Annotated in this window: 43 protein-coding genes; 20 read left to right on the plus strand and 23 right to left on the minus strand. The window is 68.7% G+C overall.

All coding sequences use genetic code 11. The annotated features are described in order from the left end of the window. Positions 1 to 569: 569 nt before the first annotated feature. The 9 genes from ABT115_RS26240 to ABT115_RS26280 all read right to left on the minus strand — a co-directional run bounded on the left by ABT115_RS26240 (position 570) and on the right by ABT115_RS26280 (position 6,704). Positions 570 to 2,234: an ADP-ribosyltransferase domain-containing protein gene (locus ABT115_RS26240; protein WP_351794510.1), complete on the minus strand. Its 1,665-nt coding sequence runs from the start codon at positions 2,232 to 2,234 to the stop codon at positions 570 to 572. A gap of 124 nt (positions 2,235 to 2,358) precedes the next feature. Continuing rightward, positions 2,359 to 3,027, minus strand: a complete 669-nt coding sequence (locus tag ABT115_RS26245) for a macro domain-containing protein (RefSeq protein ID WP_351794513.1) — start codon at positions 3,025 to 3,027, stop codon at positions 2,359 to 2,361. Between the two features lie 138 nt (positions 3,028 to 3,165). Next, a complete protein-coding gene (locus tag ABT115_RS26250) occupies positions 3,166 to 3,288 on the minus strand; it encodes a hypothetical protein (protein ID WP_351794516.1) in 123 nt (40 codons plus the stop codon). Between the two features lie 168 nt (positions 3,289 to 3,456). After that, positions 3,457 to 3,777 carry a helix-turn-helix domain-containing protein gene (locus ABT115_RS26255; protein WP_351794519.1) on the minus strand — a complete coding sequence of 107 codons (321 nt, stop codon included), beginning with the start codon at positions 3,775 to 3,777 and terminating at the stop codon, positions 3,457 to 3,459. Continuing rightward, positions 3,777 to 4,277 (minus strand): DUF2975 domain-containing protein, encoded by a 501-nt coding sequence (locus ABT115_RS26260; RefSeq protein WP_351794522.1) that lies wholly within the window; start codon positions 4,275 to 4,277, stop codon positions 3,777 to 3,779. Before ABT115_RS26260 ends, ABT115_RS26255 begins: the two co-directional genes overlap by 1 nt. 299 nt (positions 4,278 to 4,576) lie before the next feature. Beyond that, complete coding sequence (locus ABT115_RS26265; RefSeq protein ID WP_351794525.1) at positions 4,577 to 5,200, minus strand: DedA family protein; 624 nt, start codon at positions 5,198 to 5,200, stop codon at positions 4,577 to 4,579. A 124-nt stretch (positions 5,201 to 5,324) separates the two neighbouring features. After that, a complete protein-coding gene (locus tag ABT115_RS26270) occupies positions 5,325 to 5,555 on the minus strand; it encodes a hypothetical protein (RefSeq protein WP_351794527.1) in 231 nt (76 codons plus the stop codon). Between the two features lie 71 nt (positions 5,556 to 5,626). Beyond that, positions 5,627 to 6,070: a YkvA family protein gene (locus tag ABT115_RS26275; protein WP_351794530.1), complete on the minus strand. Its 444-nt coding sequence runs from the start codon at positions 6,068 to 6,070 to the stop codon at positions 5,627 to 5,629. Positions 6,071 to 6,083: 13 nt separating this feature from the next. Continuing rightward, the gene (locus ABT115_RS26280; protein ID WP_351794533.1) at positions 6,084 to 6,704 is read right to left on the minus strand and encodes a Chromate resistance protein ChrB; all 621 of its coding nucleotides are present in this window, start codon (positions 6,702 to 6,704) and stop codon (positions 6,084 to 6,086) included. A gap of 336 nt (positions 6,705 to 7,040) precedes the next feature. Between ABT115_RS26280 and ABT115_RS26285 the strand changes: the two genes are divergently transcribed. Next, entirely contained in the window at positions 7,041 to 7,760 is a 720-nt protein-coding gene (locus tag ABT115_RS26285) for a dienelactone hydrolase family protein (RefSeq protein WP_351794536.1), read from the plus strand. A gap of 341 nt (positions 7,761 to 8,101) precedes the next feature. On the opposite strand, the gene ABT115_RS26290 is transcribed toward ABT115_RS26285, so the two are convergent. Then, entirely contained in the window at positions 8,102 to 8,512 is a 411-nt protein-coding gene (locus ABT115_RS26290; RefSeq protein WP_351794539.1) for a RidA family protein, read from the minus strand. Positions 8,513 to 8,589: 77 nt separating this feature from the next. Between ABT115_RS26290 and ABT115_RS26295 the strand changes: the two genes are divergently transcribed. Further along, on the plus strand, positions 8,590 to 8,961 hold the full coding sequence (locus ABT115_RS26295; protein ID WP_351794541.1) for a winged helix-turn-helix transcriptional regulator: 372 nt from the start codon (positions 8,590 to 8,592) through the stop codon (positions 8,959 to 8,961). Positions 8,962 to 9,288: 327 nt separating this feature from the next. Here ABT115_RS26295 and ABT115_RS26300 read toward each other — a convergent pair whose 3' ends face one another. From ABT115_RS26300 to ABT115_RS26315, 4 genes are all read right to left on the minus strand, one after another. Beyond that, positions 9,289 to 9,666 (minus strand): peptidase inhibitor family I36 protein, encoded by a 378-nt coding sequence (locus ABT115_RS26300; protein WP_351794544.1) that lies wholly within the window; start codon positions 9,664 to 9,666, stop codon positions 9,289 to 9,291. Positions 9,667 to 9,809: 143 nt separating this feature from the next. Next, positions 9,810 to 9,980 (minus strand): hypothetical protein, encoded by a 171-nt coding sequence (locus tag ABT115_RS26305; RefSeq protein WP_351794625.1) that lies wholly within the window; start codon positions 9,978 to 9,980, stop codon positions 9,810 to 9,812. 74 nt (positions 9,981 to 10,054) lie between these two features. Continuing rightward, on the minus strand, positions 10,055 to 11,440 hold the full coding sequence (locus tag ABT115_RS26310) for an esterase/lipase family protein (protein ID WP_351794546.1): 1,386 nt from the start codon (positions 11,438 to 11,440) through the stop codon (positions 10,055 to 10,057). Next, positions 11,437 to 15,876: a hypothetical protein gene (locus tag ABT115_RS26315; protein WP_351794548.1), complete on the minus strand. Its 4,440-nt coding sequence runs from the start codon at positions 15,874 to 15,876 to the stop codon at positions 11,437 to 11,439. The genes ABT115_RS26310 and ABT115_RS26315 overlap by 4 nt, the downstream gene beginning before the upstream one ends. Before the next feature lie 130 nt (positions 15,877 to 16,006). On the opposite strand from ABT115_RS26315, the gene ABT115_RS26320 reads away from it, so the two are divergent. Beyond that, positions 16,007 to 17,026 carry a translation initiation factor 2 gene (locus tag ABT115_RS26320; RefSeq protein ID WP_351794551.1) on the plus strand — a complete coding sequence of 340 codons (1,020 nt, stop codon included), beginning with the start codon at positions 16,007 to 16,009 and terminating at the stop codon, positions 17,024 to 17,026. 37 nt (positions 17,027 to 17,063) lie between these two features. Here the strand turns inward: ABT115_RS26320 and ABT115_RS26325 are convergent, their stop codons facing one another. Together ABT115_RS26325 and ABT115_RS26330 are read right to left on the minus strand one after the other, a co-directional pair. Beyond that, on the minus strand, positions 17,064 to 17,495 hold the full coding sequence (locus ABT115_RS26325; protein ID WP_351794553.1) for a hypothetical protein: 432 nt from the start codon (positions 17,493 to 17,495) through the stop codon (positions 17,064 to 17,066). A 208-nt stretch (positions 17,496 to 17,703) separates the two neighbouring features. Then, positions 17,704 to 19,290: a N,N-dimethylformamidase beta subunit family domain-containing protein gene (locus tag ABT115_RS26330; protein WP_351794556.1), complete on the minus strand. Its 1,587-nt coding sequence runs from the start codon at positions 19,288 to 19,290 to the stop codon at positions 17,704 to 17,706. Positions 19,291 to 19,522: 232 nt separating this feature from the next. Between ABT115_RS26330 and ABT115_RS26335 the strand changes: the two genes are divergently transcribed. From ABT115_RS26335 to ABT115_RS26355, 5 genes are all read left to right on the plus strand, one after another. Beyond that, positions 19,523 to 21,037 (plus strand): MFS transporter, encoded by a 1,515-nt coding sequence (locus ABT115_RS26335; RefSeq protein WP_351794559.1) that lies wholly within the window; start codon positions 19,523 to 19,525, stop codon positions 21,035 to 21,037. Positions 21,038 to 21,293: 256 nt separating this feature from the next. Next, entirely contained in the window at positions 21,294 to 23,516 is a 2,223-nt protein-coding gene (locus tag ABT115_RS26340; protein ID WP_351794562.1) for an NADP-dependent isocitrate dehydrogenase, read from the plus strand. Between the two features lie 489 nt (positions 23,517 to 24,005). Beyond that, positions 24,006 to 25,733, plus strand: a complete 1,728-nt coding sequence (gene ctaD, locus ABT115_RS26345) for an aa3-type cytochrome oxidase subunit I (RefSeq protein WP_351794564.1) — start codon at positions 24,006 to 24,008, stop codon at positions 25,731 to 25,733. A 29-nt stretch (positions 25,734 to 25,762) separates the two neighbouring features. Continuing rightward, complete coding sequence (locus ABT115_RS26350) at positions 25,763 to 26,104, plus strand: hypothetical protein (protein WP_351794567.1); 342 nt, start codon at positions 25,763 to 25,765, stop codon at positions 26,102 to 26,104. A 132-nt stretch (positions 26,105 to 26,236) separates the two neighbouring features. Further along, positions 26,237 to 27,598, plus strand: a complete 1,362-nt coding sequence (locus ABT115_RS26355) for an NAD(P)/FAD-dependent oxidoreductase (protein WP_351794570.1) — start codon at positions 26,237 to 26,239, stop codon at positions 27,596 to 27,598. A 128-nt stretch (positions 27,599 to 27,726) separates the two neighbouring features. Here the strand turns inward: ABT115_RS26355 and ABT115_RS26360 are convergent, their stop codons facing one another. The 4 genes from ABT115_RS26360 to mutA all read right to left on the minus strand — a co-directional run bounded on the left by ABT115_RS26360 (position 27,727) and on the right by mutA (position 33,936). Further along, positions 27,727 to 28,725, minus strand: coding sequence for an aldo/keto reductase family protein (locus ABT115_RS26360; RefSeq protein ID WP_351794573.1), 999 nt, complete (start codon positions 28,723 to 28,725; stop codon positions 27,727 to 27,729). 112 nt (positions 28,726 to 28,837) lie between these two features. Further along, positions 28,838 to 29,857, minus strand: coding sequence for a methylmalonyl Co-A mutase-associated GTPase MeaB (gene meaB, locus ABT115_RS26365; protein WP_351794576.1), 1,020 nt, complete (start codon positions 29,855 to 29,857; stop codon positions 28,838 to 28,840). Between the two features lie 12 nt (positions 29,858 to 29,869). Continuing rightward, positions 29,870 to 32,071, minus strand: a complete 2,202-nt coding sequence (gene scpA, locus ABT115_RS26370; protein WP_351794579.1) for a methylmalonyl-CoA mutase — start codon at positions 32,069 to 32,071, stop codon at positions 29,870 to 29,872. Further along, positions 32,071 to 33,936 carry a methylmalonyl-CoA mutase small subunit gene (gene mutA / locus ABT115_RS26375; protein ID WP_351794582.1) on the minus strand — a complete coding sequence of 622 codons (1,866 nt, stop codon included), beginning with the start codon at positions 33,934 to 33,936 and terminating at the stop codon, positions 32,071 to 32,073. Before mutA ends, scpA begins: the two co-directional genes overlap by 1 nt. Positions 33,937 to 34,132: 196 nt before the next feature. Here mutA and ABT115_RS26380 point away from each other — a divergent pair, with 196 nt between their 5' ends. The 6 genes from ABT115_RS26380 (at position 34,133) to ABT115_RS26405 (ending at position 39,950) form a co-directional block, all read left to right on the plus strand. Then, entirely contained in the window at positions 34,133 to 34,528 is a 396-nt protein-coding gene (locus ABT115_RS26380) for a TOBE domain-containing protein (RefSeq protein WP_351794585.1), read from the plus strand. A gap of 48 nt (positions 34,529 to 34,576) precedes the next feature. Continuing rightward, positions 34,577 to 35,380, plus strand: a complete 804-nt coding sequence (gene modA, locus ABT115_RS26385; protein ID WP_351794587.1) for a molybdate ABC transporter substrate-binding protein — start codon at positions 34,577 to 34,579, stop codon at positions 35,378 to 35,380. Positions 35,381 to 35,470: 90 nt separating this feature from the next. Beyond that, complete coding sequence (locus ABT115_RS26390) at positions 35,471 to 37,432, plus strand: ABC transporter permease (protein ID WP_351794590.1); 1,962 nt, start codon at positions 35,471 to 35,473, stop codon at positions 37,430 to 37,432. Between the two features lie 522 nt (positions 37,433 to 37,954). Beyond that, entirely contained in the window at positions 37,955 to 38,800 is an 846-nt protein-coding gene (locus ABT115_RS26395; RefSeq protein WP_351794593.1) for a tyrosine-protein phosphatase, read from the plus strand. A 146-nt stretch (positions 38,801 to 38,946) separates the two neighbouring features. Then, positions 38,947 to 39,351: a DnaJ family domain-containing protein gene (locus tag ABT115_RS26400; protein WP_351794595.1), complete on the plus strand. Its 405-nt coding sequence runs from the start codon at positions 38,947 to 38,949 to the stop codon at positions 39,349 to 39,351. Between the two features lie 89 nt (positions 39,352 to 39,440). Then, a complete protein-coding gene (locus tag ABT115_RS26405) occupies positions 39,441 to 39,950 on the plus strand; it encodes a GNAT family N-acetyltransferase (RefSeq protein ID WP_351794598.1) in 510 nt (169 codons plus the stop codon). A 50-nt stretch (positions 39,951 to 40,000) separates the two neighbouring features. Here the strand turns inward: ABT115_RS26405 and ABT115_RS26410 are convergent, their stop codons facing one another. Further along, positions 40,001 to 40,390 (minus strand): VOC family protein, encoded by a 390-nt coding sequence (locus ABT115_RS26410; RefSeq protein ID WP_351794601.1) that lies wholly within the window; start codon positions 40,388 to 40,390, stop codon positions 40,001 to 40,003. Between the two features lie 193 nt (positions 40,391 to 40,583). Here ABT115_RS26410 and ABT115_RS26415 point away from each other — a divergent pair, with 193 nt between their 5' ends. Continuing rightward, positions 40,584 to 41,087: a DUF6328 family protein gene (locus tag ABT115_RS26415; protein WP_351794605.1), complete on the plus strand. Its 504-nt coding sequence runs from the start codon at positions 40,584 to 40,586 to the stop codon at positions 41,085 to 41,087. Between the two features lie 21 nt (positions 41,088 to 41,108). On the opposite strand, the gene ABT115_RS26420 is transcribed toward ABT115_RS26415, so the two are convergent. Further along, positions 41,109 to 41,936, minus strand: a complete 828-nt coding sequence (locus ABT115_RS26420) for a VOC family protein (RefSeq protein WP_351794608.1) — start codon at positions 41,934 to 41,936, stop codon at positions 41,109 to 41,111. Between the two features lie 132 nt (positions 41,937 to 42,068). Next, positions 42,069 to 42,437 (minus strand): DUF6479 family protein, encoded by a 369-nt coding sequence (locus ABT115_RS26425; protein ID WP_351794611.1) that lies wholly within the window; start codon positions 42,435 to 42,437, stop codon positions 42,069 to 42,071. Between the two features lie 249 nt (positions 42,438 to 42,686). Between ABT115_RS26425 and ABT115_RS26430 the strand changes: the two genes are divergently transcribed. The 5 genes from ABT115_RS26430 (at position 42,687) to ABT115_RS26450 (ending at position 47,559) form a co-directional block, all read left to right on the plus strand. Further along, positions 42,687 to 43,094, plus strand: coding sequence for a hypothetical protein (locus ABT115_RS26430; RefSeq protein ID WP_351794613.1), 408 nt, complete (start codon positions 42,687 to 42,689; stop codon positions 43,092 to 43,094). Positions 43,095 to 43,185: 91 nt separating this feature from the next. After that, entirely contained in the window at positions 43,186 to 43,752 is a 567-nt protein-coding gene (locus ABT115_RS26435) for a 2Fe-2S iron-sulfur cluster-binding protein (RefSeq protein WP_351794616.1), read from the plus strand. Beyond that, complete coding sequence (locus ABT115_RS26440) at positions 43,749 to 44,735, plus strand: FAD binding domain-containing protein (protein WP_351794618.1); 987 nt, start codon at positions 43,749 to 43,751, stop codon at positions 44,733 to 44,735. The genes ABT115_RS26435 and ABT115_RS26440 overlap by 4 nt, the downstream gene beginning before the upstream one ends. A 41-nt stretch (positions 44,736 to 44,776) precedes the next feature. Then, a complete protein-coding gene (locus ABT115_RS26445; protein WP_351794620.1) occupies positions 44,777 to 46,876 on the plus strand; it encodes a xanthine dehydrogenase family protein molybdopterin-binding subunit in 2,100 nt (699 codons plus the stop codon). 173 nt (positions 46,877 to 47,049) lie between these two features. Then, complete coding sequence (locus ABT115_RS26450) at positions 47,050 to 47,559, plus strand: ATP-binding protein (protein ID WP_351794623.1); 510 nt, start codon at positions 47,050 to 47,052, stop codon at positions 47,557 to 47,559. The last annotated feature ends 92 nt before the right edge of the window (positions 47,560 to 47,651 follow it).

Here is a 47,651-nt window from a genome sequence, read left to right on the forward strand (position 1 = left end):
TCCTCGTACTGGGCGTACGAGGACGATCCCGACAACGCGGCGAGCGTGCGTGCCAGGCGTCGCGGGGCAGGCGGGACTTTCGAAACACGCCCTAGCTCGTCAGGAAGCTCGACAAGTCCTGGCTGCCCTCGTGGGTGGACTGGCGTCGCTCGTTCCTCGGGCACGTGAAGAACGCGTGGCCGACGAACCCGCTGGCACCGAAGGGGCCGCACCGCCGGCACTCGGAAATGCTTCCGGACCGGGCGAGGGAGAGGCTTCTGAGCCGAAGCCCCCAACACACCCGCCTCTGCCGCCGCGGCCGCCTGCACCACGACCGGCCGTCCCGCCCCTCCGCCGGACACGTCGGAGCTGGTGGCCCTTCGGCCGCCGCCGCTGAACCGGCGGTGGTGAAGCTACGGCGGCTGGTCAGTCAGGGGCGGGACCCGAACAACCTCCGGGAGATGGTCAGCCGTTGCCCAGCACTTCGAGCTCCGTCCAGGTCGGAGTGCAAGGCGAGGTACGGCTTTTCCAGTCCTCTTCCACGGCACGGCTCAGGCCCGCCAGGTGCTCGTGTGCCCGGCCCGGGGACGTCACGACACCAGGCCGGCCCCCTCCAGCTCGGTCAGCCGCACCGTGCACAGACCCCCACGCTCGGCCTTCACCTCCGTCACCTTCAGCTGCGTCCCCGGTGCGAGGATGTACTCCTCCTCACCCGTGAACGCGGAGAACCGCCGGATCCCCACCGCCCGCGTGGGCGTCACCTCGAACAGCGTCCGCCGGCCACGCCCGCCGAGGAACGCGCGGGCCACACCCAGCTCGGACGTGCACGACGACACGCCCCACCACGTCACCGTCCGCCCCAGCGGGTACTGGGACCGCAGATCCAACGCCACACCACGCCACAGTGGCCGCGTCTGCGCCGGCAACGCCTCCATCGCCGAGAACAGCAACCGCAGGTAAGGCAGGTACGGCACCACGCGCTCGCGGTCCGAAGAGCGCAGCACATCGTTGATCTCGCGGTAGAAGCCCGACTCGCACGTGTACAGGTAAAGAGCCGAGATCGCGTCGGCCGACAAGGCGCCCACGGCCTCCCCGGAAAGCGCGCCCGCGGACGCCGCCTCCGCGGCCTTCGTCTCCCCGAAACGGCTCGACAGATCGATATGCCGATCCAGGTGCGCGAGCACCCGTGAGACCGGCTCGACGGCCTTCCGGAAGTCCATCAGCGGCGTGTCGAACACCCCGGTGACGGGCGGCAGGACGAGGCCCTCGTCCTTGACGCTGGTGAGCCGCTCCAGATACAGCTGGTGCAACTCCATCGTGGACGCGATGAACGCCCCCATCCGCTGCGCGACACCACCGTCCTCCGGACCGGCGGCCCCGCCCTTCCCCTGGTCCCAGCCCTTCCGCGGCAGCCAGTCGACTGGCTCGGCCCCCACCGCCGCCAGGGCATCGTTCACCTGGGCGAAGTGGTCGCCCTCGCAGAACAGATCCCCCTGCGCGGCCGGATTGGCGTGGTCCAGGTGACGGACCTGCACCCCCGGGTACTTCTTCTCCAGCCGCTGGACGACCTTCTTCAGACTCCGGGCGTGCGCGCCCCACCAGGCGAACACCACCCCCCGGTCGTCCTCCTCCACCGCGTCCTGCTTCGCCTGGAGGATCTCCTCGACGATCTGCTCAACCACGGGGCGCCAGAACGACGTGTGCCGATCGGTCGCCATCGCCCCGTCCGCGCTCGCCGTGAGGGACGCGTTCAGCAGCAGCACACCCTGGGTGAGCATCGCCTGGAACCACTCGGGCGGCTGAACCGTGTCCTCCTTCTTCAACAGGGCGCGGACGTCGGCGATCGGGGTCTTCTTGACGATGCCGTACTTCCACATCGCGGCCGCCTTGATGAGGCAGCGGATGCTGACGACCCGGCCGAACTGGCTGTCCTTCCAGTCGTTGAAGGTGTTGTCGAACATTGCGATGCCGGTCGCGCTCTCCGCCCGCGGATAGGGGTTCTGTCCGAAGACGACCACCTTCCACTTCTCCGGCGGATGCGGCTTCAACGCCTGGAACGTCAGCTCGCGCACCGGAACGACCTCCGGGCTGCGCTTGGGGCCGATGAAGTCGGCGGCTCCCGGCTGCGTCTCGATCACCGGTCCGAGCAGCGGCAGCCACGGCTCGCCGCCACCGGTGAACAGGCCGGCCAGTGCCAGCGGATCCCCGGCCGGGGAACCGGCATCGCCCGCGGCCGTCACGTCGACATCACTCACGAGGGTGGAACTCCCGATACTCGAACCGGACGCCTCCACGGGCGCCCCGGCATGCTGAACAGATTCGGCAGGGTCGTCGCCGGTGCCCGCACCCTTGGCGGCACCGGCCTGCGAGGTCTTCGGGTCAGTGACGAAAGGAAGGCCGCTGCGGCACGTTGATCCGGACCCGCCGTGCGGACCCCGCTCTTTCGATGTCGTCGAGCTGCCCCAGTACGGCGGCCCGCAACTTGTCGTAGTCCGCGAAACCGTGGTCGTGGAAGAGGGTATAGCCCGTCCACATCAGGTTGGCGCACACCTTCGCGGGCACCTGCCCGGTCTGCGCGCCCATCCCGACGAGGGCCACCGACCGGATGCTGCCCGGCTTCGCCCGGTTCTGTAGATGCACCGCCTGGAAGGCGGCCGCGCAGGCCAGGGCCACGTTCATCGTGTCGCTGACGTTCTGCGACGACTGGCGCATGGTGGGCGTCGAGATCAGGTACCGGGGTACATTCGCCCCGGACGGGACGCACACCGCGCTGCCCACCGGCAGCCGTCCACCGAACCAGTCGCGGATCGCCCGCTGCACCCGCACCTGGATGCCCGCACCGAGGTACCGCTTGACGACGGCGTCGACCCCACCGTCCATCCGGCCACGCTCGTTGGTGGGGGAGACCCAGGCGTCGGCGTCCACATCGAGAAGCGAACCCCGCCTTATCTCGACCTCCGGCGTGTCCGCGAACGCGGACCGCCAGGCCGTCACCACCTCGTCGTTGACGTCGACCAGGACAACGCTCAACGCATGTCTGACACCCACGAATTCACCCCTCTCACCCCGTGATCTCGAACAGTTCCGAAGCTACCGCGCGCCACTGACAGCGCCGTTCGACAGGGTTGTTCGAGCAGGGGAGCAGGGGAGCAGGGGAGCGGGGGAGCGGGAGCCGATGACGAGCGGTCAGGAACCCGCCGCCAGCGTGGCGACACCCAGCCCGGAGAGGTCCTCCAGTGCCACCCGGCGCCCCGACACGGCGAGCAGCAGGGAGAGGGCGGGGCCGGTCGCCGCCAACGAGGACACCATCCGTCCCGAGCGAGGAGGCAGCACCGGCTCATCACGGGGCAGGAGTTCGTGTCCCGCGGGGTTCGGTCAGCATTACCGCTGACAGGCGGCGCTGCGGTCGTGCGCAGCAGTGCCGAGGCGCCGCTGCGGTCGCATTCCCGGCCCTGTTGAGTGTGCTTCTCGCCATGCTCACTCGCCAAGTGAAGGCTCGGCTTTGGTCATACCCCGAGCTGTAGCGGCGACCCACCGCCTCTCGCAGTCGCCCTCGCCGTCCCCGTCGATTTCGTCGCTCGCGTCGTCCTGGTCGTCGGGGACCCAGCGCAGTACGTCGCCGGGCTGGCAGCCGAGAGTCCGGCAGATCGCGTCGAGCGTCGTGAACCGGACCGCCTTGGCGCGGCCGTTCTTCAGCACGGCGATGTTGGCGGGCGTGATGCCGACGGCGGCGGCGAACTCTCCGACCGACATGTTGCGTTTGGCGAGTTGCACGTCCAGGTCGACGATGATCGCCATCACACCACCTCGGCGATCTCGGTCTCCAGATCCGTCGCCTTGCGCAGCAGGCCGCGCATGACGACGACGAGCATGACGAATACCGCCCCCACGCCGACGCTCGCCAGCGTGGCGGCCAGGGTGCTGATGACGGCCATGTTGTCTTCGTCGGGGGTGGGGATCTCGGCCAGGGCCAGGTGCCCGGTGACGCCAAGCGCCAACAGCGTCGCCAGGGTCGAGGACCCGATGATGGTGTCGACCCAGCGGAAGGCCCTCGGGGTGAAGATCGCGCCGCGTTGGACCATGGCGAGCAGCATCCACACCGCGACGAGCGCCACTTGAACGCAGGCGACGCCGATGATCGCCACGGTCACATAGGGCGCGGCGAACGGGGCGTAAGGAGGGAAGCGGTCGACTTCATTGACTGCCGTAGTCGGGATGACCACGAACTGACCGAAGAGACCCAGCGTGAACGCTGCGACGATACCGGCCCGGAGCGCAACAATGAGGAAGCGATTCATGTATCGATTGTCGATCGATATCGATCGAAAGTCAATCGATCCGCTTGGTCGTCCCGTGCCGCCCGTCTCGCTTGCCGCTCGCCAACGCGCTTGAAAGCCGAGGGTGTTCGGCCGGTGCGAGCAGTCGTGCGGGGTCCTGGGCGGGTGCGCCGGAATCGCGGGGCTGCTGGCTCACCGGACGTCCGGGCCCGGGCGTCGGTCGACGACGCTCCGCGTCGCCTCCCTCCTCCGCCTTGGATTCGAAGCCGCATGGCGCCGCTCGCTGATCCACTCTCTATCGTGCACCAGGCCGTAAGAGCTCAGGAAGCATCGTCCGTACTGTGGTGGGTACGGCGGCGGCGTAGATGCCAGACCGCCAGGGCGGCGATGACGACGGCGGCCACAACGATCGCCAGGGCCCGGCCGACGGCATGCTCAACCTGCGCGTAGGCGGTTCCGGCAAAGTATCCGAGCAGGGTGAACCCGACGCCCCACACAAGGCCGCCCAGCGCATTGAACAGCAAAAACGTTCGGTAGTGCATACGGGATACGCCGGCCAGCGCGGGCATCATCGCCCGGAAGAAAGCGATGAACCGGCCGAGGAACACAGCCACCGGTCCGCGGCGGCGGATCAGATCCTGGGCGCGGGAGATGCTGTCCTGGTGCCGCCGCAGCGGACGGACGCGAAGAATCGCGGGCCCGAAGTGACGGCCGACCTCGTAGCCGACGGAGTCTCCGACGATCGCGGCCGCCACGGCAGCGACGGCCAGCCAGTACACCGAAACCTGACCTTGACTGGCCAGCACCCCGCCCAGAACAACAGCTGTCTCCCCCGGCAGGACAAAGCCGATGAACAGCGCATCCTCACAGAAGACCAGGGCTGCGACGACGGCATATATGACGGGTCCGGACAGCCCGACGAGCCAATCGGTAATCGCCTGCATGTCCCGTTCCTCTCTACCGCGTCCGTGCGGTAACGATCTGCATCCCGGCGATAGCTGCACCCAATCGGGACTCTACGACGTGTAGTACATGGGTCGGGGGTCGCTGAGTGTTCACGTGCCCTGGTCAGGTGCGGAAGCGCGAGAGCCAGCCGCCGGCCTTCTGCTCGGGCACGGCCTGGTCTTGCTCCTGGTGCTCGCGTTCGGCCTGCCCGGCTTGGCGATCGGCGGTGATAGCCCGCTGCGTGCAGGCGACGCCCCGTTCGCCGAGCTCCTCGACGGGGTCCGCCGTCTGGGCGCGCGGGAGGTCTGGACGCGCACCGCCCCAGGCGCTGACTCGGCCTGGGCCGCGGTGCACCGGCTCGACCTGCCGGCTTGAAGCCGTCCCTCTCGAAGCGGCCCCGCCGCCGTCGCTCGGGGCGTGCGGGTCTACCGCCATTTTGGACCAGCGGTTGCCGCGGTGCCGTCGGCGGCCCGCTGGAGCCCGGCCAGCCGGGACAGGGCGGCGAAGCCGTCCTCAGTGCCGGGCCAGTGAGCACGGACCGCGGCGATCCCGGCCCGCCGTACGACGGAGCGCAGGACGGACACCACGATGATGGCGTCATCGGCGTAGCCGATGACCGGCAGGAAGTCCGGGATGAGGTCGATCGGCAGTGCCAGGTAGACCATGAGCAGGCCGAGCCGGACCCGTACCCCGCGCGGCAGCGCCTTGTCGGCGGCCAGGCGGCGCAGCAGCCGTACCAAGTCCGGCAACAGCCGTATCGCCTCGACAAGCAGAGCACCCTTGGGACGGATCAGCAGCAGCGTGATCAGCAGGCCCAGCCAGGCGGCAAGCAGTCCCGCCCCGAGGGCGATCGCTATGTCCCACCACATGTGATGCTCCGCTTCACTCGACGGCGCGCAGCGTGGCCGAGGCCGGCAGCGAGCTCTGCTCTGTGTCCGTGGCGGGGTGGGTGCCGGCCTGCGCGGCGATCGCCGCGTCTTCGAAGGCTGCCAGCGCGGCGCGGCACCGCTCCACTGCCCCCCGCGCCGCCGTGCCGCCTGGCGCGTCGAAGTAGTCGCGGGCGGCAATCTTCGCGAGCCACTTCTCGAACCGCTCCAGGTCAGCCTCGGACTCCTCCACCTCCGCATACGTGGCGTTGCCCCGTGCCGTCTCCCGCTCCAGTTCCTTCAACAGGTCCGGGGCGCGCTCGACGACCTCGCCGTACTCCCCATCCCGCTCGGCGTTGAACTCCCTGACCAGCTCCGCGTATTCGGTGTCGGCAGCGATGTCCACGGTCAACTGCCGGGCGGTGCCGCCGTCGGCCCGCACCGAGGCGAGGAGCCGCGCCACCTGGCGGCGCACCCCTTCGCGATCCGGCAGCAGGCACACCGACTGCTGGAGATACATCGCCCCCAGCGAGCGCAGCTTGCGCCATACCCGCACCCGCGTCGCCGCCGGGGCGTCCGCCGTGCTCACCGACACCAGCAGGAACCGCTTCGGGACCTGCGCAGTTTCACTGATCATGTAACGACCGTAACATCTCGAATGAAACGCAGAGCACGCAGAGGCTCCGCTTCCCGTCCCGGCCTACGTCACACCGTGACCGCACAGCCCGAAGCCCTTAACCGCACGGCCTTAGTTTTCAGGTGAGTGGCCCCGTGGCATCCGGCCACAGAGCCTCCTCAAAAAACCGTTTGGCGGACCATGGCGACCACTGCTACGTTTCCGGAGGCCGTGCGAGAGAACGAGGAGGTGGTACCCGTGAACGCAGAATCGACATGGGTGCTCCCCTCCGGGGTCACGGTCGGGCGATAGGTCGTCCGGGAGCGCCGTTCAAGAGCACTCCCGAAAGGCACGACCATGCAATTCACTTCTGAACAGCGCCTCGACGACGACGTCCTCGAACGCGAATTCACCCTCGGCGAGATCCCCGGCACCCTGTGGACGCCTGGATCTGCACCGGCCCCGCTGATCCTGATGGCACACAACAACGGCCTGCCCAAGGGGGAATCCCGGCTGGTGACCCGGGCCCGGCAGTTCGCGGCGTACGGCTACGCGGTGGCCACCATCGACGCCCCCGGGTGCGGTGACCGGCCCCGTTCCGCCGCCGACGAACAGGCCCGCGCCGACCTCCGCCGGGCGATGCAGGCCGACGAGCCGGTCGATGAGATCTTCGAGTCCTTCATCGGCCCGCTGGTCGAAAAGGCGGTCCCGGAATGGCGGACCACGCTGGACGCCCTCCTTTCGCTGCCCGAGATCGGCGGCCCGGTCGGGTACTCGGGGTGGACCGCCGTCGGCATTCGGCTGGCAGTGGTCGAGCCGCGCATCGCGGCCGCCGGTTTCTTCGCCGGGGGTTACGTGCCCCGCGCCCAACGCGAGGAGGCCCGGCAGGTCAGCATTCCGTTGCTGTTCCTGCTGCAGTGGGACGACGAAGGGAACCCCCGGCAGCGGGCCCTGGACCTGTTCGACGTCTTCGGCACCAAGGAGAAGACGCTGCACGCCAATCTGGGCGGGCACACCGGCACCCCGTGGTTCGAGGTGGAAGACGGAGGCCGGTTCTTCGGCCGGCACCTGAAGTGAGGCCGGGCCACCAGGCCGGCGGCAGCCGGTAGGTGTTGTCGGCCAGGTGCCGCTCATCGAGGACGGTCCCGGCCCTCCTCGATGAGCGGTGGCCGGCAGATGCCTTACCCGCCCCGATCGCGGCGATCGATGTACCGGTGACGTCTCGGCCCGGCAACAGTCGGTCGGCTCGACAGCAGCCGCAGAAACGCGTCGCGCGGCCGAAGTCCCGGCCCTCCGGATTGCGGCCGCCCGGGAGCGCTTTGACCTGGGGCTCTGTGCGGGCAGAGTCTTCGGCTGTCGTGTTGATCAATGACTGTCTGGAGGTCTGGGGTGCCGGTCGAGAAGACATGCCTCAAGAGTCAGCTGAGCAGCGCAGTTGCTTCGACTTCTACGAGCACATCCGGCTCGAAGAGGTACTCGACGCCGATCAGGGAGGCCGGCGGCATGGGCAGCTGGAGCCCGATCTCGTCGGCGACGGCCTCCACGCCGGCCATGAAGTCGCCGATTTTCTCCGGGCTCCATCGGGTCACGTAGAAGGTCAGGCGCAGCACGTCCGCGAACGACGCGCCCGCGCCCGCCAGTCCGACGGAGGTGTTGCGCAGTGCCTGGGCTACCTGCCCGGCCAGGTCGCCGGGTGCGACCGTAGTCCCATCGGCCCGGCGTGCGACCTGCCCGCTGACGTGGATGTGTGTCGCGCCGGTTCCGACGGCCACGTGGTGATACGGAGCCGGTTGCAACATGCCTTCCGGCGTGAAGTGCTGGACAGTCATCAGTGTTCTCCCTCTGAGCTAGGTATCCGTAAGCTACTTAGTGGAAGAAGGACACTTCAACGAGACCAGGTTTCTCCATGGATACCGAGGACAAATCCCTCATCGGCCCTCCGCATCGCGAACTGCTCGACCAGGTCCTCGACAAGTGGTCGCTCAGCGTTCTCAGCGAACTGTGCGAACGCCCGTGCCGCTTCAACGAGTTGCGCCGAGCCATCCCGCAGGTCACGCAGAAGTCTCTGACCGCGACACTTCGGCGACTCGAGCGAAACGGCGTGATCGAGCGCGAGGTCGTCTCCACCCGCCCGGTGGCAATCAGGTATCGGATCACGCCACTTGGCAAGACCCTGCGGTCTCCCATCGACGTGTTGCTGGCTTGGGTCTCGGAGAACATGCCCGCTATCACACGCGCCCGTGAAGCCTTCGACACGCAGGAAGAAGTAAGCCGCTGAGCCTTTCCCGCCCCGGCCGGCTGCGCTGGCGGCGGAAGGTAGTTGAGGTGATCGGTTTTTGGATCGCATCGTCCTTGGAGTGCTCACGCGCGCGTCTCCGCCGGAGCTGTTGGATGATGTGGTGGCGGGGTGCGGACGCACTTCGTCTGAACCCGATAGCTGTCCTCTGCCGCCGTATGTCATCCGGCCTGAAGTCTGTCGACGCACGTGCAGCCCGCCGGAACACGGTCCAGACAGTGAGCATTCGACTTCCCAGACCCTGGGTGAGGGCTACCGGCACTCGTACCTCACCCAGGGAAGGGCAGCAGCCCTCTTCCGCCGAAGGCGTCAGCAGCCGCTGCCGACGCGGAGGGAGGTCATCTTGTCATTGAAGTGCGAAGCAACCGCCGCTTCGTACTTGCCCGGCGCGACCGAGAACATGCAGCCGGTGTAGTTGGAGTGTTCGTAGACGCTGACCGTCTTGCCGGTGCGGTTCCAGTACGAGGTCATGCGGTCGTTCATGTAGTTTCCGACGTTGGGGTTCGACGCGGTGTAGTGCCGGAAGTCGCCCCGATAGCTGGATTGTTCCCAGACGCAGAACGAACCGGACGGACACTGGTCGGAGTCGGCCGCCGCCGAAGGCGCGGTCAGGGCGGCGACTGCGGCGGCGACCGACACGACGGCGGCGGTCCACAGGCGCGGGGTGACGCGTCTGGGTCGGGTCATGGTTCCTCCTTGTGGGGTTGCCTGCGCTCGGTTTCGCAGGCCCGACAACAGAGTAGGAGATCCGTCACCTAAACGACCGTATCGCCACAAAATGCCCCTTTCCTCATCCCGCCCGTCGAGCACTAACCCCGGGCGGCTCAAAACTACTCGCCCTGCTCACCCACAACGGCGGGTTTGGCCAGGTCACGTACCCGGCGCACGATCAGCCGCGCGGTGACCCGTTCCGCCTTCGTGCGGCCGGCGAACGCGGTGTAGGCGGGTATCTCGGCGACTTCGGCGTCCGACAGGCGTTCGCCTGTGGCGGGATCGGGCACCGCGGTCGGGGTGCTGGAGTTCGCGTGGCGGTGGGTGGGCAGGCGGTTCCCAGCGTGAGGGCGGAACCATGCTGTCACACGACCAGGATCACGTCCCGGCACACATACTTGACCGTCGGCGAATACACCTCCAGTGTCCACCGTCCGGACTCGGCGCGTACTTCGGCGCGGAAGGTGTCATCGCCGCACGGCCGCATCTCCTCATCCCACACGCACCTGCCGTTCTCGGCGAGGCGCCGCACCCGCAAACGCAACGAGGCCTCGGCGTTCGTTGCCCAGATCTCGAACGGTTCGCCGGCGACGGCGACATCAGGCAGTTCCACGCCAACCGGGTGCTCGGAACTCAGCGCTTGGGCGAGCGGTACGTCGTCACAGATGCGCTTAAGCTGCTCGATGGCCTTGTCCGCGTTCATCAGATCCGCGTGCCTGCTGTCCAGCCACAGCGGTTGGCCCGTACTCGACCACTCAGGTGGGGTCTGTGCGAGGTGCGACACTGTGCCATCACCGCGTGGAGACGGCAGGTACCGGTCATTGAGATCGGTGGACTTCGAGAAGTCGGAGTGGAACCTCGGCTTGCTCCCCATGGGGAAGGAGATCGCCTGATCGGTCCGGTGCTTGTCGCCCCCGAACGCGAACAGGGCGTAGCGATGACGCCCGTGCAGGGCGTCGTTCTTCTGGATGGCGTTGTCGATGTCGGTGAAGAATCGGACCGATTCCTCGATCATCCACGGGTCCACTCCCTCCAGTGGGGTGCGGCTATCCAGAGCGACCCTGCCATTCTCCTCGTCAAGCACTATCCGGTACGTGGGAATCAACTGCCCGAGCGAGGGATACGTCGAGCAGATCTCGCGGATCTGCTCGTTGAGAGGTCCGGGCACCCACCGCGCCTGCCCCGTCAGGAACCGCAGCGCCTTCACGCTCCCCGAGAAGGGCGTGCCCAGCGTCGTAACCGACCGGGTCTTCTCCCATCCACCGAGGACCTCGGTGTAGTACCGCACGACAAGGCCGCCCATGGAACGGCACAGAAACACCACCTTGGCGTCTTTGGCTCCCGGATACAGTGCCGGATCGGCCGTTTCCTGCCAGTGCGACAGCCGCTCGTCGACGAATTGCCGTAGTTTTCGGGCCGAGTTGCGGTTGGACAGCCGCCAGTCGTAGGGGAAGACCACGAACCTGTCCGGCTCGATATCCAGCTTCCTGCGCAGGCCGACATATCCGATGTCGGAGATCAGGCCGGGCAGCAGGCGCGGGCCGAAGATGGCACCACCCACGTCCAGGGCGTGCGGCGGCTCCGGATCCTCGTCCCTGATGTCTTTCTGCAGCTTGAGCATCTCTCTCGTCCGCGTCGACCCGAGAATGCCACCGATCGCCTGCAGGCTCAGGTCCCAGACGTCCTGACCGACCCGGGTCAGGGCTGTGCCCATGATTCCCGGGACCACGATGACGAGATCGCCTCTCACCGAATGCTCTCCCTGTCCTTATGGGCGGTCTCCGCCCCTCGTTGCTGGACGACCCGTGGCATCGAACCTCCCTCGTCGACTGGCCAGGGCAGGACCACCTGGTCGCAGCGAAGGCTCTTCTGCGCGATGCCTTGGATCACGAGGGTGATGTCGTGCCCGTCGTAGGCAGAGTCCACACTCGTCACTTCGTAACCGCGGGACTCCATCGGGTCCAGCCTCCGTTCCTGCCCGACGTCCCAGAACTGCAGGCTCCCGGACTCCCGGCTCCAGCCGACGAGCAGGGGCCGCTCCGGCGGCCCGGCCAGGGTGAGCCCGTCGAGTGGCGCACCGGGCTGCTCCGGAAGGGCGATCGGCCTGCCGATGCGGCCGTCGCACTCGCGGAAGCGCACTGTGTACGGAGTCGCGTAGGCGACCAGGGGGACAGACCGGACCGCCCGTCTCAGCAGACCGGTCGCGACCGCCCTCGCGCCGGGGCAGTCGACCGGTTCCGGCCGGGCATCGGGCTCGGCGAGGTTCCAGACCCGGACTGCGTCGCCGCCCCAGAGCGACAGCCAAGACGGGCCGCCGGGCACGCCTACCACCTCCAACTGCTGGACGGATCCCGAGGCAGTCAGCACGAAGGTATGTCTCTCCCGCCAGGGGCCGCCGCGCTCCACGTTCTCGCGTTCCCACGTGATGACGTTCTGCCCGGATGGCCACATCATGCGCATCTGGCCTGTGCCGGTGACGGACAGGTCGAGCGAGGGCGTTTGCAAGTCGGACGCGCCCGGCAGGTCGAACTCCTCGGTCCCCAGGAGCTCCAGCCGCGGGCCGAGCCTCCACAGCACCACGTGCCGGCGACCGACCGCCGCAGTCACCCATCCCTCCCCGGCTCTCGTGGCGGCGACCGCAGTCACCTGGTGCGAGTGCGGGAGCCGTGGCCCCTCGACGACGCGGCCGGACGTGGTGTGCAGGCTGAGCAGCACGTCGAAGCCCTGTGAGCGGGCAAGGAGCATTGTTCCGTCGGAGTCTCGCACCAACCGTAGTTGCGGGCTTTCAGCAACGCGCCCTCGGAGAGGTGCCCGGGCGGCGCCTCCGGCCTCGAAAGGAGCGTGCGGCTCCCAGATGTGGAGCCGGGTGTCATCGGCGACCGCCAGACGGCCGGTTCCCGAGGGGTCAAAGGCCAGGGACTCGTGCCCGTGGTCGCAGGGTAAGGGGACATACTCCCTGCCGGACTCGTCCCACACATGGAGTTCGGCGTTCTCCTGCACGGCGGTCAGCACGCCGTGGGGGCCGCGCCCGAGGATCACCGCCCCTCCCGCGCTGCGGGCGAGGAACCGGAGCTCCGCCTCGCCGTGGAAGAGGTCCTCCGTGTGCCAGACGTGAAGCGTGTGGCCGTCCAGTGCTGCGATCACGGCCTCGGGTCCCTCCTCGGGAACCAGCACCGAGACCCCCTTGACCACTTCGGCGCCGTCGCTCAGGGAACGCGTGCGCACGAGCCGGTTCTGCCCGGTCTTCAGCCCCTGTACCTCCCACACGGTCACCCCTCCAGGGCCGCCCGTGACCACTCCGACTCGCCCACCGGAGACGGCCAGAGCCACACAGCGCACCTGCGCGGAGACGTGGAACGGCCGCCCTATCCGCCCCCGGGCGTATTCCAGGGAGGAGTCCCACCGCCACACCCATGTGCCGGTGCGGTCGACCGCGGCGAGGAAGACGTCCCGGCCCCGCCGCACCGAGTCGAGGGCGTTCGGCGTTCCTCCCCAGTAGAGCTCCTCGACCGGGTACCTGTGGTGGCCGTGCCAGATCCGCACGCACTGGCTGTCGTGTGTGGCGATCACCCGGCTCTCACCCCGTCCGGAAGCTGATACCCCCCGTTGCACAGGAGGCGAGGCCCATGTGGCCGGGCCCGTGGTCCTGGTCCGCGTCTCGCGCCCGTCCTCGGTCCACGACGTGATCTCACCGGCACCGGCGACGTGGATGATCCCGTCGCCGTCAGTCTCCCAGTGCACCGCCAATGCCCCGCCCGAGGGAGCGGGCCAGCTCCGCCGCAGCGGAAGCCGCTCCGCGCTGCTCCACACGTCGTCCCAGAACACCGACGAGGGCTTCGGCACGGCGCACAAGAACTCGGGGGAGAACATGGCCAGGGCAGTGGCCCGCAACACCGCCCATCGCGCCGACGGCGAGGGATGTCTTCGGAAGTGGTCGGCGACGCGCAGGTACAACGCGCTCTGCAGAGTTGTCGCCAGCCGACTGGCGACCAGCGGCTCCAGGACGTCGGGCGAGGTTGCCACCAGGAAGTGGTGGTCGGCCACCAGCTCCTCAAGGGTGTCGTCCCCGGCCAGAGCGGCGTGCGCCGCCAGGTAGTGGGCGACGTAGGGTTCGACGTCCTGCCAGCCCACACCTTCGCGAGGGGTGAGGGCGCGCACCACCGCACGGTGCTGGTGCCTCTGCTCCGCCTCGCCGGACAGCAGATGTGCGCCGAAACTGGGATGGTGGAGGCGGTAGACCTCCCGGCCGAACTCCTCGTCCTTGGTGATCGTCACGCCCGTGGCCGTGCGGATCACGGTGCTCAGGTCCGCGCTGTTGTACTCCCTGCTGACCGCGTTGTCCCGCACCGCGTTGGTCACGGCGAGCCACACTCCTGGCTGGGACAGCCCGACTCCCTGAGCGAGCGCGAGGCTCCGCATGAAGTCCCGGATACGGGCCGGGTCCTGCGGGTCGAGCCGGTCCAACTCCTCTGTCAGCAGGGAGTCGAGGACGGCCGTGCCGCTCCGGAGCTCCTGGTCGAGCCGGTGCTCGTCGACCGGAGCGGGCATCTGGGCAAGGCGACGTGCCCACAGGGTGGCCACGAGGAAGAGACCGCTGCTACGGCCCGCGACGTATCGCGCGACCGCGCCGCGCGTCTGTGCCGCGTCCCGCAGCCGGTTGTACGGGGAGCTCTCCTCTCCGAGGAGACGTTCCACATGGCGAGCGATGTCCTGCTCGACCTCGACGGACCGGTCCAGCTCCAGTGGCTGCACGCAGTGCAGAACTTCCAGCAGGGTTTCGGCGGGCGGATCGCCTGGCAGATTGCGGCGCGGGCTGGCCCGGGTAGCGACCACTACGCGCACCCGCGGCTGCGCCGCGAGCGGGTTGAGCAGGCCTCTCGCGATGTCGAAGGAGTGACCGGCCGCAGCCTCGTCCAGTCCGTCGAACATCAAGGTGAGGCTGCCCTTTCGGTCAGCCAAGTCCCTGATCGTCTCCACACAGCCGGGCGGGGATGGTCGGGCCCCGTCGAACATCGCCAGGCCCAGGGGCCTCAGACGCTCCGTCAACTCCTCGCAGAGCGCAGCAAGCGTCTTTCCCCGGCAGTGGAGAGCAGCGTTCACCGAACGGAGTTCCGGCAGGTTTCGCGGTCGGCGGTCCGCGGGCAGTGAGGCGACGAAGCTCTCTACCGTCAGATGCGCCACATAGGCCAGCAGGGTCGACTTGCCCGCACCGGACGCTCCCGTGACGGTGAACATCCCCGATTCCTGGATGCGCAGCCAGTCGACCACTTCAGTGACCACCCGGTGCCGCGAGGCGAAGTCTCGCAGATGCCAGCTCTCGCCGGAGTCAGAGAAGACGGGCAGTTCCCCGCGCCGGAACTCACTGCCGATCCAGGACTCGTCGTCCTCCGGGCGCAGCGCGGCGTTGACTCTTGGGGACCAGTGGGGATTGACGAGGAACTCGGGGCTCAGGGTGTGCACCTCGCGCCAGACCGGCGCCTGTCCTCGCATCAGAGTCTGCACACCGAGCATGAGGTGCTGGAAGACGACGGTGTCCTTGTCCCTGCTGAAGATCCTCTCGCTCTCACCCACGACGAAAGCGGGATTCGACAGCACCTCTTCGAGGCGCTCGACGAAATGGCCCTCCACCGCTTCCTGCCGGGACTCGGCGGTAGCGACGTAAGCGAATCCGGTGAGGGAGCCGGACTGCCGCATCAGATCGCGCGCGTTCTCGACCTGGGCGCTCAGCCCCCGTATCGCCTCCCCCGCGAAGCAGGCGTCCAGGATGAGCAGGGTGTCCGTGGCGTCCTCGGCGAGCCAGGCGACCAATTCCGCAGCCGCCACGGCCCGGCTGGGGTCGAACCGTCCTGCCTCGTAGCTGTCCTCGCAGGCCAGGTAGAAGGTATCGCCGACGACTTCGCCGTGCCCCGTCCAGTAGAGGATCCTCCGATGCACCGCCTGCTGATGCAGCCGTTGTACGAACGCGCGAATCCCCTCGCGCCCCGCAGCCAGCGGCGCCGCGGTCGCGGCGTCCACACTGGCCAGACTCAGCGAAGGGGCGTTGAAACCGAGGCGTCGTGTCTGTTCGACGAAGCGTGCGGCAGTCGTCCTCAGGCGAGAACGGTTCCTAGCCCCTTGAGTGTCCCCCCGGTACCGGTCGACGACGACGGTGGCGACCACACCATCCCGCCCCTGCGCACGCTCCATCCCTGGGGCTCTCCCCTCAGAGTCCATTCCCACGTATCCGCCCGCGGAAGAAGGGCTTGTGACACCCTGACATCTCAAGCTAAGAAATGTGTGCCGTCTCACACTACTGGACGGCAGGTGAGGGGGTCGAATGAATCAGCGCGACGCGTTCGTCATCGGGGACACGGAGACGGACTGTCACATCTTCGAAGGAGACGGCACGCGCCCGATCCGAGAGGAAAACGTCACGATCATCTACGAGGCGGGACTTCGCCGCGTGGACCTTCCGGTGAGGGTCCAGCAGTGGCGCCAGGAGATCGAGGCCGAGCAGAAGCGCAAGCAGGCGGCGGGGGAGCGCTTCGCCTGGAACAACCCGCGGTTCGCCGTCGAGAGCGTCATCTCCTCCCGGACCGACGAGCACGAGGAGCCCCAGGTCCGGATCAGCCTGTGCGACGCGGACTACTACGACTTCCTCGCCACTTCCGTCAACCTGGACAGGCCGTTGGATGAGCAGGACGCCTCCGCCACCCTGCGCTCGCAGTACTTGACCAACTCCGACCCGGTGGAGGCGCCGTCCTTCCTCTCCTGCAGCTTCGGCGTCAACGTCGCCGTGGAGACGGGACGTGACCGGATGATGGTCTTCGCACGCCGAAGCGTGCAGGTCGAGGGCCACAACAAGCAGCGCTGGAACTCCTCGGTCAACGAAGGACTCGCTGCAATCCACGACGTCCCCCAGGACGGCAAGCCCATGAGCCTCAGCGCCGTGGCGCACCGCGCCCTCCGTGAGGAACTCGCCGTCCAGGACGGGGACAACGTTCAGCTGGAGCTGCTCGCCTTTGCGCTGGACCTGCGCAATCACCAGTGGGCCGCCTTCTACCGCGCGGTACTCCCCGACCTCAGCTCCAAGGACCTCACCGCCCGCCGCAGCCGGGGCATCGAGGACAAGTGGGAGCACGATCAGTTCAGGTTCGTTCCGGCGGATCCCGACAGCGTGCTCGCCTTCCTCCTGGAGAAGGATTCGGGCAAGATCTGGACGCCGTGCGCGCCTGCCCTGTTCTACCTGGCTCTGGTCCGGGCCGCCGTCATCGCCCGGGGCGGTAACCCGTCGGGCCGACTGGACGTGGAGGCCGCCGAGCGCCGAGTGCTGCAGCGGCTCAAGGAATCCGAGTGACGTCACTGCATCATTGCGTCGATGGCCCACACACGATTCAGAAGATGTTCCGTACCCGATGCTGCTGGCGCAACTTGAGGAACCTGGCCCGAACCTGATCGGCCGGCATCCCGGCCTCGGCCTGGATCACGAGGTCCGCCAGGGCGTCCCGTGACTCCATGAATCCGAGCCACTTCTGCTGGGGCTTGAGCCAGGTGTCCACCGCGGTCATCACCGCGACGGTCAGCGCCAGCGCCGGGACCCACTTGATCAGCCAACTCCCGTGGCCGCCGCCCAGGTTCTGGTCGGCGGCCACGACAGCGCTAGCGAGAATGAGCAGGATTCGGCTCAGATAGTACGTCAGTCCGTAGTTGATGGTCCCGACACGCCAGCGCCGCATCTCCCGGTCCATCTCCTTGGAGAGGGCCTCCGGCAGAAGTCCGGCCGACCCCCCGCTCTCCACTGCAGTCTCCACCACGTCTTCGGCCATGCGTCCCCCTGCGACTCGTACCACGAATGAATGCCCATTCTCCCAGACCAGGAATGGCGCTCCAGGCTGATCCAGGACTACCGCAGCAGCAGAGACGCAGACCGAGCGCAGGCCACTGGGAGCCCGGCGATCCGGACAGCGTGATTGTGATGGACGCCGGTTACAACGTCGCCTAACAGCGTTCGCCGACAGGGCAATACCCATGGCGTCAGTGTGGTGCCGACGCGTACACGTCTCTCACGTTGTCCCTGGGCTTCGGCTTGCTCCGGCCGCACGGACCCGCCGCGAACGCATGGAGCAGATTCTCCGTGGCGCGGGTGACGAAGGCCCCTGTGCGGGCGTCCATGCCGTGGTTGCGTCCGTTCTCGCGGGTCCCCGCCATCAGAGCCTCAACCCACCGCATAGTTCCGGAGGCGAAGACGCCCGCTCCGCTCGGCACGGTGTAGTAGGCGGAGTCGGAGTGGCTGTGCTTGCCCTTACAAACGAGAGGCGAGTGGGCGATGATCTCGAGCGGCGCCGGGGTGGGCATGTCCGGCGTGACCCGGTCGTACTCCACGCCGACCAGATGGTCGAAGGAGTCTCCTTGCTTCACGCCCGTCCCCTCGAAGAGCCAGTGGTCGCTCCGGTAGACGACATACGGGGCGTCCACGGGATAGCCCTCGTAGAGGACACCGGTCAGGGAGGACTCGGGGGAGGCGCCGGGCGGCTGGCGGAAGTCGTGGGTCGGCATGTCCGGGTGGTCGGCGAGGTACGGGTCCTTGCGGTAGTCGGTCTTGTAGCAGACGACCGTGCGGTCGGCGCCGGTGGAGTCCGGCTCCAGCCTGACCCTGCGGAAGCAGGTGTTGGCGCCGAGGAAGGCCACGTTGGTGCCCGCGTCGCGTGCCCGGGTGACGAATGCGCGCTGCTGCGACGTCCAGTACTCGTCATGTCCCAGTGAGAGGGCTCCGGACGCACCTTGGAGAATGCCGGGGTCGCGATGGATGTCCGTGCCGGTGGTGTAGGCGAGCGGGATGCCCAGTCTCTCGGCCAGCACCACCACTGCCCGTTCGTACACCATGAACTTCTCGGCGCCGTTGCCGTCATAGGGACGGTCGAAGCTCACAGCGAGCGAACGCGTCTCGTATGCACCGTCCTTGCCCTGGTAAAGGCTGTAGCCACCCCACACGTTGTACGCCTGCCATGTTGCAACGGCGTGCATCAGCAAGGTTCTGCCCGCCGCGCTCGCCGAGCGGACGATCAGGGGTGCGTAGCGCTGGTGGCCGTTGTCCGCGTCCAGCCGGAGCAGATACGCGCCCTCCGGCCAGCCGGTGGTGCGGACACGGATTGTGCGTCGCCAGTCTGCCCGTACGGTACGGGTGACCTGGACCAGCCGGGGGCGGGCCTGGACCGACCCGGCGAAACGGTGCGAACGCCAGACCAGTCGCGCCTGTGCGCCGTCGTACCAGCCAACCCGGTACGCCGAGACCCGGAATGCGGGAGCGGTGGTGGAGACGTACATGCCGAACTCCTCACCCGGCAGCACGCTCACCTTGTCGGCATAGCCCTCGATGGCCTCGGGCGGTCCCACCGAACGGATACGCCAGTCGGAGTCCCCCGCCCGAGTCCTCTCCCCTTCCCCAGCGCGGTGGGTGGCGTCCGTCGGAGGGGATCCGGTGCTGGTGCCGGCGGTCGCGGAGGAGCGGCAACCGGTCGCCGCCACGCCCCCGGCCACGCCGCCCGCCGCCGCAGTGAGGAACAGCCTGCGATCCAGCCGGCCTGGGTGCCCGCCGGTGTTCTCTTCCTCATCATGGTTCATATCGATCGCCAAACCCGTTCCGCAGCGCTGTCACGGGCCATAGTCACCCGCCACGTGCTCGGGGACTACCCGAAAGAGCCGAACCGGGGACGGGCGTACGTCGTCCAGGACCGTCCGGGTGCGGCCGAGGCCTGTGCCCGCTGCCGGTCGTCCACTGCAACGGATGCCGGAAATGCGCTCTCGCGGCCCTGCCGGAATGAGTATCGGGGCGCTTGGTCCTAGGGTGCGAGCCATGGCAGAGAGTGCAGCTCACTGGGGTGCTGCGGGGTGGGATGGCCACTCTGCCTCCGGCCCCGACACCCGCGATCCGCGCCGCTGGAAGGCGTTGGCGGTGTGTCTGATCGCAGGGTTCATGACCCTGCTGGACGTATCCATTGTCAACGTTGCCCTGCCATCGATCCGGGAAGGGCTCCACACCCCGGAGTCAGACCTGCAATGGGTCCTTTCCGGCTACTCGCTCGCCTTCGGTCTGTTCCTGATCCCTGCGGGACGCCTCGGTGACGCGCGGGGACGCCGCGTGGTGTTCATGGCTGGGCTCGCCCTGTTCACCCTGGCATCGGCAGCCTGTGGAGCCGCTCAGTCCAGTCTCTGGCTGGTGATCGCCCGTCTGGTACAAGGCTTTGCCGGAGGCCTGATCTCGCCACAGATCTCCGCGTTGATCCAGCAGATGTTCTCCGGCCAGGAGCGCGGCCGGGCCTTCGGCATGTTCGGCAGCGTGGTCGCCATCTCCACCGCTGTCGGCCCGCTCGCCGGTGGTCTGCTGATCCAGGCAGCCGGGGCCGAGCAAGGCTGGCGCTGGGTGTTCTACGTCAATCTGCCGCTCGGCGCCGTCTGCCTCCTGCTTGCCCGACGACTGCTCCCGGACACCCCCTTGGCCGGCTATGTGCGGCTGCGCGACCTCGACCCCCTCGGCGTGCTGCTGCTCGGCACGGGGGTACTGGCTCTGCTACTGCCCTTCGTGCAGTCGCAGCAGTGGCCCGGCAACCGGAAGTGGTTGCTGCTCGCGGCGTCTGTGGCGCTGCTCGCCGCCTTCGTCGGGTGGGAATCCCGGTGCGGCAGGCGGGGCACGCAACCAGTAGTCAACCTGTCGCTCTTCCGGGTCCGCTCCTACTGGCTGGGCTGTCTGCTGAGCCTGCTGTACTTCGCCGGATTCACCTCGATCTTCTTCATCACCACGCTCTATCTGCAGAGCGGGCTGCACTACTCGGCCCTCCAGGCGGGACTCGCCATCACACCCTTCGCACTGGGCGCGGCCATCGCGGCGAGCCCCGGTGGCCGAATGGTCGGCCGATTCGGGCGCCCCCTCGTCGTGACCGGGCTGACCACGGTGGCCGTCGGGCTGGCGGCCACCGCGGTCGCCGTGCATCTGGTGCCCGGGCGGGGCGCGGGGTGGGCGATGGCGGCCCCACTGCTCCTGGCAGGTCTGGGTAGCGGCCTGGTCGTCGCCCCGAACCAGACGCTGACCCTCTCCGAAGTACCGGTGGCAACCGCGGGGAGCGCCGGCGGAACCCTCCAGACCGGCCAGCGCGTCGGGTCGGCGATCGGGATCGCCGCGGTCGGGTCGATGTTCTTCGCCCGACTGGGCGGCGACGGGTGGGCCACCGCGTACGACAACGGGCTCGTCGTCGCGATCGCCTTCGTCCTGGCCGCTCTGCTCATCGGGCTCGCTGATGTGTTTGGGGAGCGGCGCAGCAGGAGTCGTACACGTCGGCCCGTCCGCAGTCCGTCCGTAGGGAGAACGCCGTGAAGGAGAGCGAGATGAGCGCGACCGCCGGCACGGACGGAGACCGACGGTAACGCGGCGTACGGGCATAAGGCCTTCAAACGGTCCAGGAGCCACTTCGTAGACCGCATCACCGGGAAGTCTCGCCGTCGGGGCGTCCCTGACCCCGGCGCCCGTGGCAGCTCCTGCGCGAAGCAGGGGGCAGGGCCCTGTCGAGTCGGCAGCCATCACGAGATATCTTGATGTCAAGCAATGTTGTAGACGTGGAGCGGAGCACAGGGTGACTGACTCGACCATCATCTATACACACACCGACGAGGCCCCGGCCCTGGCGACGTATTCGTTCTTGCCCGTGGTCCAGGCGTACGCCTCGACGGCCGGGGTCAATGTCGAGAGCCGTGACATCTCTCTGGCCGGGCGTATCATCGCCGGTTTCCCCGAGCGCCTCGAGGAGAGCCAGCGCATCGACGACGCGCTCGCCGAGCTCGGTGCGCTGGCCAAGAAGCCCGAGGCCAACATCATCAAGCTGCCGAACATCTCGGCTTCGATCCCGCAGCTGAAGGCTGCCATCGCCGAGCTGCAGGCACAGGGCTACGCGCTTCCGGACTACCCGGACGACCCGCAGACCGATGAGGACAAGGACGTCCGCGCCCGCTACGACAAGGTCAAGGGCAGCGCGGTGAACCCCGTGCTGCGCGAGGGCAACTCCGACCGGCGCGCCCCCGCCTCGGTCAAGAACTACGCCAAGGCTCACCCGCACCGTATGGGCGCCTGGTCGGCCGACTCGAAGACGAACGTCGCCACCATGGGCGTCGACGACTTCCGCTCCACCGAGAAGTCCACGGTCATTTCCGAGGCCGGTTCGCTGCGCATCGAGCTCGCGGGCGACGACGGCAGCACCACCGTGCTGCGCGAGTCGGTGCCGGTGCTCGCGGGCGAGGTCGTCGACGCGGCGGTCATGCGCGTCGCGGCCCTGCGCGAGTTCTTCACCGCGCAGGTCGCCCGTGCCAAGGCCGAGGGCGTACTGTTCTCCGTCCACCTCAAGGCCACCATGATGAAGGTCTCCGACCCGATCATCTTCGGCCACGTGGTCCGCGCCTTCTTCCCGAACACCTTCGCCAAGTACGGCGACGTGCTTGCCGAGGCAGGTCTCTCCCCGAACGACGGCCTCGGCGCCATCTTCAAGGGCCTGGACTCGGTGCCGCAGGTGGGCGCCGAGGTCAAGGCATCCTTCGAGGCCGAGCTCGCCGAAGGCCCCGCGCTGGCCATGGTCGACTCCGACAAGGGCATCACCAATCTGCACGTACCGAGCGATGTCATCGTCGACGCCTCGATGCCGGCCATGATCCGCACTTCCGGTCACATGTGGGGCCCGGACGGCAAGGAGGCCGACACCCTCGCGGTGCTTCCCGACAGCAGCTACGCGGGTGTGTACCAGGTAGTCATCGACGACTGCCGCGCCAACGGCGCGTTCGACCCGTCGACCATGGGATCGGTCCCGAACGTCGGCCTGATGGCGCAGAAGGCCGAGGAGTACGGCAGCCACGACAAGACCTTCGAGATCCCCACCACCGGTACGGTGCGGGTCGTCGACGCCGGCGGCAACGTCGTGCTGGAGCAGGCCGTGGGCGCGGGCGATATCTTCCGCATGTGCCAGGCCAAGGACCTGCCGATCCAGGACTGGGTCAAGCTCGCCGTCACCCGCGCCCGCGCCACCGGCGTCCCGGCCGTGTTCTGGCTCGACGAGGACCGCGCCCACGACGCGCAGCTGATCGCCAAGGTCAAGACGTACCTCGCCGACCACGACACCGACGGCCTGCAGATCGAGATCATGTCGCCGGTGAAGGCGACCGCGTTCTCGCTGGAGCGCATCCGCCGCGGCGAGGACACCATCTCGGTCACGGGCAATGTGCTGCGTGACTACCTGACCGACCTGTTCCCGATCCTTGAGCTGGGCACGAGCGCGAAGATGCTCTCCATCGTCCCGCTCATGAACGGCGGCGGCCTGTTCGAGACCGGTGCCGGCGGCTCCGCGCCCAAGCACGTCCAGCAGCTCGTCAAGGAGAACTACCTCCGCTGGGACAGCCTGGGTGAGTTCTTCGCGCTCGCGGCGAGTTTCGAGCACCTGGCGACGACCACGGGCAACTCGCGTGCCCAGGTCCTCGCGGACACCCTCGACCGCGCGACCGGCACCTTCCTCAACGAGGACAAGTCGCCGAGCCGCAAGCTGGGTGGCATCGACAACCGCGGCAGCCACTTCTATCTGGCCCTCTACTGGGCCCAGGAGCTGGCGCAGCAGACCGACGACGCGCAGCTCGCACAGGCGTTCGCCGGGCTCGCGAAGACGCTGAGAGAGCAGGAGCAGACCATCGTCGACGAGCTGACCGCGGTGCAGGGCTCGCCGGCCGACATCGGCGGCTACTACCAGCCCGACCCGGCCAAGGCCTCGGCCGTCATGCGCCCGTCGGCGACGTTCACGCAGGCCATCGCCAGCATCGGCTGACGAGACCGTTACGGGAGGGGGCGCATCTCGGCGCCCCCTCACCCCTCTCCCGCCCCGGCCGGCAACATGCCCGGCCGGGGCGGTTCCGTGTCCCGAGCGGTCACCCAGGGCGCTCGGCCGGCAGCCTTTGAGTGACATCCGGGTCGCCCGGGGCCGATCACTGATCCGGGCGTTCACCGGTCTCCGGTAACAGCGTTGGATCGTACGGGAGTTCGGGCTGCTCCGAGGCGTCCGTCACCGATGCGGAAGTCCGTACCGGCATCGGCTGTACGCGGGCGGGGCGAGGCCCGTGCCCGAGGACGCCCTGACGAGTGAAAGTCATGCGACGGCGGACGTAGGGCCGCGCTCAGCGGCCCCTCGGCTGATTTGCTGCACCTGGAATCTGGCGTGACGCGCGCGGGATCGGCCTGTCGGCCGGCCCAGTGGAGGCGGCGCCCCTGCCGGGTGCTCAGTCCACTCGCGAATGACAATCGAAGGAGCGTCCCAGTGATGACGACGGGCACGACAGGGGCAGCCGAGGGAGAGGAGACGTACGCGAACGAGCTTCCGGTCCGGGCCAAGGAACCGGGAAACGTCGTCGTCAAGTGGCTGACCACCACCGACCACAAGACGATCGGCACGCTGTACCTGCTCACATCGTTCGCCTTTTTCATCATCGGCGGTGTGCTGGCCCTGGTCATGCGCGCCGAGCTGGCCCGTCCCGGGATCCAGATCGTTTCGAACGAGCAGTTCAACCAGGCGTTCACGATCCACGGCACGATCATGCTGCTGATGTTCGCGACGCCGCTGTTCGCCGGATTCGCGAACTGGATCATGCCGCTGCAGATCGGTGCTCCCGATGTGGCGTTCCCGCGGCTGAACATGTTCGCGTACTGGCTGTACCTCTTCGGCTCGCTCATCGTGGTGGCCGGCTTCCTCACCCCGCAGGGTGCGGCCGACTTCGGCTGGTTTGCCTACTCCCCGCTTTCGGACGCCGTCCGCTCGCCGGGCATCGGCAGCGACATGTGGATCATGGGCCTCGCCTTCTCCGGCTTCGGCACGATCCTCGGTTCGGTCAACTTCATCACCACGATCATCGGCATGCGAGCCCCCGGCATGACGATGTTCCGCATGCCGATCTTCGCCTGGAACGTGCTGCTGACCGGTGTGCTGGTCCTGCTGGCCTTCCCGGTCCTCGCGGCCGCCCTGCTGGTGCTGGAGGCGGACCGCAAGTTCGGCGCGCACGTCTTCGACGCGGCCAACGGCGGCGCGCTGCTCTGGCAGCATCTCTTCTGGTTCTTCGGCCACCCGGAGGTGTACATCATCGCTCTCCCGTTCTTCGGGATTGTCAGTGAGATCATTCCGGTCTTCAGCCGCAAGCCGATCTTCGGCTACATCGGCCTGATCAGTGCGACGATCGCGATCGCAGGCCTCTCCGTGACCGTGTGGGCGCACCACATGTTCGTCACCGGCGGTGTGTTGTTGCCGTTCTTCTCGTTCATGAGTTTCCTCATCGCAGTACCGACCGGTGTGAAGTTCTTCAACTGGACCGGCACGATGTGGAAGGGGTCAATTTCCTTCGAGACGCCGATGCTCTGGTCGATCGGCTTCCTGGTCACCTTCCTCTTCGGTGGTCTGACCGGTGTGATCCTGGCGTCGCCTCCGTTGGACTTCCACGTCTCGGACTCGTACTTCGTCGTCGCGCACTTCCACTACGTAGTCTTCGGCACCGTGGTCTTCGCGATGTTCGCCGGATTCCACTTCTGGTGGCCGAAGTTCACCGGCAAGATGCTGGACGAACGACTTGGCAAGATTACGTTCTGGACGCTGTTCGTGGGCTTCCACGGCACGTTCCTGGTGCAGCACTGGCTGGGTGCCAACGGCATGCCGCGTCGATATGCGGACTACCTCGCCGCAGACGGCTTCACCGCGCTGAACACGATCTCCACGATCTCCTCGTTCCTGCTTGGCCTGTCGATGCTGCCGTTCTTCTACAACGTGTGGAAGACCGCCAAGTACGGCAGGAACGTCGGGGTCGACGACCCGTGGGGCTACGGCCGTTCGCTGGAGTGGGCGACCTCCTGCCCGCCGCCGCGGCACAACTTCCTCACACTGCCGCGGATCCGTTCCGAATCCCCGGCGTTCGACCTGCACCACCCCGCGGTGCGCAGCCTCTACAAAGCTCTCAACCGCCCCGACACCGGGACGCCGTGGACCCCGGGGGACAAGCAGGCGTGAGCGCGGCGGAACCGGGAGAGGAGGAGCGCGTGGATCCCGACAAGGACAGCGCCCGCGGTCTGGCACAGCTGGCGGGCTATCTGCTGTGGAACGCCGAGGTAGAGGAGGCACGACGGCAGGCGGGCCGCTTCACCGACGAGCTGCCCTGGCTCACCACGGCACAGCGCGAGGAGGTGGAACGTGTCTACACCGCGAACCGCCTCGACGCGTCGCGGGCCATGCTCTGCCGTATCTCCGCCCGCGCCACCGAGCTGCGCGGCGAATACGATGCGCGCTACCACAGGCTCAAGGCGCGCTGCGTGGCCGCCGGTGTCGTGCTCGTGGGCGCTGTCGGCGGCGCCTGCACGGCGGTCACCCTCTTGGCCCGCTGACCCGGTGGTGTCGTCCGTCCGCTGCCCCCAACAGGCGAAGTCGGATGCGGCTCGTAAAGATGTGAGATGACGGGCGCGTGCGACGGGGCAAGCGAACGGACGACCGTGCAGGCCCGAGAAGGGACGAATACTGTGGCACGACCCAGGATTCTCGTTGTCGGTGCCGGATTTGCCGGGGTGGAGTGCGTACGCCGTCTGGAGCGCGGGCTGATCCCGGGTGAGGCGGAGATCGCGCTCGTCGCCCCGTTCTCGTACCAGCTCTATCTGCCCCTGCTGCCCCAGGTGGCGGCAGGTGTGCTCACCCCGCAGTCGGTCGCGGTGTCGCTGCGCCGCAGTCGCAAGCACCGCACCCGGATCATCCCGGGCGGGGCCATCGGAGTGGATCCGAAGGCGAAGATCTGCATCATTCGCAAGATCACCGACGAGGTCGTCTACGAGCCCTATGACTACATCGTGCTCAGCCCCGGGAGCGTCACCCGTACCTTCGATATCCCCGGCCTGCTCGACAACGCCCGGGGCATGAAGACACTGGCCGAGGCGGCGTACGTACGTGACCACGTGATCGCTCAGCTCGATCTCGCGGACGCCAGCCACGACGAGAACGAGCGTGCTTCGCGCCTGCAGTTCGTGGTGGTCGGCGGCGGATATGCGGGCACCGAGACGGCTGCGTGTCTGCAGCGCCTCACCACCAACGCGGTCAGGCACTACCCACGGCTCGACCCGAAGCTGATCAAGTGGCATCTCATTGACATCGCCCCGAAGCTGATGCCCGAGCTGGGGGACCGGCTCGGCCGGAGCGCCCTGGAGGTGCTGCGCGCACGTGGTATCGAGGTATCGCTCGGCGTCTCGATCGCCGAGGCCGGGCCGCAGGAGGTCATCTTCACCGACGGCCGGGTGGTGCCCTGCCGCACCCTGATCTGGACGGCGGGCGTCACCGCGAGTCCGCTGGTCGCCACATTCGGCGCGGAGACCGTACGCGGCCGACTTGCGGTGACGCCCGAGATGAGCCTGCCGGGCTTCGACGGCGTCTTCGCGCTCGGCGATGCCGCGGCTGTACCGGACCTGAACAAGGGCGACGGGGCGGTCTGCCCGCCCACCGCGCAGCACGCCATGCGCCAGGGCCGCAGGCTCGCCGACAACCTCATCGCGACGCTGCGGCACCAGCCGTTGAAGCCGTACGTCCACAAGGATCTCGGTCTTGTCGTGGACCTCGGCGGCAAGGACGCGGTGTCCAAGCCGATGGGCATCGAGATGCACGGCATCACCGCGCAGGCCGTCGCCCGCGGCTACCACTGGTCGGCGCTGCGGACCAATGTGGCCAAGGCACGGGTCATGACCAACTGGCTGCTCAACGCCATCGCGGGCGACGACTTCGTACGCACCGGCTTCCAGTCCCGGAACCCGGCCAAGCTGCGCGACTTCGAGTTCACGGACGCCTACCTCACACCCGCGCAGGTCCGCGAGCACACCGCCTCGCTGCACACCGGCACCTGACCCCACGAACCGGGCCGTTGTGACCGATGCCGGCGCAGACACGTCACCGGTTCGCCCCGGGCGTCCGAGGTGCGGGTCAGGGCTCGCTGTTCCGGCGGGCCCTGACCCACATGTGCAAGCCGGTCGAATCAGCTGTTGCTCTCGTGCCCTGCCGTCAGCCCGGGGTCCCGTTCCACCACCGGCTCCAGGACGTCGTCGATGCCCTTCAGCAGCTCCGCGTCGAGTGTCACGCCCGCCGCCCCGACGTTCTCCGTCACCTGCTCGGGCCGGGAGGCGCCGATGATCGCGGCGGAGACATTGGAGTTCTGCAGCACCCAGGCGACCGCGAGCTGGGCAAGACTCAGATCGGCCTGGTCAGCGAGCGGCCGCAGCCGCTGGACGCGCTCCAGCACGTCGTCACGGAGCCAGCCGGCGACCATGCTCGCGCCGCCCTTTTCGTCCGTCGCCCGAGACCCGGCCGGGAGCGGCGCACCGGGCCTGTACTTGCCAGTGAGGGCGCCCTGAGCGATCGGTGACCAGACGATCTGACCGATGCCCAACTCCTCGGATGCGGGCACCACTTCACTTTCGATGACCCGCCACAGCGCCGAGTACTGCGGCTGGTTGGAGATCAGTGGCACCTGCAGTTCGCGGGCCAGCCCATGTGCGGCGTGGAGCTGGTCGGCCGTCCATTCCGAAACGCCGATGTAGAGGGCCTTGCCGGAGCGGACGACGTCGGCGAACGCCTCCATGGTCTCTTCCAGCGGGGTCGAGTGGTCATAGCGGTGCGCCTGGTAGAGGTCCACATAATCCGTCTGCAGGCGGCGCAGCGAGTTGTCGATGGACTCCATGATGTGCTTGCGTCCGAGCCCCTGGTCGTTGTGCCCGGGACCGGTCGGGAAGTAGACCTTGGTGAACACCTCGAGCCCTTCGCGGCGCTCGTTCTTGAGCGCCCGGCCCAGGACGGCTTCGGCCCGCGTCTCGGCGTAGACGTCCGCCGTGTCGAAGGTGGTGATCCCGGCGTCGAGGGCGGCGCGGATACAGGCGATCGCTGCGTCCTCCTCCACCTGGGAGCCGTGGGTGAGCCAATTTCCGTAGGCGATCTCACTGATGGTCAGACCACTGCGGCCGAGTCGGCGGAATTCCATGTGCCTGCTCTCCCTGTGCTCGTGAGGGACGGATCATGTAAGGGCGGTCCATGCTATTGCGCCGGCCCGGCGCAGCGCGGGCAGACCGAGCCGGTCGCCGGACCGGCGTTCGTCAGCCCGCAGGGCCACCGTCCTCTGCCGCCAAGACCGTGCCCCGGAACGCCCCCAGGATCTGCTCGGCCGCCAGCGTGGCCGTCAGCTCGCCGTCCCGTACCCGCTGTTCCAGCCCCGGAGTGAGCGCGCGCACAGCCGGATGGCCGCGCAGGCTCTCCAGCAGCTCGTCCCGAACCATCGTCCAGGTCCAGTCGACCTGCTGGTCACGCCGTTTCGCGGCGAGCCGGCCGGTGGATTCGAGCAGCGCACGGTGCTGCTCCAGCCGTTCCCACAGCGTGTCGAGACCGGTCGACTCCCGGGCGCTGCAGGTGAGGACCGGGGGCGTCCAGGCCGCGTCGACCGGGTGCATCAGCCGCAGCGCGCCTGCCAGTTCGCGCGCGGCCGCTCGTGCGTCGCGTTCGTGCGGGCCGTCCGCCTTGTTGACCGCGATGGCGTCCGCCAGCTCCAGAACGCCCTTCTTGATGCCCTGGAGCTGATCGCCGGTACGGGCCAGCGTCAGCAGCAGAAACGTGTCGACCATATTGGCCACCGCCGTTTCCGACTGGCCGACGCCGACCGTTTCCACCAGCACTACGTCGTATCCCGCGGCCTCCATCACCACGATGGACTCGCGGGTCGCCTTGGCCACCCCACCGAGCGTCCCGGCGGTCGGCGAGGGACGCACGAATGCAGCGGGGTCCACCGCGAGGCGTTCCATCCTGGTCTTGTCGCCCAGGATGGAACCGCCGGTACGGCTGGAGGAGGGATCGACGGCCAGCACCGCGACCCGGTGACCGAGCCCGGTGAGCATCGTGCCGAGCGCGTCGATGAAGGTGGACTTCCCGACCCCGGGCACGCCGCTGATGCCGATGCGCCGGGCGTTCCCGGAGTGCGGCAGCAGCTCGCGCAGCAACCGCTGCGCCAGCGCCCGATGGTCGGGGCGGGTGGACTCGACGAGGGTGATCGCGCGCGCGATGTACGCCCGCTTCCCGTCGAGGACCCCCTTCGCATAGCCGTCGATGTCGATCTTCAAAGGCATCGGGTCAGCGGCTCACAGCTCGTGGCCGAGCGCGGCACCGAGCCGCGTCACCAGGTCGTACGCGGCATCCGGAATCACGGTGCCGGGCGGGAACACCGCCGTTGCCCCCGCCTCGTGCAGTGCCTCGATGTCCTGCGGCGGAATCACCCCACCGACCACGATCATGATGTCGTCGCGGCCCTCGGCGGCCAGCTCCTCGCGGAGCGCCGGTACGAGCGTGAGGTGCCCGGCGGCCAGCGAGGAGACGCCCACGATGTGCACGTCCGCCTCCACCGCCTGCCGTGCCACCTCGGACGGCGTCTGGAACAGCGGGCCGACGTCGACGTCGAAGCCCAGGTCGGCGAAGGCCGTCGAGATCACCTTCTGGCCACGGTCGTGGCCGTCCTGCCCCATCTTGGCGACCAGGATGCGCGGACGGCGCCCCTCGGCCTCCTCGAACTGGTCCACCAGGGCCCGGGTCCGGTCCACGGAAGGGGATTCACCTGCCTCGTTGCGGTACACACCGGAGATCGTACGGATCTGGCCCGCATGCCTCCCGTACACCTTCTCCAGGGCGTCCGAGATCTCGCCCACGGTCGCCTTCGCCCGTGCCGCGTCGACGGCGAGCGCCAGCAGATTGCCTTCGAGACCGGGGCCGGGGGCGCGCTCGGCAGCCGCCGTCAGCGCCCGCAGGGCGGCCTGGCACGCCGACTCGTCGCGCTCCTCGCGCAGCCGACGCAGCTTCTCGATCTGCTGGGCGCGCACTGAGGAGTTGTCGACCTTGAGCACATCGATCTGCTCGTCGGTCTCCACCCGGTACTTGTTGACGCCGATCACCGGCTGGCGTCCGGAGTCGATACGCGCCTGGGTGCGGGCCGCGGCCTCCTCCACCCGGAGTTTCGGGATGCCCGCGTCGATGGCCTGCGCCATGCCGCCCGCCGCCTCGACCTCCTCGATGTGCTGCCAGGCCCGGCGCGCCAGGTCGTACGTGAGCCGCTCCACGTAGGCGCTGCCGCCCCACGGGTCGATGACCCGGCCGGTGCCCGACTCCTGCTGGAGCAGCAGCTGGGTGTTCCGGGCGATCCGCGCCGAGAAGTCCGTCGGCAGGGCGAGGGCCTCGTCGAGCGCGTTGGTGTGCAGCGACTGGGTGTGCCCCTGGGTGGCGGCCATCGCCTCCACACAGGTCCGGGTGACGTTGTTGAACACGTCCTGCGCGGTCAGCGACCACCCCGACGTCTGCGAATGGGTGCGCAGGGACAGCGACTTGGCGTTCTTCGGCTCGAACTCCTTGACCAGCTTGGCCCAGAGCAGCCGGGCCGCCCGCAACTTCGCGATCTCCATGAAGAAGTTCATGCCGATCGCCCAGAAGAACGACAGCCGCGGTGCGAACGCGTCCACGTCCAGCCCGGCGTCCCGCCCGGCCCGCAGATACTCCACCCCATCCGCGAGGGTGTACGCCAGCTCCAGATCGGCCGTCGCACCCGCCTCCTGGATGTGATAGCCGGAGATCGAGATCGAGTTGTAGCGCGGCATCTTCTGCGAGGTGTACGCGAAGATGTCGGAGATGATCCGCATCGAGGGCTTCGGCGGATAGATGTAGGTGTTGCGGACCATGAACTCTTTCAGAATGTCGTTCTGAATGGTCCCGGCCAGCTTCTCGGGCCCGACGCCCTGCTCCTCAGCAGCCACGATGTACAGCGCGAGAACGGGGAGCACCGCGCCGTTCATCGTCATCGACACCGACATCTTGTCCAGCGGGATGCCGTCGAAGAGCTGACGCATGTCGTAGATCGAGTCGATCGCCACGCCCGCCATGCCGACGTCGCCGGTGACCCGCGGGTGGTCGCTGTCGTAGCCGCGGTGGGTCGGCAGGTCGAAGGCGACGGAGAGGCCCTTCTGCCCGGCCGCGAGGTTGCGGCGGTAGAAGGCGTTGGACTCCTCGGCGGTGGAGAACCCGGCGTACTGCCGGATCGTCCAGGGCTGGTTGACGTACATCGTCGGGTACGGGCCCCGCAGATACGGAGCGATGCCCGGATATGTGCCGAGGAAGTCGAGCCCCTCCAGGTCGCGCCCGGTGTACAGCGGCTTGACCGCGATGCCTTCCGGGGTCTCCCACAGCAGATCGCCGTCGGAACTGCCGGAGGACTCCTTGACCGAGGCGCGCCACTGGTCCTCGGACACCTCGGCGGCGACGCCCGGTCCGAGCTCGATGTCGGAGAAGTCAGGGATACGCATTACGCCACACCCATACGGTCGAGAAGGGAAGAGAGGACGGCCACCACATCGGAGCCCGCGAAGACGTACTCGTCGACACCGGTGTACTCGCCGGGCCGTCCCGCGAGGAACACCCGCTGGGCGCCGGCCGAGCCCAGAGCCTCGGCGACGGGCCCGGCCTGCTCGGCGTAGAGCGTGTCGCTCGAGCAGAGGCACGCCACGCTGGCCCCGCTGGCCCTGAACGCGTCCGCGGCCGTGGCCGCGTCGACCGAGACCGGGTCGTGGACCGGTTCGATCCCGCCCGCCTGGAACAGGTTCGAGGCGAACGACGCCCGCGCGGTGTGGGCCGCGGCAGGGCCGAGCGCGGCAAGGAATACCCTCGGCCGGTTCCCGGTCGCTGCGAGATGGGCGTCCGACCGGGCGCGTAGCGCCTCGAACGCCTCGTCACGACGGACCCTGGGCAGACCGCCCGATGCCGTGACGGCCACCTCGGCGGGGGCCACCTCGCGCTCCACCGGGCGCTCCGCCAGCTGCGGGAACTCACTGACCCCGGTGACCGGCTCCTTGCGTCGCGCCAGATCCTTGCTGCGCGCCGCCCAGGTGGCCGCGAGACGCTCGCCGATCATTCCCGAGCGAAGGGCGGCCGCCTGGCCGCCCGACCGCTCGATCTCCTGGAAGAACGCCCAGGCGGCGTCGGCGAGTTCGGCAGTGAGCCGCTCCACGTACCAGGAACCGCCCGACGGGTCGATCACCCGGGCCAGATGCGACTCCTCCAGCAGGATCGTCGACGTATTACGGGCGATACGCCGGGCGAACGCGTCCGGCAGACCCAAGGCGTGATCGAACGGCAGCACGGTGACGGATTCGGCTCCGCCGACACCCGCGCCCAGACATGCCAGCGTCGTCCGCAGCATGTTCACCCAAGGATCGCGCCGCGTCATCATTACCGAGGACGTCACCGCGTGCTGGCGCTGCGCCCCGGCGTCGGCAGCCCCGCACACCTCGGCCACCCGGGCCCACAGCCGCCGGGCGGCCCGCAGCTTGGCGATGGTCAGGAACTGATCGGCCGTAGCCGCGTACCGGAACTCCAGCTGCGCGCAGGCCTCTTCGACACAGAGCCCGGCCTTGGTCAGTGCCCGGAGATAGGCGACACCTGTCGCAAGCGAAGCGCCCAGCTCCTCGGCGGCCGAGCCGCCGGCCTCGTGGTACGGCAGCGCGTCGACGGTCAGTGCCCGCAGTTTGGGGTACTCCTGCGCGCAGCGCTGTGCCCAGTGGACCGCCGCCGCCAGGCCGGGTTCGGCGCCGCTGCGGGCGGCATGCCCGAGCGGGTCGGCGCCGAGGTTGCCGCGCGCGGTCTTCGCATCGACGCCCCGCTCCGCGTAGAGCCGCAGCAACTCCCGCGCCGCAGCGTCGAATTCGCTGCCGGCGTCCAGCACCACCGGAGCCAGATCGAGATAGACGCCGTCCAGCGCCCCCGCCAGAGCGGACACCGGAACGCCGCCGGCACCGCCCACGGTCAGCCACAGCGAGGTGACACCGTTCTCCAGATCGGCGAGCACCGCCTCGTTGAGCCGCGCAGGATCCGGCAGGGTGTGCCGCTGCCGTACGTCCCAGCCCCCCGCCGCATTGCCCTCGGCCTTGCCGCCGCGGGTGAAGGGGGCGAAGCCCGGATATCCGGCATCGGGCGCGCTGTCGCGCGAGGTATAGAGGGGGCGGGTGATGAGCCCGTCCTCCACAGTGGTGGACAGCGCTTCCTCGGCGGCCGAACCCGCGACATCCTTGCCCGACTTGCGCAGCACGCCTTCAACGAGGCTTTGCCACTGCTCATGGGCGGGGTGAGGGAATTCGGCGGCCAACGAAAGCCCGTCGGCAGGCAGGACCGTCATGCCCAGATGCTAGGTCAGGTCTCAGGCGAGCAGCAGGGGCTCCGTCTGTGACCTTGCCCTCTCCGAACGCGCTTGATCCTTCACGTACGGTCGCGTAATCGGCCCTGCATCCATTACTCCGGCGCACCTGGCATTTGCTCCATGGATCAGTTGGACGGATTGCATTTGCGAGGCCAATCCTCATATCTTGTCGCATATGCAGTCCTACACGATCGGGCAGGCGGCGCGTCTGCTGGGGGTCAGCTCCGACACGGCCCGCCGCTGGGCGGACGCCGGAAGGGTCGCGACCCACCGTGACGAAGGCGGCCGCAGGCTCATCGACGGCCGCGATCTGGCCGCTTTCTCCATCGAGATCGGCCAGGGCGGGGGAGGCGAGGACGAGACCTCGTACACGTCGGTCCGCAATGCCTTCCCGGGCATCGTCACCGGAGTGAAGCTCGGCGATGTCGCGGCCCAGGTGGAGATCCAGGCAGGCCCGCACCGGCTGGTGTCGCTGCTCACCCGGGAGGCAGTCGAGGAACTCGGCCTGGAGGTCGGCATGCAGGCCACCGCTCGCGTGAAGTCCACCAACGTGCACATCGACCGCGTCTGATCGCGCACCACCTGCGACGCGCATCAACTCCAAGGAGCCGCCGGCAACATGACGACCACCCTCACCAGACGCCGCACCGCTGCCGCGATCGTGACCGCCGCACTGCTGTTCCCGCTCGCCGCCTGCGGCAACGATGACGACGACAAGAAGGACTCCGCCGGAAAGTCCGCGGCGTCCGGCGCCCCCGAGACCCGGCTGACTGTGCTGGCCGCGTCCTCGCTCACCGATGTGTTCAAGACCGCGGGCGCCGCGTACGAGAAGGAACACCCGGGTACGAAGGTGACGTTCTCCTTCGCCGGGTCCCAGGAACTCGCCGCCCAGGTGAAGCAGGGTGCGCCCGCCGACGTCCTGGTCACCGCGGACACCAAGACGATGGACGGGCTGAAGTCCGACACCGGTACCCCCACCGTCATCGCCAAGAACCGCCTCGTCATCGCCACCGGGGAGGGCAACCCGGAGAAGATCGCGAACCTCAAGGACCTGACCGACCCCGAGCTCAAGGTGGTCCTGGCCGCACCCGAGGTTCCGGTCGGCCGCTACAGCAAGCAGGTTCTCGACGCCCAGAAGTTCACCGTCAAGCCGGTCTCCCTGGAGCCCAACGTCCGTGCCGTCCTCACCAAGGTCGAGCTGGGCGAGGCCGATGCGGGCATCGTCTACAAGACGGACGCCGCCACGGCCACCGACAAGGTCGACGCCGTCGACATCCCCGACGCGCAGAACGCCGTCGCCTCCTACCCGGCGGCTACCCTGCGGCAGTCCGAGAACGCCGAGGCCGCCACGGCGTTCGTGCAGTGGCTGAGTACCCCCGAGGCGCAGAAGATCCTGCAGGCTGCAGGCTTCCAGCGGCCGTAGTCGGCATGCCGAATGCACCCCCTGGGGCTCAGAGGCCGCCCGACAGCCTCTGGGCCAGACCTGCACATACCGATCGATCACGGGAACCCGATGAAAGCCTTCCGCAGCCGTGTGCCCGGCGCGCGCGCCCCCGTCGCCCTGGCGGTCCCCGCGCTGCTCGCCGTCGCGTTCCTGCTGATTCCGTTGATCGGCATCCTGGCCCGTACCTCCTGGGCTGACCTGGGCACCCATCTGACCAGCCCAGATGTTACGCAGGCGCTCAGGCTGTCCCTGCTCGTCTCATTCTGGGCCCTGGGGCTCTCGCTTCTGTTCGGGGTGCCCCTGGCCTGGCTGCTGGCCCGGGTCGACTTCCCCGGCAAGGTGCTCGTCCGCTCGCTGGTGCTCCTGCCGATGGTGCTGCCGCCCACCGTCGGAGGCGTGGCGCTGCTCCTCGGCTTCGGTCGCCGGGGTCTGCTCGGCCCCTGGCTGGAGGACACCTTCGGGATCACGCTGCCGTTCCACACCTCGGGCGCGGTGGTCGCGGCGACCTTTGTCGCGATGCCGTTCCTCGTCATCAGCCTCGAAGGAGCACTGGCCGGCCTGCGCCCCTCCTACGAGGAGACAGCCGCATCCCTGGGGGCCTCACCGGCCCGGGTGTTCTTCACGGTCACCCTCCCGATGGTCGCCCCCGGTCTTGCCGGCGGTGCCGCACTCACCTGGGCGCGGGCGCTCGGCGAGTTCGGTGCGACCATCACCTTCGCGGGTAACCTGCCGGGCGTCACCCAGACGCTGCCGCTCCAGGTCTACCTGCTGCTCCAGGACTCCCCGGAGGCCGCCACCTCCGTATCGCTCCTGCTGCTCGCCATCGCCATGGCCGTACTCATAGCTCTGCGCGGGCGCTGGATCGGAGCCCCGCGCGACCACTCACACGGCCCCGAGCCCGCGGCCCACGGCATGGACGGCAGGGACGGTACGGACACGGCAGGCCCTCCGGCCGCCCGACAGAGCGACGAAATACCCCCGGTTCCGCAGGAACGCCGGTCGCTGCATGCCGAGGTCACCGGTTTCAACCGGCTGGCCCTCGACGCGGCGCCAGGCACCACGATCGCCGTCGTCGGACCCAATGGCGCGGGCAAGACGACCCTGCTGCGCGCCCTCCTCGGCCTGACCCCGCGTGCCCGGGCCCGGCTGCGCCTTGGCGACACCGACGTCACCGCGTTGCCCCCGCACCGCCGACAGGTGGCCTGGGTGCCGCAGGACGGTGCGCTCTTCCCGCATCTGAGCGCACTGACGAACACGGCGTACGGGCTCCGTGCCCACGGCGTCTCCCGGGCCGAGGCCCGCCGCGAGGCGCAGCAGTGGCTCGACCGGCTGGGCGTCGGCCATCTCGCCCACCGCAGGCCCGCCCAGCTTTCCGGCGGCCAGGCCCAGCGCGTGGCCCTGGCCCGGGCGCTCGCCGCCCGCCCCTGGCTGCTGCTGCTCGACGAGCCGCTCGCCGCCCTCGACCAGACCACCCGCGCCCATGTCCGGCACACCCTGCGTACCCATCTCGCCGGGTTCGGCGGCGTCTGTCTGATCGTCACCCACGACCCGGTCGAGGCGGTTTCACTGGCTGATCGGGTACTCGTACTCGATGAAGGCCGCACCCTCCAGTACGCGGCACCTGCCGAGGTGACCCGGCACCCGCGCTCGCCGTGGGTCGCCCGGATGCTCGGCCGCAACGCCTGGCCCGGTACCGCTGCTCCCGGCGGCACCCTCGCCCTCGCCGACGGCGGCCGGCTTGTCGTCGCGGACTCCCTCGCCGAGGGGACGGCAGCCCTCGCGGTCATCGCGCCGGAGGCCGTCTCCGTGCACCACGACCGGCCCGGGGGGAGCCCCCGGAATGTCTGGCCCGGAACGGTCCGTGATCTCACCGCAGTGGGCAGCCGGCTCCGGGTGGTGATCGTCTCCGACGAGGCTCCGGACCTGGTTGCCGAGATCACCCCCGAGGCGGCGACCGAAATGGGTCTCAGTGAGGGGTCGGCCGTGTGGACCAGCGTGAAGGCGACCGAGGTCACTGTCGTCACCCTGTGATGGAATGTAGCTAACGGCCTGATCCACTCACTATCGTGCACCAGGCGTAACGATTGCAGGCGATTCGCCATAATGCAGGGCCAAATGATCGAAGCTATGCTACTGGCAATCCATCCATCAGGAGAGGAAACGCCCACGGCTGTGGGGCCGGTGGAGTACCTCGTCACCGCCTTTCCGGGCAGCCGGTTCACAGGCGTCATCGCACCGGAGAAGGCGGGGGCGGCCGTGTCCGCCGTCGCTTTCGTCGACTGACATCACCCGCCGACCGGGACAGCGGATCCGCTCATGTGTCAAACCTTTGCCACGTCGAGCGAGGAACTGCGGAAACACGGCACATCAAATGTGCTGCGCCCCTGACCTGGAGCGGGGCGGTTGCGATTTCATATTTCCTTTATCTTCTTTCGGTTTCGCCGATCGACACTTATCCGGCGTTTTACTTTGTCGATCTCCCGGACGCGTACGAGTTTGATCCGGCCAGGTCGAATCAATTCGGATACGTGTCGGGAAAAGGGGAAGTTCATCGTGCAAACCGCCAGGGCCGTCCCGGCATCCACCGTCATCAATCTGCGCGACCTGGGCGGCATCGCTCTGGGTCCTGACCACCGGGTCCGGCCGGGCGCCGTGCTGCGCTCCGGCCAGCTCAGTGGGCTGGACGCGGCGCAGGACATGGCGGTGGCCGCGCTCGGCATCCGTACCGTCGTAGATCTGCGGACCGCCGACGAGCGTGCGTCGGCCCCCGACCGGCTGCCGCCCGGTGCGCGGCTCTTCGTCGCCGATGTGCTCGGTGACAATCCGCGCGTGGCGCCCGCCCGGCTGCGCGCGCTGCTTGCCGACCCGGTCGCGGCGGAGCAGCTGCTGGGGAGAGGGAAGGCCGAGGAGATGTTCGCCGAGACGTACCGGCAGATGGTTCTCTCGCCGGGTGCCGCCGCCGCTTACCGTGCCTTCGTCGAGACGGCCGCCGACGCCCGGGCCCGCCCGGTGCTCTTTCACTGCACGGCCGGAAAGGACCGTACCGGCTGGGGGACCGCGCTGCTGCTGATGCTGGTCGGTGCGTCACGGGATGTGGTGCGGGCGGAGTTCCTCGCCGTGAACCAGGCCGTACGGGGCGTCTACGCCCCGTACGTGCAGGGCTTCCTCGATGCGGGCGGTGACCCGGAGATCGCGTCCGCGATCACCGAGGTCCGCCCCCGCTACCTCGATATGGCGTTGGACGCCATGGATGAGAGGTGGGGTGGGCTCGACGGGTATGTGCGCGACGGCCTGAGGATTCCGGAGGTCGCGGTGGAGCGGCTGCGCAGCGGGCTCGTGGTGTCCGCCTCTCAGCCGAACGCCCGGGGCGCCGGTCTGCCCGGCGCTCACGCGCACTGAAGCGGACATGGGGGTCTGCCCCCCGGCCCCCGAAGCGGCGCTGCGCCGATGTCTGTTGAGGGGGACCATATGGGCGCAGCGGGCGCTCCTGTGGCCCTCGGTATGGTGAAAGGACCGTATTACGAATTCTCCGAGAGGGGCGTACGTTGACCGAACGCAAGCCTGCGGGCGTCAGCTTCGAATCATGGGTCGACAAGCAGATCCGTGACTCCGAGCAGCGCGGCGACTTCTCGCAGTTGCCGGGATTCGGCAAGCCGCTCGACAGCCTTGACGCTCCCTACGACGAGACCTGGTGGATCAAGCAGAAGATGCAGCGGGAGGGAGTGTCGGTGCTCCCGCCGACACTGGCGCTGCGCAAAGAGGCGGAGGATGTGCGCGACGCCGTGCCCGGGGCGCGGACAGAGGGCGAGGTGCGGCGCATGCTGACCGAGGTCAACGAGAAGATCCGGGAAGCCATCAGGCGGCCGCCACCAGGACCCCTGCTGAATCTCAAGCCGTTCGACATCGATGCCGTGGTCGAGGAGTGGCGGGCGGTGCACGGACCGTCCTAGTGCAGCGGCACTGGTCCCAGGTGTTCTGCCCAGGGTGCCCGCGGACCCGCAAGTGCGTGCACCACAGCCGGATGCGTAATACTCACTCCATGAGATCGAGTATTACGCGTCCGGGTGACGGGGCGCGCGGCGAGACCGTACGGATCAGGCGGGCGACGGCACGGGACGCGAAGCGGCTCACCCGGCTGGTCCGGACCTCCCGCGCCTACGAGGGGCCCTACGCCGCCATGGTCGCCGGATACCGGGTGGGCCCCGACTACATCGAGACCCACCAGGTCTTCGCGGCAGTCGAGCCCGGCACCGACCGGCTCCTCGGCTTCTACTCGCTGATCCTCTCCCCGCCGGAACTCGACCTCATGTTCGTCGCCGACGATGCGCAGGGGCTCGGCATCGGGCGGCTGCTCATCGGCCATCTGCGCGACGAGGCGCAGCGCGCCGCCCTGAACGGCGTCCGAATCGTCTCGCATCCGCCCGCCGAGGGCTTCTACCGCAGTGTGGGTGCCCGGCGGACCGGCACCATTGCGGCCAACCCGCCCGCGGTGATGTGGGACAGGCCCGAACTGGTGCTGCCGATCGCCGATCCGACGCGGAAGGTCTGACCGGAGCCGGTGCACCGATCCCGGCCGAAACCCCTTTCCCGTACGCCGTGTTATGGGGTCGAGCCCCCGTACGGGCGCGTGAGGATCTCCATGGCGTGACCGGCGGGATCGAGGAAGTAGATGCCCCGGCCGCCGTGGTTGTGGTTGATCTCGCCCGGATGCTTCCGATGCGGATCCGCGTAGTACGTGATCCCGAGCTCCTTGATGCGGTCGTACGCCGTGTCGAACTCCGCCTCCGAGACGAGGAAGGCGTAGTGCTGCATGACGATCGACGCTTCGGGAATGGTCGCGAAGTCCAGGGTGACTCCGTTCGCGGTGGCGACCGGTATGAACGGGCCCCATTCCCCGCCGACTTCCAAGCCCAGTATGTTCGCCAGAAACTCGGCGGATTCCCGTTTGTCCCGGGCATGAATGATGGTGTGATTCAACTCGACTGACACTGTGGAATGCCTCCAACGGGCATCTCACGGGCACCTCCACGCCTCACCCGGCCGGTGACCGACGCGCGATGCCGTACTCAAGATCTTAGGCGGGGTCGAACCGGTCGTCGAGGCCTGGTGTGCCCGCCGTCAGGTCTACGGTGGGGGAGGAGCGGAAGGCGAAGTACTGCGCGCATTCGGACGGAGGCTCACGGTGACCTCGACATCCCGCATTTCCGGCGGCCCGGGCCGCCACGAGACGCCCGAGGAGCGAGCGGACCGGCGGTGGAACGAACTGCTCCAGGAACTGCGGGTGGCCCAGACGGGCGTCCAGATCCTGTTCGGCTTCCTGCTCGCCGTCGTCTTCCAGCCACGCTTCACCGAGCTGTCGGACACCGACCGCACCATCTATGTGGTCACCGTGATGCTGGGCTCCGCCACCGTCGCCGCCCTCGTCGCGCCCGTCTCGTACCACCGGCTGCTCACCGGACGACGGCTCAAGCCACAGACGGTCACCTGGGCGTCACGGCTGACCGTGCTCGGGCTGGTCCTGCTGCTGTGCACCATGTGTTCCGCGCTGCTGCTCATCCTGCGGGTGGCCCTGCACAACTCCCTCGCCCTGTGGCTGGTCGGCTGCATGGCGCTGTGGTTCCTGGTCTGCTGGTTCGTGTTCCCGGCCTGGGCGCTGGCCCGTCCCTCGCCCGAACGCGAGAAATGACCGCTGTGCGGGGCGGTCCGTTCAGCCGGCATCGCCCGCGACGGGGCCCCTGACGTCCGTGACCGTGAAGAGCCCGCCGTCCGGGTCCAGCAGGGTCGCCTCGCTGCCCTGCCCCAGCGGACGCTGCTCGACCAGGCTGCCGCCGTGCTGCCGTGCCGCCTCGACAGTGGCGGCCACATCGGCGACGGGGAAGTGGACCTGCCAGTGCGGGCGTACCAGCGGATCGGGCGCTGCTTCCACCGCACCGGAGCTGATCCGGGCGAGCTGACGCCCGGCGCAGTCGACGACGACCTCGTCTTTCTCGTACGACACCTCGCAGGACCCGGGCCGCCCGCTCGCCCAGTCGAGCACCCCGCCGTAGAAGATCGCCGCATCGAAGGCGTTCCTGGTGTGCAGCCGCAGCCAGGCGTGCGAGCGGTCGTCCGGCGCGGGGGGCGAGGTCGCGGGCTCGGTCCGCTCCCAGATGCCGAACACCGCACCGTCGAGGTCCGCCGCCAGCGCGCCTCGCCCCTTGCCGAACGCCAGCGGCCCCACCGCGACCGTGCCGCTGCGCTCACGGATGCGCGAGGCCGCCGCGTCGGCGTCGGGGACGGCGAAGTACGGAGTCCAGGCCACGGCCACCCGGTAGGCGGTCGCCACCGCGCCGATGCCGGCGACCGGCACATCCCCGCGGCGTGCGACGGAGAACTCCTGCCCCAGCCTGCCCGGCCGGAAGGCCCAGCCCAGCACGGCGGCGTAGAACTCCTGCGCCGATTCCAGGTCGCGGGTCATCAGGTTGACCCAGCAGGGCGCTGCGGATCCGGTCAGCGGCGCCGGCATCGACACCGCTCCAGCATGGCTTCCGGTCATGGTCCTACTGCCTTCATCGGTTCTGCGGCCTGCGCGTGACGGCCGCCATCGGAACCTCACCAACCTCACCAGCCTCACCGCGGGCGGTCGCTCCCGCAACACGCGGTGGCGTCGCGAGCCCCGCCGCAGTGCTCAGTGAGGCGGCTGCGTCCCCTGGTCCTCGGGAGGCCGGTCACGCTGCTCGTCGCTGTAGCGGTGGATGGTCTCGCTTCCATGGTCTCCGAGCTCATAGGGGGAGAGGCCTCGTCCGTCGGCCGGGAAGCTGTCGTCACCGTGGACATCGCGTTGCCCGATATGGCTCCGGTGGTCCGGCCGCAGCGGCTGCTCGTCGGGCCGGGGCGGAGGCAGCTCCTGGGCCCGGCGCCGCATGCCCAGCCAGACGGCACCGGTCAGCATGCCCACCAGCGCCACTCCGACAATGCCCATCACCACCCCAGTCGCACCCCGCCCGGCGGCGAGGGTGAGGGCCAGCGAACTGAGGTCTCCGTTCGATACGTCCATGCCTCCCGAATACCCCGAGGCAAGGGCATCACTCGGCAATGACTATGAATTCATGTTTTAAGTGGATATGAACCTAAAAGTGTTTTGGTCTCATGAGAGCGATCAGTGGGGCTGCCCCGATGCCGGGACCATCCACTTGCCAACGGTTTCGTGTCGCTGTCACCCGGCAGCGGGGCGAGCCTGGGAGGGATCCTCGAATCGCAGGCGCGGGGGGAACGCACCACACAACGCCGAGCGGAAGGAACCGCGGTGAACAGCATCAAGCAGAAGCAGACGGAGGAAAGCCACTACGACCAGGAGGTCTCGGTCGTCATCACCGGGTGCGAGAAAGGCGACGCACGCATGGTCTTCGACGTTCTGCGGGCCGCATTCACCACCGACCGGGCCTCGGTCGACATACCGCAGAACCTTGCGGAGAAGCGCCCCACCGCATGGGTGGCGACCGTCGATGTCACCGAGGAGAGGGTGGTCTCGGGACCGGTCACGATCGGCGCGCCCGTGAAGATCGATGTGCAGGGCGGCTACTGGGCGGTCGAACGGCTCCGGCGGAGCCTGGCGCATGCCTTCGACGTACGGGTCGTGGGGACGGTCTCCGGAGACCAGGAGGAAGAGGTGCGCCTCTGCCTGGAGAGCCGAGAGGGCCGAGAGGGCCGATAGGCCACGGCCCGGCAGCGGAGCAATGAAGCAGAAAGGCATTACATATCTGCTAGAAAGCGGATAAAACGCCACCTCTGAAAGGTGCGAGTGAGTGGACCCCTCTCACGGGCGGGACGACGGTGCGCAACAGCCGGGAGCCACCGGCGACCGTTCCACCCTGACACTGCACATCAACGGAACCGAACAGACCCTGACGCTCGATCACCGCACCACGGTCCTGGACGCGCTGCGCGAACACCTCGACCTCACCGGCGCGAAGAAGGGCTGCGACCATGGACAGTGCGGGGCGTGCACGGTCATCGTCGACGGGCGGCGCGCCAACAGCTGTCTCCTGCTCGCAGTCGCCCATGACGGCGCTCGCATCACCACTGTCGAGGGCCTCGCCGACGGCGACCGGCTCCACCCCGTCCAGGAAGCCTTCCTGGACCGCGACGCCCTGCAGTGCGGCTACTGCACACCCGGCCAGATCTGCTCGGCCATCGGCATGCTCGGCGAGGCGGCTGGCGGCTTCCCGTCCCATGCCACCGCACGCACCGCACCCGTATCCACCCCGGTGCCGCTCGACTCCGCCGAGATCCGCGAGCGGATGAGCGGCAACCTGTGCCGCTGTGGCGCCTACCCCCGAATCGTCGAGGCGATCGAGGACGTGGCGCCGTGAAACCCTTCGCCTACCTCCGTGCCCGGTCCACCGCCGAAGCGGTCCGTGAGAGCTCCACCCGCCCCGGCGTCGCATTCCTCGGCGGCGGCACCAACCTCGTCGACCTGATGAAGCTCGGTGTGGAAACGCCCGGTCTGCTCATCGACATCAGCCGACTGCCCCTGGACCGGGTGGTCGACACCGACGACGGCGGACTGCGCATCGGCGCGACCGTACGCAACAGCGACCTGGCCGCCCATCCCGCGGTACGCACCCGCTACCCCGTCCTGTCGCAGGCGCTGCTTTCCGGCGCATCCGGGCAGCTCCGCAACACCGCGACGACCGGCGGAAACCTGCTGCAGCGCACCCGGTGCCCCTATTTCCAGGACACCTCCAAGCCCTGCAACAAGCGGGAACCAGGCACCGGCTGCCCCGCCCTCGAAGGCGCCCACCGCGATCTCGCCGTACTGGGCCACTCCGAGCACTGCGTCGCGACGCACCCGTCCGACATGGCTGTGGCCCTGTCCGCCCTCGACGCCACCGTCCAGCTGCACGGGCCGGACGGTGAACGGACCGTACCGGCCGACGAATTCCACCGGCTGCCGGGCGACACCCCCCACCGGGACACCGAGATCCGGCCAGGCGAGCTCATCACCGAGGTGGTTCTGCCGCCGCGCCCGGACGGCACCGATTCCCTCTACCGAAAGGCTCGCGACCGCGCCTCGTTCGCGTTCGCCCTCGCATCCGTCGCCGCGGTACTGAGCGTCCGCGACGGCCGGATCGAGCATGCTGCGCTGGCCTTCGGCGGCCTCGCCCACCGGCCCTGGCGCGCACATACCGCAGAGGACGCACTCCGGGGCCGACCGGCCACCGACGAGACCTTCGAACGGGCCGTGGACGCCGAACTCGCCGCGGCCCGTCCGCTGCGCGACAACGCGTTCAAGGTGGGCCTCGCCCGCAATCTGGCCGTCGACGCACTGGCCGAACTCTCCGCCGAGAGCTGAGCAACCGCACAAACGCCGACCCGCAGACGTGAGGACCCGTCATGAGCCAGGCCCCTCCACCACTGGGCACCCCCGTCGCGCGCCGCGAGGGCCGGGACAAGGTCACAGGCACCGCCCGCTACGCCGCCGAGCACACCCCGCCAGGCTGTCTGTACGGCTGGCCCGTCCCCGCCACGATCGCCCGCGGCCGTGTCAGTGCCGTCCACACCGACGAGGCGCTGGCCCTGCCGGGCGTGCACGCCGTCCTCAGCCACGACAACGCCCCGCGGCTGAAGCGGCCCGACGACCCGATCCTCGCCGTCCTCCAGGACGACCGGGTCCCGCACCGGGGCTGGCACATCGCGCTCGTCGTGGCCGACACGCTCGACCACGCCCGTGCCGGCGCCGAGGCCCTGCAGATCGCGTACGAAACCACCGCGCACGACGTCCTCCTGTCCGAGGACCACCCCGGCCTCTACACCCCGGAGATCGTCAACGGCAACTACACCGCCGTCCGCGAACGCGGCGACACCGACCGGGCCTTCGCCATGGCGCCGGTAGAGGTCGACGCCACTTACACCATCGGCGCCCTGCACAACCACCCCATGGAGCCGCACGCTTCCACAGCGCAGTGGACGCAAGACGGGCACCTGGCCGTGCACGACTCCAGTCAGGGCTCCACCAAGGTCCGCGACAGCCTTGCTGCGGCCTTCGGACTCCGCCCGCAGCAGGTCACCGTGGTCTCCGAGCACGTCGGCGGCGGCTTCGGCTGCAAAGGAACCCCGCGCCCGCAGACCATCCTGGCCGCCATGGCCGCGCGCCACACCGGGCACCCTGTCAAGGTCGCCCTGCCCCGACGCCAGTTGGCTGCCGTGGCCGGCCACCGCGCCCCCACCGTGCAGCGCCTCCGGCTCGGTGCCGAACTCGACGGCACCCTCACCTCGGTCGCCCACGAGGTCATCACCCACACCTCCACTGTCAAGGAGTTCGTGGAGCAGGCGGCCGTACCGACCCGCATCATGTACGGGTCCGCCCACAGCCGTACCACCCACCGCGTGACCGCCCTGGATGTGCCGAGCCCCTCCTGGATGCGAGCACCGGGCGAAGCCCCGGGCATGTACGCGTTGGAATCCGCCATGGACGAACTCGCCGCGGCCCTCGGCATGGACCCTGTCGAACTGCGCCTGCGCAACGATCCGGTGGACGAACCCGACTCCGGCCGCCCGTTCAGCAGCCGCGGTCTCGCCGCCTGTCTGGAGGAGGGAGCCGCACGCTTCGGCTGGTACGACCGCGATCCGCGCCCGGCGATCCGCGAAGAGGGGCCGCTGCTGGTCGGCACGGGCGTCGCGTCCGCCACGTACCCCGTGTACCTCGTGGGCTCCAGCGCCTCGGCGCACGCGGCACCCGACGGCTCGTACCTCGTCCAGGTCAACGCCACCGACATCGGCACCGGCGCCCGCACGGTACTCGCGCAGATCGCGGCCTCCGTACTGGACACCCCGGTGGCGAACGTCCGGATCGACATCGGCAGCAGCGACCTGCCTGACGCCCCGCTGGCCGGCGGCTCCTCGGGCACGGCCTCCTGGGGCTGGTCCGTGCACAAGGCGTGCACCGCCCTCCTGTGGCAGCTGCGCGAGCGCACCGGCCCCCTTCCCGCCGAGGGACTGACGGCCTTCGCGGACACCGAGCAGGAGACCTCCGGGCAGTCCCCGTACGCACGGCATGCGTTCGGTGCGCAATTCGCCGAGGTCGCCGTCGACTCCCGTACCGGAGAAGTGCGGGTGCGCCGCATGCTTGGTGTCTTCGCCGCCGGGCACATCCTCAACCCCTGTACCGCACGTTCCCAGTTCATCGGAGGCATGACCATGGGAATCGGCATGGCCCTGACCGAGGGCAGCACCATGGACCCCGTCTTCGGCGACTTCACCGAAAGCGACCTCGCCTCCTACCATGTGCCGGTCTGCGCCGATGTGCCGGAGATCGAGGTGTACTGGATCGACGAGGACGACCCGCATCTCAACCCGATGGGCAGCAAGGGCATCGGTGAGATCGGCATCGTCGGCGCCGCGGCGGCCGTCGGCAACGCCATCCGGCACGCCACCGGCATCCGGCTGCGCAGCCTTCCCCTCACCCCGGACGCACTGCTGCCGTATCTGCTCTGACCTGGGCAGATACGTGCTGTACGGCAGACCCGTCGGCCCTTGTGTTGCGCATCCGGCTGTGCAGAGCCACTCTGTTGAGTGACCCATAAGTGACATCTGCTCACTCTTCGTATTCGGGGGTCGTTGGTTCAATGGGGCGAAGTCAGTGGGCCTCGATGTGAGGAGCCTCGACGATGACCGTTCAATTCGACCGGCACTATCTGGTCGAACTCCAGGTTTCGGCAGAGCGTGTTTCGCAGCTGCGGCGGATCATCGCCGCACACCTCCGCCATTGGAGTCTCGAACTTCACATCCGGCCGGTGTGCCTGGGTGTGGAGGAGCTGCTGACCAATGTCCACCGGCATGTCGGTGACGACAACAACTGCGCCGTCGAACTCCGCTGGTCCGGGCGGCATCTCACGGTCGCCGTCGCCGACAACGGCTCCGAGATGCCGCGGCTGCTCAGCACCGGCGGCGGTGGCCTCAGCCGCGTCATGGCCCTGAGCGACAGCTGGGGCACCTGCCGCACCGCCGAGGGCAAGGTCGTCTGGTTCACCCGGTACGCGAAGGAGCCGCGCACCGTCGACCTGGTGCCGCTGCCGCCGCTGCCTGGTGCGGGCGAATTCCGTCGCACACCCGTTGTCGTCCCGGACCCCGTGCCCGACACCGCGGCGGCAGCCGACTCGGCACCCGCCCTCGTCTGAGACGGGCCACCAGGACCGGTACTGCCGGCTTCCGTACCCGCTGGACGCCTCACCCTCCCGGGGGGGGGGGGGGGGGGCGCCCCCCCCGCCCG

Source organism: Streptomyces sp. NPDC001832, assembly GCF_040297265.1.
GTDB lineage: Bacteria > Actinomycetota > Actinomycetes > Streptomycetales > Streptomycetaceae > Streptomyces.

Bases quoted from the DNA above. Each gene is read 5' to 3' on its own strand.
- ABT115_RS26250 (WP_351794516.1), bottom strand. From the start codon at position 3,288: ATGGTGTCCTCGTTGGCGGCGACCGGCCCCGCCCTCTCCCTGCTGCTC.
- ABT115_RS26255 (WP_351794519.1), bottom strand. From the start codon at position 3,777: ATGGCGATCATCGTCGACCTGGACGTGCAACTCGCCAAACGCAACATG.
- ABT115_RS26260 (WP_351794522.1), bottom strand. From the start codon at position 4,277: ATGAATCGCTTCCTCATTGTTGCGCTCCGGGCCGGTATCGTCGCAGCG.
- ABT115_RS26265 (WP_351794525.1), bottom strand. From the start codon at position 5,200: ATGCAGGCGATTACCGATTGGCTCGTCGGGCTGTCCGGACCCGTCATA.
- ABT115_RS26275 (WP_351794530.1), bottom strand. From the start codon at position 6,070: ATGTGGTGGGACATAGCGATCGCCCTCGGGGCGGGACTGCTTGCCGCC.
- ABT115_RS26280 (WP_351794533.1), bottom strand. From the start codon at position 6,704: ATGATCAGTGAAACTGCGCAGGTCCCGAAGCGGTTCCTGCTGGTGTCG.
- ABT115_RS26285 (WP_351794536.1), top strand. From the start codon at position 7,041: ATGCAATTCACTTCTGAACAGCGCCTCGACGACGACGTCCTCGAACGC.
- ABT115_RS26290 (WP_351794539.1), bottom strand. From the start codon at position 8,512: ATGACTGTCCAGCACTTCACGCCGGAAGGCATGTTGCAACCGGCTCCG.
- ABT115_RS26295 (WP_351794541.1), top strand. From the start codon at position 8,590: ATGGATACCGAGGACAAATCCCTCATCGGCCCTCCGCATCGCGAACTG.
- ABT115_RS26300 (WP_351794544.1), bottom strand. From the start codon at position 9,666: ATGACCCGACCCAGACGCGTCACCCCGCGCCTGTGGACCGCCGCCGTC.
- ABT115_RS26315 (WP_351794548.1), bottom strand. From the start codon at position 15,876: ATGGAGCGTGCGCAGGGGCGGGATGGTGTGGTCGCCACCGTCGTCGTC.
- ABT115_RS26320 (WP_351794551.1), top strand. From the start codon at position 16,007: ATGAATCAGCGCGACGCGTTCGTCATCGGGGACACGGAGACGGACTGT.
- ABT115_RS26325 (WP_351794553.1), bottom strand. From the start codon at position 17,495: ATGGCCGAAGACGTGGTGGAGACTGCAGTGGAGAGCGGGGGGTCGGCC.
- ABT115_RS26330 (WP_351794556.1), bottom strand. From the start codon at position 19,290: ATGAACCATGATGAGGAAGAGAACACCGGCGGGCACCCAGGCCGGCTG.
- ABT115_RS26335 (WP_351794559.1), top strand. From the start codon at position 19,523: ATGGCAGAGAGTGCAGCTCACTGGGGTGCTGCGGGGTGGGATGGCCAC.
- ctaD (WP_351794564.1), top strand. From the start codon at position 24,006: ATGACGACGGGCACGACAGGGGCAGCCGAGGGAGAGGAGACGTACGCG.
- ABT115_RS26360 (WP_351794573.1), bottom strand. From the start codon at position 28,725: ATGGAATTCCGCCGACTCGGCCGCAGTGGTCTGACCATCAGTGAGATC.
- meaB (WP_351794576.1), bottom strand. From the start codon at position 29,857: ATGCCTTTGAAGATCGACATCGACGGCTATGCGAAGGGGGTCCTCGAC.
- scpA (WP_351794579.1), bottom strand. From the start codon at position 32,071: ATGCGTATCCCTGACTTCTCCGACATCGAGCTCGGACCGGGCGTCGCC.
- mutA (WP_351794582.1), bottom strand. From the start codon at position 33,936: ATGACGGTCCTGCCTGCCGACGGGCTTTCGTTGGCCGCCGAATTCCCT.
- ABT115_RS26380 (WP_351794585.1), top strand. From the start codon at position 34,133: ATGCAGTCCTACACGATCGGGCAGGCGGCGCGTCTGCTGGGGGTCAGC.
- modA (WP_351794587.1), top strand. From the start codon at position 34,577: ATGACGACCACCCTCACCAGACGCCGCACCGCTGCCGCGATCGTGACC.
- ABT115_RS26390 (WP_351794590.1), top strand. From the start codon at position 35,471: ATGAAAGCCTTCCGCAGCCGTGTGCCCGGCGCGCGCGCCCCCGTCGCC.
- ABT115_RS26405 (WP_351794598.1), top strand. From the start codon at position 39,441: ATGAGATCGAGTATTACGCGTCCGGGTGACGGGGCGCGCGGCGAGACC.
- ABT115_RS26420 (WP_351794608.1), bottom strand. From the start codon at position 41,936: ATGACCGGAAGCCATGCTGGAGCGGTGTCGATGCCGGCGCCGCTGACC.
- ABT115_RS26425 (WP_351794611.1), bottom strand. From the start codon at position 42,437: ATGGACGTATCGAACGGAGACCTCAGTTCGCTGGCCCTCACCCTCGCC.
- ABT115_RS26445 (WP_351794620.1), top strand. From the start codon at position 44,777: ATGAGCCAGGCCCCTCCACCACTGGGCACCCCCGTCGCGCGCCGCGAG.
- ABT115_RS26450 (WP_351794623.1), top strand. From the start codon at position 47,050: ATGACCGTTCAATTCGACCGGCACTATCTGGTCGAACTCCAGGTTTCG.